The 57,671-nt window shown below is 47.6% G+C and carries 49 protein-coding genes, 1 tRNA gene and 2 riboswitches (2 of these 52 cut by a window edge); of the genes, 29 read left to right on the top strand and 21 right to left on the bottom strand.

The genetic code is table 11. The features are described 5' to 3' along the window. The 9 genes from BM331_RS08505 to BM331_RS08470 all read left to right on the top strand — a co-directional run. A protein-coding gene (locus BM331_RS08505; RefSeq protein ID WP_074928843.1) for an ABC transporter ATP-binding protein crosses the window boundary here: on the top strand, positions 1 to 483 show its end. 750 nt of this gene lie to the left of the window's left edge; the window shows 483 of its 1,233 coding nt (coding positions 751–1,233); its start codon lies off the left edge, out of view; it ends in the stop codon at positions 481 to 483. Positions 484 to 491: 8 nt separating this feature from the next. Further along, positions 492 to 1,376, top strand: a complete 885-nt coding sequence (locus BM331_RS08500; RefSeq protein ID WP_074928842.1) for an FkbM family methyltransferase — start codon at positions 492 to 494, stop codon at positions 1,374 to 1,376. After that, entirely contained in the window at positions 1,373 to 2,680 is a 1,308-nt protein-coding gene (locus tag BM331_RS08495; RefSeq protein ID WP_074928840.1) for an FkbM family methyltransferase, read from the top strand. Before BM331_RS08500 ends, BM331_RS08495 begins: the two co-directional genes overlap by 4 nt. Then, positions 2,680 to 6,714, top strand: a complete 4,035-nt coding sequence (locus BM331_RS08490; RefSeq protein ID WP_074928839.1) for a glycosyltransferase — start codon at positions 2,680 to 2,682, stop codon at positions 6,712 to 6,714. Before BM331_RS08495 ends, BM331_RS08490 begins: the two co-directional genes overlap by 1 nt. 68 nt (positions 6,715 to 6,782) lie before the next feature. Beyond that, positions 6,783 to 6,932, top strand: a complete 150-nt coding sequence (locus tag BM331_RS11865; protein WP_177217852.1) for a hypothetical protein — start codon at positions 6,783 to 6,785, stop codon at positions 6,930 to 6,932. A 21-nt stretch (positions 6,933 to 6,953) separates the two neighbouring features. Continuing rightward, entirely contained in the window at positions 6,954 to 7,988 is a 1,035-nt protein-coding gene (gene gmd, locus BM331_RS08485) for a GDP-mannose 4,6-dehydratase (protein WP_074928837.1), read from the top strand. Further along, positions 7,972 to 8,883 (top strand): GDP-mannose 4,6-dehydratase, encoded by a 912-nt coding sequence (locus BM331_RS08480; RefSeq protein WP_256214863.1) that lies wholly within the window; start codon positions 7,972 to 7,974, stop codon positions 8,881 to 8,883. The genes gmd and BM331_RS08480 overlap by 17 nt, the downstream gene beginning before the upstream one ends. Continuing rightward, positions 8,880 to 10,025 (top strand): glycosyltransferase family 4 protein, encoded by a 1,146-nt coding sequence (locus BM331_RS08475; protein WP_074928834.1) that lies wholly within the window; start codon positions 8,880 to 8,882, stop codon positions 10,023 to 10,025. Before BM331_RS08480 ends, BM331_RS08475 begins: the two co-directional genes overlap by 4 nt. 12 nt (positions 10,026 to 10,037) lie before the next feature. Continuing rightward, entirely contained in the window at positions 10,038 to 11,162 is a 1,125-nt protein-coding gene (locus BM331_RS08470) for a glycosyltransferase (protein ID WP_074928833.1), read from the top strand. 93 nt (positions 11,163 to 11,255) lie between these two features. Here the strand turns inward: BM331_RS08470 and BM331_RS08465 are convergent, their stop codons facing one another. From BM331_RS08465 to mntA, 3 genes are all read right to left on the bottom strand, one after another. Further along, a complete protein-coding gene (locus tag BM331_RS08465) occupies positions 11,256 to 12,212 on the bottom strand; it encodes a UDP-glucose 4-epimerase family protein (protein ID WP_074928831.1) in 957 nt (318 codons plus the stop codon). 191 nt (positions 12,213 to 12,403) lie between these two features. After that, entirely contained in the window at positions 12,404 to 12,724 is a 321-nt protein-coding gene (hepT, locus tag BM331_RS08460) for a type VII toxin-antitoxin system HepT family RNase toxin (protein WP_218154572.1), read from the bottom strand. After that, a complete protein-coding gene (mntA, locus tag BM331_RS08455) occupies positions 12,709 to 13,116 on the bottom strand; it encodes a type VII toxin-antitoxin system MntA family adenylyltransferase antitoxin (protein WP_074928829.1) in 408 nt (135 codons plus the stop codon). The genes hepT and mntA overlap by 16 nt, the downstream gene beginning before the upstream one ends. 179 nt (positions 13,117 to 13,295) lie before the next feature. Between mntA and BM331_RS08450 the strand changes: the two genes are divergently transcribed. Continuing rightward, positions 13,296 to 13,991, top strand: coding sequence for a sugar transferase (locus tag BM331_RS08450; RefSeq protein ID WP_256214862.1), 696 nt, complete (start codon positions 13,296 to 13,298; stop codon positions 13,989 to 13,991). Between the two features lie 63 nt (positions 13,992 to 14,054). After that, on the top strand, positions 14,055 to 15,992 hold the full coding sequence (locus BM331_RS08445; protein WP_256214861.1) for a polysaccharide biosynthesis protein: 1,938 nt from the start codon (positions 14,055 to 14,057) through the stop codon (positions 15,990 to 15,992). A 19-nt stretch (positions 15,993 to 16,011) separates the two neighbouring features. On the opposite strand, the gene BM331_RS08440 is transcribed toward BM331_RS08445, so the two are convergent. After that, the gene (locus BM331_RS08440) at positions 16,012 to 16,599 is read right to left on the bottom strand and encodes a guanine deaminase (protein ID WP_074928825.1); all 588 of its coding nucleotides are present in this window, start codon (positions 16,597 to 16,599) and stop codon (positions 16,012 to 16,014) included. 192 nt (positions 16,600 to 16,791) lie between these two features. Between BM331_RS08440 and motA the strand changes: the two genes are divergently transcribed. Genes motA through BM331_RS08425 form a run of 3 tightly spaced genes read left to right on the top strand, consistent with a single transcriptional unit; the run spans position 16,792 to position 19,411 of the window. After that, positions 16,792 to 17,652 (top strand): flagellar motor stator protein MotA, encoded by an 861-nt coding sequence (motA, locus tag BM331_RS08435; RefSeq protein ID WP_074928823.1) that lies wholly within the window; start codon positions 16,792 to 16,794, stop codon positions 17,650 to 17,652. A 42-nt stretch (positions 17,653 to 17,694) separates the two neighbouring features. Next, positions 17,695 to 18,639: a flagellar motor protein MotB gene (gene motB / locus BM331_RS08430; RefSeq protein WP_074928822.1), complete on the top strand. Its 945-nt coding sequence runs from the start codon at positions 17,695 to 17,697 to the stop codon at positions 18,637 to 18,639. After that, entirely contained in the window at positions 18,614 to 19,411 is a 798-nt protein-coding gene (locus tag BM331_RS08425; RefSeq protein WP_074928820.1) for a class I SAM-dependent methyltransferase, read from the top strand. Before motB ends, BM331_RS08425 begins: the two co-directional genes overlap by 26 nt. A 12-nt stretch (positions 19,412 to 19,423) precedes the next feature. On the opposite strand, the gene cysS is transcribed toward BM331_RS08425, so the two are convergent. Continuing rightward, positions 19,424 to 20,824: a cysteine--tRNA ligase gene (cysS, locus tag BM331_RS08420; RefSeq protein WP_074928819.1), complete on the bottom strand. Its 1,401-nt coding sequence runs from the start codon at positions 20,822 to 20,824 to the stop codon at positions 19,424 to 19,426. Between the two features lie 122 nt (positions 20,825 to 20,946). Here cysS and BM331_RS08415 point away from each other — a divergent pair, with 122 nt between their 5' ends. From BM331_RS08415 to BM331_RS08405, 3 genes are all read left to right on the top strand, one after another. Further along, a complete protein-coding gene (locus BM331_RS08415; RefSeq protein WP_074928817.1) occupies positions 20,947 to 21,588 on the top strand; it encodes a peptidylprolyl isomerase in 642 nt (213 codons plus the stop codon). Between the two features lie 18 nt (positions 21,589 to 21,606). Beyond that, positions 21,607 to 22,098, top strand: a complete 492-nt coding sequence (locus BM331_RS08410; protein WP_074928815.1) for a peptidylprolyl isomerase — start codon at positions 21,607 to 21,609, stop codon at positions 22,096 to 22,098. Positions 22,099 to 22,175: 77 nt separating this feature from the next. Beyond that, on the top strand, positions 22,176 to 22,628 hold the full coding sequence (locus BM331_RS08405) for a rhodanese-like domain-containing protein (RefSeq protein ID WP_074928813.1): 453 nt from the start codon (positions 22,176 to 22,178) through the stop codon (positions 22,626 to 22,628). A gap of 10 nt (positions 22,629 to 22,638) precedes the next feature. On the opposite strand, the gene BM331_RS08400 is transcribed toward BM331_RS08405, so the two are convergent. After that, positions 22,639 to 23,460, bottom strand: a complete 822-nt coding sequence (locus BM331_RS08400; protein WP_074928812.1) for an undecaprenyl-diphosphate phosphatase — start codon at positions 23,458 to 23,460, stop codon at positions 22,639 to 22,641. A 47-nt stretch (positions 23,461 to 23,507) separates the two neighbouring features. Beyond that, positions 23,508 to 25,406: a phosphomethylpyrimidine synthase ThiC gene (gene thiC, locus BM331_RS08395; RefSeq protein WP_074928810.1), complete on the bottom strand. Its 1,899-nt coding sequence runs from the start codon at positions 25,404 to 25,406 to the stop codon at positions 23,508 to 23,510. A gap of 32 nt (positions 25,407 to 25,438) precedes the next feature. Beyond that, positions 25,439 to 25,545, bottom strand: a riboswitch (TPP riboswitch). Positions 25,546 to 25,611: 66 nt separating this feature from the next. Here thiC and BM331_RS08390 point away from each other — a divergent pair. Continuing rightward, complete coding sequence (locus tag BM331_RS08390) at positions 25,612 to 26,268, top strand: protein-L-isoaspartate O-methyltransferase family protein (RefSeq protein ID WP_083414727.1); 657 nt, start codon at positions 25,612 to 25,614, stop codon at positions 26,266 to 26,268. A 101-nt stretch (positions 26,269 to 26,369) separates the two neighbouring features. Continuing rightward, on the top strand, positions 26,370 to 27,692 hold the full coding sequence (locus BM331_RS08385) for a TolC family outer membrane protein (protein WP_074928871.1): 1,323 nt from the start codon (positions 26,370 to 26,372) through the stop codon (positions 27,690 to 27,692). A gap of 59 nt (positions 27,693 to 27,751) precedes the next feature. Here the strand turns inward: BM331_RS08385 and BM331_RS08380 are convergent, their stop codons facing one another. From BM331_RS08380 to groES, 10 genes are all read right to left on the bottom strand, one after another. Then, complete coding sequence (locus BM331_RS08380) at positions 27,752 to 30,205, bottom strand: Lon protease family protein (RefSeq protein WP_074928808.1); 2,454 nt, start codon at positions 30,203 to 30,205, stop codon at positions 27,752 to 27,754. Between the two features lie 550 nt (positions 30,206 to 30,755). Beyond that, a complete protein-coding gene (locus tag BM331_RS08375) occupies positions 30,756 to 31,970 on the bottom strand; it encodes a pyridoxal-phosphate-dependent aminotransferase family protein (RefSeq protein ID WP_074928806.1) in 1,215 nt (404 codons plus the stop codon). Between the two features lie 313 nt (positions 31,971 to 32,283). After that, positions 32,284 to 34,707, bottom strand: coding sequence for an endopeptidase La (gene lon, locus BM331_RS08370; protein WP_074928804.1), 2,424 nt, complete (start codon positions 34,705 to 34,707; stop codon positions 32,284 to 32,286). Between the two features lie 105 nt (positions 34,708 to 34,812). Continuing rightward, a complete protein-coding gene (gene clpX / locus BM331_RS08365) occupies positions 34,813 to 36,096 on the bottom strand; it encodes an ATP-dependent Clp protease ATP-binding subunit ClpX (RefSeq protein ID WP_074928802.1) in 1,284 nt (427 codons plus the stop codon). A 59-nt stretch (positions 36,097 to 36,155) separates the two neighbouring features. Then, the gene (gene clpP, locus BM331_RS08360) at positions 36,156 to 36,800 is read right to left on the bottom strand and encodes an ATP-dependent Clp endopeptidase proteolytic subunit ClpP (protein WP_074928801.1); all 645 of its coding nucleotides are present in this window, start codon (positions 36,798 to 36,800) and stop codon (positions 36,156 to 36,158) included. Then, positions 36,784 to 38,100, bottom strand: a complete 1,317-nt coding sequence (gene tig, locus BM331_RS08355; protein ID WP_074928799.1) for a trigger factor — start codon at positions 38,098 to 38,100, stop codon at positions 36,784 to 36,786. The genes clpP and tig overlap by 17 nt, the downstream gene beginning before the upstream one ends. 79 nt (positions 38,101 to 38,179) lie before the next feature. Then, positions 38,180 to 38,265, bottom strand: a tRNA-Leu gene (locus BM331_RS08350). 190 nt (positions 38,266 to 38,455) lie between these two features. Beyond that, entirely contained in the window at positions 38,456 to 39,211 is a 756-nt protein-coding gene (locus BM331_RS08345; RefSeq protein WP_074928870.1) for an SDR family oxidoreductase, read from the bottom strand. A gap of 110 nt (positions 39,212 to 39,321) precedes the next feature. After that, positions 39,322 to 40,965 (bottom strand): chaperonin GroEL, encoded by a 1,644-nt coding sequence (gene groL, locus BM331_RS08340; protein WP_074928797.1) that lies wholly within the window; start codon positions 40,963 to 40,965, stop codon positions 39,322 to 39,324. 39 nt (positions 40,966 to 41,004) lie between these two features. Then, positions 41,005 to 41,295 (bottom strand): co-chaperone GroES, encoded by a 291-nt coding sequence (gene groES / locus BM331_RS08335; protein WP_074455994.1) that lies wholly within the window; start codon positions 41,293 to 41,295, stop codon positions 41,005 to 41,007. A 163-nt stretch (positions 41,296 to 41,458) separates the two neighbouring features. Between groES and bioA the strand changes: the two genes are divergently transcribed. Next, on the top strand, positions 41,459 to 42,769 hold the full coding sequence (gene bioA / locus BM331_RS08330; RefSeq protein ID WP_074928796.1) for an adenosylmethionine--8-amino-7-oxononanoate transaminase: 1,311 nt from the start codon (positions 41,459 to 41,461) through the stop codon (positions 42,767 to 42,769). Between the two features lie 6 nt (positions 42,770 to 42,775). Beyond that, positions 42,776 to 44,182 carry an MBL fold metallo-hydrolase RNA specificity domain-containing protein gene (locus tag BM331_RS08325; protein WP_074928794.1) on the top strand — a complete coding sequence of 469 codons (1,407 nt, stop codon included), beginning with the start codon at positions 42,776 to 42,778 and terminating at the stop codon, positions 44,180 to 44,182. 98 nt (positions 44,183 to 44,280) lie between these two features. On the opposite strand, the gene BM331_RS08320 is transcribed toward BM331_RS08325, so the two are convergent. Continuing rightward, complete coding sequence (locus tag BM331_RS08320) at positions 44,281 to 44,589, bottom strand: c-type cytochrome (protein WP_074928792.1); 309 nt, start codon at positions 44,587 to 44,589, stop codon at positions 44,281 to 44,283. Positions 44,590 to 44,757: 168 nt separating this feature from the next. On the opposite strand from BM331_RS08320, the gene xth reads away from it, so the two are divergent. Both xth and ald read left to right on the top strand, forming a co-directional pair. Further along, on the top strand, positions 44,758 to 45,522 hold the full coding sequence (xth, locus tag BM331_RS08315) for an exodeoxyribonuclease III (protein WP_074928790.1): 765 nt from the start codon (positions 44,758 to 44,760) through the stop codon (positions 45,520 to 45,522). Positions 45,523 to 45,568: 46 nt separating this feature from the next. Beyond that, complete coding sequence (ald, locus tag BM331_RS08310; protein ID WP_074928788.1) at positions 45,569 to 46,681, top strand: alanine dehydrogenase; 1,113 nt, start codon at positions 45,569 to 45,571, stop codon at positions 46,679 to 46,681. Positions 46,682 to 46,763: 82 nt separating this feature from the next. Here the strand turns inward: ald and BM331_RS08305 are convergent, their stop codons facing one another. From BM331_RS08305 to BM331_RS08295, 3 genes are all read right to left on the bottom strand, one after another. Further along, positions 46,764 to 47,285: a CreA family protein gene (locus BM331_RS08305; RefSeq protein ID WP_218154570.1), complete on the bottom strand. Its 522-nt coding sequence runs from the start codon at positions 47,283 to 47,285 to the stop codon at positions 46,764 to 46,766. Between the two features lie 279 nt (positions 47,286 to 47,564). Next, complete coding sequence (locus BM331_RS08300; RefSeq protein WP_074928866.1) at positions 47,565 to 48,734, bottom strand: MFS transporter; 1,170 nt, start codon at positions 48,732 to 48,734, stop codon at positions 47,565 to 47,567. Between the two features lie 27 nt (positions 48,735 to 48,761). Beyond that, positions 48,762 to 49,340 (bottom strand): TMEM165/GDT1 family protein, encoded by a 579-nt coding sequence (locus tag BM331_RS08295; protein WP_074928786.1) that lies wholly within the window; start codon positions 49,338 to 49,340, stop codon positions 48,762 to 48,764. 4 nt (positions 49,341 to 49,344) lie between these two features. Continuing rightward, positions 49,345 to 49,514: riboswitch (yybP-ykoY riboswitch) on the bottom strand. A gap of 408 nt (positions 49,515 to 49,922) precedes the next feature. On the opposite strand from BM331_RS08295, the gene BM331_RS08285 reads away from it, so the two are divergent. The 6 genes in view from BM331_RS08285 to dacB are tightly spaced (at most 37 nt apart) and all read left to right on the top strand, a layout consistent with a single transcriptional unit that may run on beyond the window. Next, the gene (locus BM331_RS08285; RefSeq protein ID WP_074928783.1) at positions 49,923 to 50,711 is read left to right on the top strand and encodes an aldolase; all 789 of its coding nucleotides are present in this window, start codon (positions 49,923 to 49,925) and stop codon (positions 50,709 to 50,711) included. Continuing rightward, positions 50,711 to 54,379 (top strand): ATP-binding protein, encoded by a 3,669-nt coding sequence (locus BM331_RS08280; protein ID WP_074928781.1) that lies wholly within the window; start codon positions 50,711 to 50,713, stop codon positions 54,377 to 54,379. Before BM331_RS08285 ends, BM331_RS08280 begins: the two co-directional genes overlap by 1 nt. Positions 54,380 to 54,396: 17 nt before the next feature. Continuing rightward, the gene (sucC, locus tag BM331_RS08275) at positions 54,397 to 55,590 is read left to right on the top strand and encodes an ADP-forming succinate--CoA ligase subunit beta (RefSeq protein WP_074928779.1); all 1,194 of its coding nucleotides are present in this window, start codon (positions 54,397 to 54,399) and stop codon (positions 55,588 to 55,590) included. A gap of 3 nt (positions 55,591 to 55,593) precedes the next feature. After that, positions 55,594 to 56,469, top strand: a complete 876-nt coding sequence (gene sucD, locus BM331_RS08270; protein WP_074928778.1) for a succinate--CoA ligase subunit alpha — start codon at positions 55,594 to 55,596, stop codon at positions 56,467 to 56,469. A gap of 37 nt (positions 56,470 to 56,506) precedes the next feature. Further along, positions 56,507 to 56,827 carry a hypothetical protein gene (locus BM331_RS08265; RefSeq protein ID WP_074928776.1) on the top strand — a complete coding sequence of 107 codons (321 nt, stop codon included), beginning with the start codon at positions 56,507 to 56,509 and terminating at the stop codon, positions 56,825 to 56,827. Between the two features lie 32 nt (positions 56,828 to 56,859). Next, positions 56,860 to 57,671, top strand: the 5' portion of a protein-coding gene (gene dacB, locus BM331_RS08260) for a D-alanyl-D-alanine carboxypeptidase/D-alanyl-D-alanine endopeptidase (RefSeq protein ID WP_074928774.1). Its footprint extends 616 nt past the window's final position; only the first 812 of its 1,428 coding nucleotides appear in the window; its start codon is at positions 56,860 to 56,862; its stop codon lies off the right edge, out of view.

Genomic DNA, 57,671 nt, shown 5'->3' with positions numbered 1-57,671 from the left:
TCTGGTGATGGAAGGGTCCGTATGGATTCTGGTACCCTCGAAGCAGAAATAATTAGTATTGAAATACTGAATAAAGCAGGGCAATCCATCGAAGTTATTGCGGTAGGTGAGAGTATTCAGGTAAAACTAAATGTAAGAGTTAATACAAACATTAATGGATTAGTACTTGGTTTTGGCATAAAGGATCGTCTGGGTCAAATGATTTTTGGCACAAACACATTTCACACCAAGCAAAAGATTGAACACGCGAATGCAGGCGATATTTTGCAGTTCAATGTCCATTTTTCTGCCAATCTTGGTGTCGGGTCATTCTCGATTCACTGCTCCCTGGTGCGTAATGACAACCATGTGGAGAAAAATTACCACTGGATTGATCGTGCCAAGGTATTTGAAGTTATCAATGTTGATAAGCCATCCTTTGCCGGATGTACATGGAACGAATTGGTCTTCGATATAAAAAAATGCGAGGCCACAATTAACTAGTAGGGGATATGGTATTTTCCTTTAGAAATCTTTTGAATGAAGATAATGATTTAAATATCCAAAAATCAAATACAACGGAACCGATCGTTGTCGTTGACATAGGTTGTCGATGGGGCTTTGCAGAGCAGTTTTTGAGCAAAAAATGTCAGTCTGTATTTAAGATCTTTGGATTTGACCCGGACGAGGCAGAGTGCGCTAGACTTCAGGCCTCGTACAGTCACCTGCCGGATGGCTATGTTACTTGCGTTCCAATTGGATTGGCTGCTTGCTCGGGGCAGCGCAATCTTTATCTGACGAAGGAGCCCGCATGCAGCTCGCTTTACCCCCCGATTCAACATCTGGCCGAAAAATATCCTGCCCTAGATTGTATCAGCCTACAGAAAATAGTTACGACACGTGTCACAACGCTAGATTTGTGGGCACGCGAAAAAAAATTGCAAACTATTGACTATATCAAGATCGATACGCAAGGCTCAGAGTTGGAAATATTGAAGGGAGGCGGTAGCTTAATTGATACTACCCGCTGTATCGATATCGAGGTTGAATTCAATCCGATCTATGAGGGGCAAACGCTTTTTGGGGAAACGGATACGTATCTTCGTTCTAAGGGATTTATCCTGTGGCGCTTGTCGAATTTGGTTCATTATTCGTTGGGTGGCGAGCAATTTGTAATGCCCGACAAAAACTCCGTGTGTTTTGATACGAATGTCCGGCTTGAGACAGAGGCTTATGGTGGTCAGTTGTTTTGGGCTGATGCCCGGTATATCCATAGAAATGTGCTTGCACAGCACTCGCCGGATTCTACTGTTCGCCAGCGTGATCTGAAACTTTTCGAGGCGCTTAACATGATTGATGTCGTTGATCACATGAACCGGGTTCAAGCATCGATATGACTTTTGTTTCTTACGCTCAAAATTTCGAAGACGTGATGCTCTGGCGTGCGCTTAAGCACGTGGAGTGTGGTTTTTATATAGATGTCGGTGCCAATGATCCTGAGATAGATTCGGTAACGAAGGCTTTTTATGATCGCGGATGGAGAGGCATCAATATTGAACCAGTAGTGCAGTGGCACAAGAGGCTCGAAGAGAAGCGGCCGCGTGATATCAATCTGCAGATTGCAGTTGGTGCCCACCAAGGCGAACTCGTGATATATGAGTTGCCAGATACGGGGCTCTCAACCCAGGACAAAGCGATAGCCATGCGACATGAAGCTGAACGTGGCTATACAAAATTTGAACATCTTGTATCTGTGGAAACGCTGACATCGGTCTGTAAGCGTTTCCATTTGACTCCAATCCATTTTTTGAAGATCGACGTAGAGGGAGCGGAGAAAGATGTTCTCGTAGGACTTGATCTTTCTCAGATTCGTCCGTGGATTATCGTTATTGAATCGACATTGCCGAATACTCAGATTCAAAATCATATGCAATGGGAATCAATTCTTTATGCTGCCAATTATGAATACGTATATTTTGATGGCTTGAATCGCTATTATCTTACGAGTGAGCATGACGACCTAAAACCACATTTTAATGCTCCACCAAACGTTTTTGACGAGTTCATTCTCAACCAGCAATTTATTTCTGAACTGAAGACCGAGCAAGCAGAGGCCAAAGCTGAGCAGGCAGAAGCTGAGCAAGCAGAGGCCAAAGCCAAAGCTGAGCAGGCAGAAGCTGAGCAAGCAGAGGCCAAAGCCAAAGCTGAGCAGGCAGAGGTTGCATCAAATCAGTATTTGGCACAGCTTCATGCTGTCTATGCCAGCACTTCCTGGCGCATTACCGCACCACTGCGTGCTATGTGGTGGACGCTAATGTGGCCACGCAGATATACGGCAAAGCTACAAATGCCGTTGGGCATCGTGCGGTCAGGAATTCAGAGAAGTGTGGCGTCAGTGGTGAACTCTGGAATAAGATGTGCGCAGAAATCACCGCGATTCCGACGGCTTGCGTTTTATTTTTTACACCATATGCCTGCTGTACTCATGAAATTACGCCAGATCCGCATTGAGTCACAGTTATCTCATGGCACCTACTATTTTGATTCGGCAGCTGGCTGGGCCTTGACACCAGAGCTGCCATCCACCGGTTTACTTGGCCATACCGCAGCGGATCTTCCCCAAGCTCCGGTAGTTAATGGAATGAATTCGCAGCAGCGCTCCCCGCTAGAGGCGTATATTCATGTGTACATTGGTCGCTAATGAAGAAAATCCTTGCCTTTTGTTTCTTCCCTGCCTTTGTGCCCCCTTCTAATGGTGGCCAATCCCGGCTGTTCAACTTTTACGCCGCCCTCAGTCGTTGGCATCAGGTCACGCTGCTGACCTCTACTCATGTTGGTGTGCATGAAGAGGTGTTAAGTCATGGCACCAATTTCATCGAGCGACGTATACCTAAGGATGATTATTTTGTCCAGCAGTATGCGATGCTTGAGCAATATTCTGGTGGTGGAGATTTGTCTGGGCCCGCTATAGCTGCGTGTGGTCGATTGCCTACTCGGTTGCATCAGGTTTATTTAGAGGAATACCAAAACGCAGATGTGATCGTTCACGACTCCCCGTTTACAGCGGATTATGATATTTTTGCTGGTACCGACAGTAAGCTTCGCGTGTACAACGCGTATAACTGCGAGACCATACTTTACCAGCAGTTGCACGCCTATCAAAAATCTCTGCCAATTCATGATCTTGTCCGTGCTAGTGAAGAGCGTTTGCTCTCCTATGCGGATCTTGTCCTCTATTGCACTGATGGTGACTTAAATGCATTCCGGGAGATGCTTCCAGGTACCGTATTTGATGCTTTCTACGCTCCAAATGGGATGGTGCCTAGAGCCAGGACGGTTAATAGTAAGGCGACTGAATCAAAGAATTTTCGTGCTGTCTTTATGGGAAGCGGCCATCTTCCGAATGTTAGCGCGGCTGATTTTATTGTTGATGTATTAGCGCCCACGTTACCGGACATCTCTTTCGATATCATTGGTAGTTGCCTGCCTGAAGGGCAATATCCCATTAACTTGAAACGTCACGGTGTGGTAGATGACGAGAAGAAAGCACAGCTTTTGGAGCGAGCAAACATTGCGTTGAACCCTATGACGGATGGGAGCGGCTCTAACGTAAAGGTCCTGGAGTACTTTGCTTTCGGACTCCCGGTACTTTCTACGTCTTTTGGCATGCGGGGCATCCAAGCTGAGGCTGGGAAGGATTATCTTGAGGCGGAGTTGGATCAGTTTGCTGGTGTTCTCCATAATGCAGCAGTGGATCGGACTGAGTTGGCCATGATTGGTATGTCTGGCCAAACTTTGGCTTTGATGCGGTACACGTGGGATGCCATCGCTCAATCCGTAGCGGAGCGAATCAACGCACTTGCCAGCTCCAAATTAGCACGAGGTGAACGCCGTTACGTCCTCGCGTTGAATGACTATGATTCCTTTGAGGGCGTTGGTGGAGGCAAGACGCGTACGCGTGGGCTTTATGAAACTGTCAGGGAATGGAGCTCCGTGGTATTCATGAGCTTTTCAGGCGATGGGACACTGGGAGCAAGGCAGCACAGCGAAGGTATTACCGTAATAACGATACCTAAAGCGGCTGACCATATTATTGAACAGGCTCGCGTCAATTCACAGTTTCATGTTTCTGTAGATGATATTCTCGCAAGCCGACACTGCAAAAAAAATACCTGGATGATAGGTATTTATCAAGTGCTACGGCAATCGGCACGGTGCATTGTTGTAGAACATTGCTATATGGCTGGCTTGCCTCTTGCATGGAATGATCGTTTTGTTTATTCCTCACAGAATAACGAGACGGAGCTTAAAAGGCGGCTTCTTGAGAGGCACCCACTCAAGCAAGAACTGATTTCTGAGGTAGAGCACACCGAGCGCTTGGCCGTGGAGTGTGCAGCGGCCATCATCGTGGTATCCCAAGAAGATGCGGAAAGCCTAGTGAAGGGTAAGCGTACAGCAGGTCCGGTTATTGTGGTGCGCAATGGAGCATCAATGCCAGCACTTGGAGAAAAAGTCGAACGGGTGAGGGGTGGTGTACGGGAGCTAACTGGTGACCGTGCTGTTGTCTTCTTGGGTTCAGCCCATATGCCAAACGTCGAAGCGGCCAAATTCATTGTGGAGCAATTGGCATCCCAGTGCCCTGAAGTACGGTTTCACTTGTTAGGGTCAGTTTGCAACACGATATTGCATGTACCCCGTAACGTTCATTTGTGGGGGGTGGTAGACGAGGTGACCAAGAGTGCTGTATTGCAGTCTTGCGTCCTCGCGCTCAACCCCATGAGCATAGGTAGTGGCTCCAACGTAAAGCTGGCAGACTACTTAGGCAGTGGGCTTTTTGTTTTGACATCGGAATTTGGTCAGCGGGGTTATCCAGGCAGCATCAAAGATCATGTCGTAGTCGCCCCACTTAATCAATTCGCGGAGAAGATACGCACATTGCGCGACGAGCCACAACACTATTCTCCAGAAGCTCGATCATCCCGATTCTCATTATTTGAGCGTGAATTGACGATGCGAGGCCTTGCAGAGCGGTTTGTTGCTGCGCTGCAGAGCTTGGAGCGGCGTAAGAAGCGCGTTCTATATGTTGCGTATCGCTATGTTGTCCCTGCATTGGGAGGGGCGGAAGCTAATATTGAAAAGTTTGTGAGCGCTCTCGGAAACAGTGGCAAATTCGATGTTGATGTAGTTACTCCTGAAATCAGCGGGATCCATAATCACTGGCGTTTCGGTGAAAATTATTCCTTTGACCCTACATTGGGCGTGCCGGTAGATATTCCGAATGTACGTTTTGCCCGTTTCCCGATTGATACACCACATCAGGTATGGATGAATACCTGCCTTGGTAAAGTGTGGCGTGCCCAGCCTCTGTATGAAAAAGCCATTGATCGTCAGCTGGTCGGGCGCTATGCACAAACTGGAATCACCTGGGGTTGGAGCTACCCCGAGGGGGAGGGTTCAAGTGCCGCGCGCTGGGCCTTCATGGAGTGCGGAGTGTTTCTTGTCGCAGCGTCGTCTGTTGACTTGCAAGGGTACAGCTCGAATTCTGTCGTGATCACGGCCTTTAGAGGACAGCAAATGATCGGCGGACCTTGGTCTGTTGAGGGTGATTTTCATCTGGCGTTACAGGTACCGGCGGGGGACATCACGTTCTATACTTCGGCTCCATTGTCGGTGAAGGACCCTAGACCACTGGGTTTTCTAGTAACTTATCTTGCTGTATCTGGCAGGTCGCTGGATCTGTTTGCTTCAACCCTTATCCAAAAAACTCTCCAATCACTGCCTGCAAAAGATATCTTTCATATTCTTGACAGGGCTGCTGAAGAGTCTCGTGTACCGCATGGGGTACGTTTGACAGACAGTCGTGGTCCATGGAGTGCAAGCATGGAGCGTTTCATCACGGATCATGTGAAGGATTACGACTTGGTTGTCACTCACAATAATGTCTTCCGTCCCGCCGTGGTCGCGATCGCTGAGGCGGAGAAACAGGGTGTGCCATCCATCCTGATACCCCACGCCCACTTCGATGACGATTTTTATCATTTTCCAGATTGGATGGAGAGCGCACGTGGCGCGAGCCTCGTACTTGCCGTGCCTAAAGTGGCATGCGATTTTTTGGCTGAAAAAGGCTGTAATGTTCGCTATCTGCCAGCTGGCTGTGATGCAGATGAGCAATTCACACCTGCAGATCAAGAGGTTTTTCGCAAGATGTATCCCTCGAATCGACCTTTTGTACTTGTGTTAGGTCGCAAAGCAGGCGCGAAGGGGTATCGGTACGTTGTCGATGCCGTTGAGAAACTCAATATCGAGGATATTGACTTGGGTGTTGTGCTGATTGGTCCGGACGATGACGGTATTCCTATAGCAAGCCCCAATGCATTTTACCTCGGCCGTCAGCCCCGTAACGTAGTCAGGGGTGCCTTGATGTCTTGTGTTGCTCTTGTGAATATGAGCAGTAGCGAAAGTTTTGGTATTGTACTGCTCGAAGCATGGCTAGCAAGAAAGCCCGTCATCGCAAATAAAAATTGTGCTGCATTTCATGATATGGCGGTGGATGGTGAGAATGCGTTTTTGGTCGATCCAGAAAATGTTGGTGAGGCAATGCATCATCTGCTTGTGCAGCCAGATCTCGCTCGATATTTGGCAGAGAATGGGAATCGGCAAGTTCCATTATTCAACTGGGAAGCAGTAAATGAAAATTTCATCAATTTTTGTTCAGAGATTATTAATAGAAAATAAATGATTAGATGACACTCTCAATATTAAGTAAGCCTTACAGGAAATAGCTTCTCTGTAGCGCAGATGGTATGCCGCATGAGACGGTTTTTTTGAGCCCAACAGGCCCGTACCAATCTGTACTTGAAGGAGTGCGCGAGATGTTCGGCTTGTTTGATGAGGAAAGTGAGCTTGATCTTTATCGTTATGTGTCACACATGGACAACATTCCATATTTTTAACTGCAATAATTAGAGTGTTTTATGAAGATCGCAATCATCACTGGCATCACCGGTCAGGACGGCGCTTATCTGGCGCAATTTCTACTTGAGAAGGGTTACACAGTTTATGGGACCTTCAGGCGTACCAGTACTGTGAACTTCTGGCGCATTGAAGAGCTGGAAATTCAAAACCATCCCAATCTGCATCTGGTCGAGTATGACTTGACCGATTTATCTGCAAGCATTCGCTTGCTGCAAAGTACTGAAGCGACAGAGATTTACAACCTGGCGGCGCAAAGTTTTGTGGGGGTGTCGTTTGAACAACCGGTGACCACGGCTGAGATTACCGGTATTGGCGTAGTCAATCTGCTGGAGGCGATTCGTATCGTTAACCCAAAGGTGCGTTATTACCAGGCAAGCACTTCAGAGATGTTTGGCAAGGTACAGACTATTCCGCAGAATGAAAAAACACCCTTTTACCCGCGCAGTCCCTACGGAGTGGCAAAACTATACGCGCACTGGATGACAATTAATTATCGCGAGAGCTATGGTGTTTTTGGTGCCAGCGGCATTTTGTTTAATCATGAATCGCCATTGCGTGGGCGTGAGTTTGTTACGCGCAAGATCACCGATGCAGTGGCGCGTATCAAGCTGGGTAAGTTGGATGTACTGGAGCTGGGTAATCTGGATGCCAAGCGTGATTGGGGGTTTGCCAGGGAGTACGTCGAGGCAATGTGGAAGATGCTGCAGGTTGATGAGCCTGATACCTATGTGGTAGCAACTGGCCGTACCGAATCGGTACGCGATTTCGTGACTATGGCATTCAAGGCGGCGGGTATTACGGTGGAATTCAAGAGGAAAGATGAGAGTGAGATTGCCGTTGACGTTGCTACCGGCAAGACAGTTGTGCGCGTGAACCCCAAATTTTATCGGCCGGCGGAAGTTGATCTGTTGATTGGCAATCCGGCAAAGGCGAAAGAGAAATTGGGCTGGGAACCTGAAACTACGCTTGAACAGCTTTGTACTATGATGGTTGAAGCGGATGCTAAGCGTATCAACCGTGGCTTCTCGTTCTGATCAGCCGCGGGCTCTGGTAACAGGGCTCAAGGGTTTTACCGGTGCCTATCTGGTGGCAGAGCTGCGCGCAGCAGGCTATAAGGTATTTGGCACTGCGCATGCTAGCAGCCTGTCGTGTGATGAGGGTGTTTATCAGGTTGATTTGTGTGATCGTGCTGGCCTTCGGGACGTTGTGGAGGACGTACGACCAACAGTCGTTGCACATCTGGCGGGCATTTCTTTTGTTGGTTATGGGGATGCCGAGGCAATTTATCGTGTCAATATCGTGGGCACGCGTAATTTGCTTGAGGCGTTGGCAGGGTTGCCGGAGTTGCCCAAGTCAGTATTATTGGTAAGTAGCGCTAATATCTATGGTAATACTGCTGAAGGGATGCTGGATGAATCCACCCCAGCAAACCCGGCCAATGATTATGCCGTGAGCAAGCTGGCCATGGAGTATATGGCGCGGTTGTGGATGGATCGCCTGCCCATTGTGATTGTCAGGCCTTTTAACTACACCGGGGTCGGTCAGTCTGTATCTTTCCTTTTACCTAAGATTGTGTCGCATTTCCAGCGGCACGAGCCTGTCATTGAGTTGGGGAATATTGATGTTGAACGAGATTTTTCTGATGTTAGGATGGTGGTGAAAGCTTATATCGCCTTGTTGGAGAAGGCACCGAAAGGTGCGGTGTTCAATGTGTGTTCCGGATCGGCCTGGTCACTCAAGCAGGTGCTTAAAGTGATGGCGGAAATCGCAGGCTATGAGATTGAGGTGAGGGTAAATCCTGCTTTCGTCCGTGCTAACGAGGTGAAGCGTCTGCTGGGCGATGCAGGCAAGTTACATCGGGTCATCGGCAAGCTGGACCGTATTGATTTGAAGGATACCTTGCGCTGGATGCTGACTGAGAGCCAATGAAGGTTATCCTCTCGGTCGATTCGATTAAGTATCCACTGACTGGGATAGGTCGATATACTCGCGAATTGGCTCATCAGCTGGCTGACAATGCAGAGGTGTCGAACCTGAAGTTCCTTCATGGAACACGTTTGATTGATGCGATTCCAAAAGCTGTTGTCAGTGAGTCTGGAGCATTTTCTGGCTTACGCAGGAAGTTGCTGAAGAATCGGCTTGTTGTATCCTTGTACCAGTTTTCCATGCCACGAATGAAGGGATTTGTATTACGTGGGCAGGAGGATCATATCTTTCATGGCCCAAACTTTTATCTGCCGCCTTTCAAGGGGCGGAGTGTTGTAACAATACATGATCTCTCCAACTATCTTTGGCCAGACTGTCATCCGCCGGAGCGGGTGCGGTACATGCGCTCTGAAATTGAACTCTCGTTACGACGAGCTTCCCGGTTGATTACTGACTCTGAATATACGCGCAAGGAAGCAGCCAGTTTTTTCGGGTGGCCTTTGGAAAAGATTCATGTTGCAAAGCTTGCCAGTGCGGCAGAGTTCTACCCACGAACCTTGGGGCAACTGACTGCCTGTTGGAAGAAGTATGATTTACCCGAACATGGTTACGCTCTTTTTATCGGTACGATCGAGCCGAGAAAGAATATTTTAGCTCTCCTTGATGCTTACGGTGCTTTGCCCGAATCGGTACGTATGCGCTGGCCTCTTATCCTTGCCGGTTATAAAGGTTGGAAGAGCGAGGATATCCATGATCAGATTGAAAGAGCGATGAGGGCGGGCTGGGCGCGTTACCTTGGTTTTCTGCCTACGGATGAGTTGCCACTACTGATGGCTGGGGCGCGCTTGTTTGTTTTTCCATCACTTTACGAGGGCTTCGGACTGCCGGTGATTGAGGCGATGGCTTCCGGTGTGCCGGTTATTTGTTCAAATGCGTCTTCATTGCCCGAAGTGGCTGGACAGGCCGCCCTGATGTGTGGCGCTTCGGATGTCGATACGCTGAGAATCCTTATTGCCCGAGGCCTGGAAGATGAGGTATGGCGTACCTCAGCTGTGGCCGAGGGATTAGCCCAGGCTGCCAGGTTCAGCTGGCGGCGTTGTGCAACAGAAACGCTTGTGGCCTATCGTGCCGCGCTAGGTGATTGAAATTAGCGTTCTGTGAAAGTACTGAGCATCTATCGCACCTATTTTCCAGATCCTCCCGGGGGGCTCCAGGAGGCAATTCGTCAGATTTGTATTGCCACCGGTAAGTTTGGTGTGGAGAACACGATTTTTACACTGTCTCCTGACCCGATTCCCAAAGTGATTACGCGCCCGGAAGCGCGTGTAATCCGCTGTCGATCATGGGCTGCTCCTGCTTCGTGTGATCTGGGTGGAATCGCCTCATTTCGGCAGTTTTCGAAATTGGCCAAATGGGCGGATGTGGTTCACTATCATTTCCCTTGGCCATTTGCTGATTTGTTGCATCTGGCTACACGACCAACGGTGCCTGTGATCATGACTTACCATTCGGATATTGTACGACAGCGCTGGCTTGGGCGCGTCTATACGCCACTAATGCACAGCATGCTCAAGGCGATGACAGCCGTTGTGGCGACTTCTCCAGTCTATGCAAGAACAAGTCCAGTTTTATCTGATAGTTTCTTACGCGATCGCGTGTGTGTGATCCCCTTGGGCATCGACGAGCGCACTTATCCTCAGCATAGTGACGACGGTGTGCTTCTGCGCTTAGGGCTTGGCATAGATCAGCCGTTTTTTCTATTCATCGGAGTGTTGCGATACTACAAGGGGCTGCATTTTCTGATCAAATCAGCTGCATTTGTACGTGCGCGGGTGATCATTGCGGGCTCTGGTCCCGAAGGAACTATGCTTCAGGAACAGGCTCGGCAACTTGGCCTGGAGAACGTGATCTTTGCTGGCCAGGTATCGGAGGTGGAGAAGGTGACGTTGCTGAAGCGCTGCCGTGCCCTGATCTTGCCCTCTCATCTGCGTTCGGAGGCCTATGGTATGGTGCTGGTCGAAGCGTCGATGTTCGGCAAGCCGATGGTGAGCTGTGAGATCGATACCGGGACATCTTTCGTAAACCAGCATGGGGAAACTGGTTTCGTGATCCCGCCTGAATCGCCAGAAGCACTGGCTCAAGCCATGAATGCTTTGTTGGTAGATAATGTACTGGCAGATCGGTTAGGGCAAGCTGCGCGGCAACGTTATGAAACGCTCTTTTCGGGATCTGTGCTAGGTAAAGCTTACGCGCAACTGTATCAGGAGGTATTGGACAAGTGAATTGGCCGCACTTTGATCTGAGTAAATATATCCATCGATGAACATTGACATGCTACAAAATTACTTCGATCTGCAGAATGAGTGTATACAAAATTACCGTTGGTGCTCCACCAACTTTTCCAAACCTTCGTCTACTGATAATGGCGGCTGCCACCCGAGCAGTGTGCGGGTTTTACTGATATCCACCTGCAACGAACTCAGCAAGCGCTGCGCTACTGCACTCTTGCCCAGCAAACGCGCCGCCAGGTGCAACAGCCACACCGGCACAGCAAGTAAACGCGCTTTTTTGTCTAATGCTCGGCCTAGTCGCTGCAATAAATCGGCGGTAGATAGATCTTCTCCATCACTTACTAGAAAAACCTGATTGGCCGCGTTTGGGTGATCCACGCAGGTGTAGATAAGATCCACCAAATTGTCCAGTGCCACCAGACTACGACGATTTTTCACCACTGCGCCCAATGGCAGAGGAAAACCACGCTGTATCCAACGCAGCATGGCCAGAAAATTACCCTTGACACCAGGGCCATAGGTTAGCACCGGGCGAATGATGACCAGTTCCATACCCATTTCCTGAGCCAGCTTGTGTAGGCCCGCCTCAGCCTCGGCCTTGGAAATGCCATAAGCATCTTCTGGCGCAGGTGTGTCATCTGCTGAATAGGGACGCCCCGACTGCGTACCTTCGCCGTTGACCTTAATCGAGCTGATAAACACAAAACGCCGTACCCCGGCAGCGGCAGCCTGCTGCGCCAGGTACAACGTACCCTCCACGTTCACGCGACGATATTCCGTGAGTGGATCAGCCGCGTTATCTTGCATGACATGGACGCGGGCAGCGCAGTGTATTATTACATCCACTCCTGCCAGGGCTTGCGCCCAGTCGGTGGCCGCATCCAATGTGGGTACGATTACCGCTTCATCAGCCGGACACCCTGCTGTCAACGCCGAGGTTGGCGTGCGAAATACAGGCCGTACCATTACCCTTCGTTGCCGTAGTGTCTGCCAGACGGCACCGCCTACAAAGCCACTGGCTCCGGTCAACAAGATATTCATTTCATGTCTCTTAGCGTAGCATCTGTGTGAATAACAATGGACGAGGACAAACACCTTTATGGCCCGGATGATTTTGTCTATCAATTTTCTGGTACTTGTTGGTAGGCATATTGGAAAATCTGGGTGGCAAAGTCTTTGAAATTGATCAGGTGTTGTTGTGCAATTTTGTGCACGATAAGCCAGTTAATAATTTAGTAATTATGTACGGCTATATTTCTGAAACCAACTGCCTTTTTAAGTTGTGCTGCCACTGTCGCATCCAGAATATTGGCTTGCGCCAGAAGATCGAATGTTTGGCCCATTGTTGTTGATACAGGTGTTGTGGTTTCTGCAAGAAGGTGGGTACCGATATCAACAGAGATTTGAACAGCGCGACTAAGATTTAAAGCAATGATATCTTGCAGATCAATATCGTTGATTAGCTCTTGTGCAGTTGCCGGGCATTTTTGCTGGATTCTTTCCAGGCATCTGCGTAAAGATTCAAGCTTTTGATCAATTACTTGCCTATCCATGCCTTGCGCCTTTCTGCCAGAATTCTGCGCTGATACGGCACAAAATCTGCTTGATCTATCAGGTGTTTACTGAGAAGCTCGGCATAATATTGATTCTTTCCCGAGATTTTTCTTCCGCGTTGCAGAATTTGCCCCAGTAATGGCTCGCCAGCCTGGCTCAAATCGACCAAATCTATCGGTCGGCCTGTGGATTCGGCTAATGCATTGATAAGTGAAATTTTATTTTGGGCTGAGAGCGGTTTTTTTGCCAAAATAGCAATATCAAGGTCACTTTCCAGAGAGGCTTTTCCTGCGGCGACAGATCCAAAGATGATTACAAGCTTGATGTCAGAAAATTGATCCGTTACTGATTGAATCTGTCTGTCGATTTTGTCTGTCTCCTGCTGGTTCATCCGTATCACCTTTTGCAAGTTTCCGTTTGATGATAAACGAAATTGCCGGGAGGGGTATCGGCTTCTCTGGTGGGGTGAGATCATCATGATCTTGACAATCTCCATCCGTGTGCCGAATCATTCGGTGTTTTATCAATTGTCTGTACTTGCTGGTTACAAATATCCCGGACTGATCGCTGATGTTTCTTGATTTTGCTGCCTCCGATAACCAGCGCACCGTGGCGGCCTTATCGCAACAATTGCGCGGATCGGATGCGGGTGATCCGATAAAGTGTTTGAGCAGATTGGTAAGTGAATTTGTAAATTTGGACATCATGTTACGTTTACTGGATATTGTGCTGGCAGCCTTGGGTATTCTGGTTGCTTTGCCGCTGTTGGTGATTCTTTATGTGATTGGGTTATTCGACACACGATCACCATTATTTCGACAAATAAGGGTAGGAAGACAGCAAAAACCATTTGTCCTGGTTAAATTCCGTACCATGCGGCCGGGTACGGCTTCTGTTGCCACGCATCTGGCGGATGCCTCGGCCATTACCTCTTTTGGTAAATTTTTGCGAAAAACCAAGCTGGATGAGCTGCCGCAATTATGGAATGTACTCAAAGGGGAGATGAGCCTGGTTGGTCCCCGACCTTGCTTGCCAAATCAGCTTGAGTTGATCAGGGAACGAGAGCAACGGGGGATCTTTGATGTGCGCCCGGGTATTACGGGGTTGGCACAGATTCGGGGTATTGATATGTCTATCCCTGCGTTGCTGGCGGAGGTTGATAGGCAGATGATCAAGACGTTGTCGATGGTAAATTATTTTAGGTACATTGTGCTGACAGCGACAGGTCGTGGAGCAGGGGATCGTGTAAGGGAAAAATCCGGTTGATTGAGTTGATAGTTGATTATGGTTAAAAATTACTTCAGACAGCTTGCACCCTCAGTTTTAACCTTGTCTCGCACGACAAAACGGCTGATTGCCCTTTCTGTAGACTTCAGTTTGTGTGTTTTGACAGTCTGGCTGGCTTATTACCTGCGTTTGGGTGAGTTTGTCAGTTTTTCCAGGCAGGGTCCATGGGCAGAGGGCGTCATCTGGGCAGCGGTAGCCTCAGTGGTACTGGCGTTGCCCATTTTTATCGTTACCGGTCTTTATCGTGCCATTTTCAGATACAGCGGCTGGCCAGCGTTATTGACGGTAGCGCGTGCTATCAGTATTTATGGGCTGATCTATGCCACTACCTTTATGGTTATCGGGCTGGCAGGTGTTCCACGAACAATCGGTATCATTCAGCCGATTCTGCTGCTCCTGTTTGTTGGTGCATCGCGTGCGCTGGCACGTGTGTGGTTGGGAGATCAGTACCAGAATATTTTGAGACATATTTCCCGACCCAGGGCACTTATTTACGGTGTTGGCCGAACAGGTCGTCAGCTGGCAGTAGCCATGGCCAATAGTCCGGAAATACAGATGGCGGGGTTTCTGGATGATGATGATCGCTTGCATGGCCATGTACTTAATGGTTTGCCTATCTATAACCCAGGTGATTTGGCTGCCCTGGTTTCGACCTTGAATATTAGCGATGTCTTGCTGGCGATGCCGGGTATTTCACGCCGTCGTCGCAATGAAATTTTGTGCCAGATTCGTGACGCTCGTGTTTCGGTACGGACATTGCCCAGTGTGACTGATCTGATCCAGGGCAAGGTGAGTATTACAGATTTGCGCGAACTGGATATTGACGATCTGCTCGGGCGTGAACCAGTAACACCAAATCATATTCTGCTGACAAAAAATATCCTGGGCAAAGTGGTGTTGGTGACGGGAGCGGGTGGATCGATTGGCAGTGAGCTTTGCCGCCAGATTCTTGTTGTGGGGCCGACCAGGTTGCTGCTGGTCGAACAGAATGAATTTGCGCTTTATGTGATTCACCAGGAGCTGGGGGGGAAGCTTGCCGGTCGTGAGATTGTGCTGGTGCCCCTGCTGGCATCGGTGCAGGACGTAGGCCGGATGCAGGAGATCATATCTACCTGGCACCCGGATACTGTCTACCATGCCGCTGCTTATAAGCATGTGCCGCTGGTGGAGCATAATCCGGCAGAAGGCATTAAGAACAATGTGTTTGGCACACTCCATCTGGCACGGGCCGCTGAGGAAAATGGTGTGATAGATTTTGTGCTGATCAGCACAGACAAGGCAGTGCGACCTACCAATATCATGGGTGCGAGCAAGCGCCTGGCAGAACTGATATTACAGGCGCTGGCCGATAACAATTCCGCCACCCGATTTTCCATGGTGCGTTTCGGTAATGTGCTGGGTTCATCGGGCTCAGTGGTGCCGAAATTCCGTCAGCAAATCCGGGAAGGAGGCCCGATCACGCTGACTCATCCGGAGATTACCCGTTATTTCATGACTATTCCGGAAGCGGCTCAATTGGTCATCCAGGCAGGGGCAATGGCCAGGGGCGGGGGCGTATTTGTGCTGGACATGGGGGAATCAGTGAAGATTATGGATCTGGCACGCCACATGATTGAGCTTTCCGGTTTGACTGTCAGAGATGAGCAGAATCCGGAAGGGGATATTGAAATCGAGATCACCGGTTTGCGCCCCGGTGAAAAGCTTTATGAGGAGCTGTTGATTGGTAATAACCCGGAACTGACCTCCCATCCGAGGATCATGAGAGCGCATGAAGATTCTATTCCCTGGGTAGAGTTGGAAGGCAAACTGAATGCCTTGGAAATGGCGCTCAGTGTGAATGATGTCAGTGTCATCCGGTTGATGATGGAACAACTGGTTCCCGGTTATATCCCCAATCAGGAGATTGTAGATTGGGTGTATCTTGCGCAGGAAGATGAAGCCCGGGTAATGGGGCTGGACAGTCAGGGAACCTCCGGATAAAGGATAAATAATCTGCTGTTCATTTGTGTATTCCGCAGCGTGCGTTATAAATCACGCCGTTGCAGGCAACGTAGTCGTGTAGCAGTGTACAGGCAGTATCACGCAACAGATCGGTAGTCACGGCGATGCTGCGAGCTTCCAATTCATCAATCCAGTTCTCTGGCCGGGGGCCTTCGTCGAAACCAATTGCTTCCACATCATCACCGCGTGCAGCACAGACCAGGCTGCGTACGCCGGACCAGATCACTGCGCCAAAGCACATCACGCAGGGCTCAGCACTGGTTACCAGTTCACAGGCAGGCAGACCGTCAGCGCCCAGATCGTGGTTGCCCAGTTTTGCCTGCGCCAGCGATAACGCAAGTATTTCGGCGTGAGCCGTGGAACAGTGACTTGATACCACTCGGTTAGTACCGGCTGCAATCAGCAAGCCGCTGTCGCGCTCGAATACCGCCGCAGCAAAGGGCCCACCATCCGTAGCCATATTGATACGCATGAGTTCAAGCACGTAACCCATACGTGCTTCGGGTTTGCTCAGCACGCGCGACTCGGTATTCGCCTGTACGAGGAAAGCTGGCAGTTTAATGTGCAATGCAGTATTCATGCTCATGGGGTAAAACTCTACACTACTGTCGATCGACGCGGGTAGCACTTCAGCACTATTGGATCTTCATCGCCATAAAAATGAGCTTTGTCCAAAAGCCATTGACGCTGGCCCAATATCCAATTAACGAGATAGCCGGATTAAAGTCCGCCCGCCAGCAGCCGATAAAGTCTGAAATTCATAAGAGGTTTTTCAGTCATGCTGGTAACTATCGGATATCTTATTGTTATTGTCTCCGTGTTTGGTGGGTTTGCTCTGGCAGGCGGCCATCTGGGATCATTATTTCAGCCGGTCGAGCTGCTCATGATTGCAGGCGCTGCGCTGGGTGCATTCTTCGTCGGTAATTCCGGCAAAGCAATCAAGGCTACTTTCAAAGCGCTTCCTGGCGTTTTTCAGGGTGCCCGGTATACCAAGGTGGTCTATATGGAGCTGATGACACTGCTCTATGAAGTGCTCGGCAAAATCCGCAAGGAAGGGCTGATGTCGATTGAGGCAGATGTGGATGATCCTGCTAAAAGCCCGTTGTTCACAAAATATCCCAAAATCCTGTCGGACCATCATGCCATAGAATTCATTACCGATTATCTGCGGCTGATGGTCGGCGGCAATCTTAATCCCCTGGAAATTGAAAATCTGATGGATGGTGAAATTGAAACGCATCACCAGGAAGGCGAAGTGCCCGTACATGTTATCAGCAAGATGGGGGATGCACTGCCGGCTTTCGGAATTGTGGCAGCCGTGATGGGGGTGGTGCATACCATGGCGTCAGTCGGCATTCCACCGGCAGAGTTGGGCAAGTTAATTGCTGCGGCACTGGTTGGGACGTTTCTTGGGATCTTACTTGCCTATGGTTTTGTTGGCCCTTTGGCGAGTCGCCTGGAGCAGCGACTACACGAATCCGGCAAATTGCTGGAATGCATCAAAGTTACGCTGCTGGCTAATCTCAATGGCTATGCACCGGCGCTGGCAGTTGAATTTGGCAGAAAAGTATTGTTTTCCACCGAACGACCATCATTCATCGAGCTGGAAAAACATGTCAAACAGAGTAAGGCCAAGTGATGTTGTTTCCCCGAGTTTCCCTGTTTCTGCATGAGGTCATGAATGGCTGAGGATTTTTCACAAAAACCAATCATCATCAAACGCATCAAGAAGATAGCGGGGGGACATCATGGCGGAGCTTGGAAAATTGCCTATGCTGACTTTGTGACCGCCATGATGGCTTTTTTCCTGTTGATGTGGTTGTTGGGTTCAACAACACAAGGGGATAAGGAAGGTATTTCTGAATATTTCAAGACGCCCTTGAAAATTGCATTGCTTGGGGGAGATGGTAGCGGGGACAGTACCAGTGTCATTAAAGGAGGTGGTGATGATTTGAGCCGGCGAATCGGCCAGATGAGACGATCGGATTTTGATGATCTAAAGCAATCTCTTGATATGGATGCACTGCAGGCTCTCCAGGATCGTGTTGAGCGTGAACAACTGGAAAAACTCAAAATCAAGATTGAAGATGCAATCAACAGCAATCCGGAACTCAACAGGTTCAAGAGTCAGTTATTGCTCGATATTACTTCAGAAGGCTTGCGCATCCAGATTGTTGATGAAAAAAACCGTCCGATGTTTGCTATCGGAAAAGCAGAATTGCAACCGTATACCAAAATGATTCTGCGTGAAATTGGCAAAATGCTGAATGATGTCGGTAATAAAATTAGTCTTTCTGGTCATACTGATGCAACTCCCTATCCTTCCGGTGAAAAAAGCTACAGCAACTGGGAATTATCGGCGGATCGTGCCAATGCTTCCCGACGTGAGTTGATTGTAGGTGGAATGAAGCCGGAGAAAATGTTACGTGTGGTCGGGTTGTCTTCGGCTGTGATGTTTGATAAAGAAGATCCATTCAACCCGTTTAACCGGCGGATCAGCATTATCGTCATGAATAAAAAAGCCGAGGATGCCATTACCCGTGAAAGCCTTGGTGAAGTGAATATCCATAGTAAAGAAGAAATCAATCCGCGGATTGTGGATGGAAACAATGCTGTATCCAACTGAGATTGTTCATCAGTGTGCTGCTTCCAAATCGCTGCTGAAAAAGATTTTTATAGTGCTGCCAGGCAGTATTTTGCTTGTATGTCTGCTTGGGGTAATTCTGCCGTGGCCACTCACACTGCTGCATGCAATCTGGCTACAGGGAGTGATTGCTGCGCTCATGAGTTTCTATCTGTTTCACTTGCCAGTTTGGCAGGCGGTGATTCATCTGTTCTTTTTCCCGGCGTTGCTGTCGGCGATATTAACACTGGAGCTGCCTGCTGATTGGTATCTGGCTGGTTTTATTACACTCATACTGATTTTTGGAAGAATACATCACACCCGGGTACCGTTGTTTCTATCTAGCCGGGAAGCAGTTGATACACTGGCTGGATTGCTGCCACAGGATTGTAACTTCAAATTGATTGATTTGGGCTCGGGGTGTGGCGGGCTGGTATGCAAATTGGCGCGGATGTTGCCGCATGGCAGCTATCGCGGTGTTGAGGCCGCCATGCTGCCCTGCTGGATCAGTAAGTGGAGAGCAATGCTATCCGGGCAGGGTTACCGGTTTCATTGGGCAAGCATCTGGCATCATAATCTGGCTGAATATGATGTGGTGTATGCCTATCTTTCCCCTGTGCCCATGCTGTGTTTATGGGAGAAAGTATGCCAGGAAATGCGTCCGGGCAGCCTTTTCATCAGTAATACCTTTACTGTTCCAGGTGTCATGCCTGATCAGTGTATCCAGCTGGATGATTTCAGTGGCGCCGCACTTTATATCTGGCAAATACCTTGATGAAATTCTGCATTATTGTCGTCGCCAGGTTGTTCCTTGTGGCCCGTCTTCCAGAATAATGCCGGCTTCGGCCAGTTGCTGACGCAGTGCATCAGCCTGCGTAAAGTTCTTTTCCTTACGCGCCTGTAATCGCTGCTGGATCATGCGTTCAATTTCTTCTGTGGAATGGCGATCATCCTGTGGGTATGCGGGATGCTGCAAATATTGCCTCGGTGATTGCTGCAACAGGCCCAGTATTCCGCCCAGAGCTTTGAGCAAGCTGACATAGTGTGAATCACCCGTCCGGTTTGCTTCGCTTGCCAGATCGAACAGTACTGCAACTGCCTCCGGTGTGTTGAAATCGTCATTCATCGCCGCCATGAAACGCTGAGCATAAACATTATTTTCCCAGTCAATCGTAGCAGGTGCTTCTTCAGCCTGTGCCTGTGATGGCGCATGATTTCTCAGCACTGTGTAGAGACGTTCCAGTGCATTTCTGGCATCGTTGAGGTGGGCATCCGAATAATTGAGCGGGCTGCGATAGTGTGCTCGTACAATGAAAAAACGAACCACCTCGGATTGGTATCGTGCCAGCACTTCTCGCACAGTAAAAAAATTACCCAGCGATTTGGACATTTTTTCATTATCTACGCGTACAAACCCGTTGTGCATCCAGTAATTGACATGGGAGTGACCGTGGACGCCTTCACTTTGTGCGATTTCGTTCTCGTGATGCGGGAATTGTAAATCCTGACCGCCCCCATGAATGTCAAACTGCTCACCCAGGTAATGCTCGCTCATGGCGGAACATTCAATATGCCAGCCCGGACGCCCCTTGCCCCACGGCGAATTCCAGCTGGGTTCATCGGCTTTAGCAGCTTTCCATAACACAAAATCCAAGGGATCCCGCTTGTTGGTATCGATCTCCACGCGCTCACCGGCACGCAGATCATCGAGTGATTTACCCGAGAGTTTGCCATAGCCAGGGAAACGGCGGACGTCGTAAAATACATCGCCGTTGTTTGCTACATAGGCGAGTCCCTTGCCCAGTAATGATTCGATCATGGTGACCATGCTCCCGATGTATTCGGTTGCGCGCGGCTCGAAAGAAGGACTGATGACGCCCAATGCCGCAGCATCTTCTTCCATTGCCTGAATGTAGCGGGCAGTCAGTGCACCAAACGGCTCATGGTTTTCCAGCGTGCGGCGAATAATCTTGTCGTCGATATCAGTGATGTTGCGGACATAAGTTACCTTGTAGTCAAGGGTCTGCAGCCAGCGTACTACGCTGTCAAATACTACCAATACACGAGCGTGCCCAAGATGGCAGTGATCATAAACAGTCATGCCACACACATACATTTTGACTTTCCCGGGCGTAAGGGGGATAAATTCTCGTCTGGAGCGGGTGAGCGTATCGTAAATTTTGAGCATCGGCGGCGTATGCAAGAGAGATAGTTGTGTAGAAGTGCTTATTTTGTTGATAAAATCAGGGACTTTTCTTTATAAAAGTCCGCCTGGCAGAACCAGGGGCAAAACCGTGTGAGTATAGCATAATGACAATCTTCTCCTTTGGGCGGCATACTGCTCGCTCAGTAAAAGTAGTTACCACCACTACGCTTTTCTTTACCTTATACCTGACGATGCTGGCAACATCCGTTTTTTCAGCTAATCCCAAGGTCGAAATCAAAACCAATCTTGGAGCGATACAGATAGAGCTTTATGCCGATCAGGCGCCCAAGACTGTCGAGAATTTTCTGAGCTATGTTAATGATGATTATTATACCGGCACTATTTTTCATCGGGTTATTGCCAAATTCATGATTCAAGGAGGCGGATTCGATCAGAATTACACACAGAAGCCTACCCGGCAGCCTGTTGAAAATGAAGCCACCAATGGACTTAAAAATACACTTGGCACGATAGCGATGGCGCGTACCAATGAACCACATTCTGCTTCGTCACAGTTTTTTATTAATGTCGCAAATAATGATTTTCTTGACTACACCGCTCCTACCATGCAAGGGTATGGTTACACAGTCTTTGGTAAAGTTACAGCCGGCATGGATGTTGTTAATGCTATTGCCGGGACACCAACCGGAGCAAATGGGCCTTTTAACAGAGATGTGCCACAAAACATGATTGTTATTGAAAGTATCAAGTTGCTCCCGGCTTCTGCCAATTCCGAAAATCCGTAAACTCAGGATAAAATTAAAATGGTTAAAATACATACAAATTACGGCACCATTACCTTGGAACTCGACAGCGACAAAACACCTGTCACTGTTGAAAATTTCCTGCGTTATGTTGATAGCGGACATTACGACAATACCTTGTTTCATCGTGTCATCGATGGTTTTATGATTCAAGGTGGCGGTTATGCACCAGAAATGAAAGAAAAATCAACTTTGGCACCTATTCAGAATGAGGCTGCTCTGGGTTCCGGTAACGAGGCCTATACGATTGCCATGGCTCGCACTTCCGATGTGCATTCTGCCACTGCACAGTTTTTTATTAACGTTGCCAATAATCACTTTTTGAATCATACCGGTATGACACCACAAGGCTTTGGTTATTGTGTGTTCGGTAAGGTTGTTGAAGGCAAAGAAGTAGTTGATGCGATCAAGAAAGTGAAAACAGGTCGTTCTGCCGGACACCAGGATGTACCGCTGGAAGATGTCATCATTGAGAAAGCTGAGCGGGTTTGAGCTAAAACTCTGATAAATAATTTACCCGGCACCAAAAATAATTTGGCCTGTGTTTTACAAATGAAAATTCAGTAGAAATGATAGAGATCAATAAAATTCTGGAGACAGCTCAAAATCGGGCGCAGGAGTTGGGTGTTTGCTACAGGGGAGCACTGTTGCCATCAGAGGCGCATAAGGTGCTGCAATCCATGCCGGAAGCTAGAATTGTGGATGTGCGCTGTCGAGCTGAACTGGATTGGGTCGGACGTGTTCCCGGGGCAATTGAAGTCGAATTGCTAACTTATCCGGGAATGCAGCCTAGCTCCAGCTTTCTGGAGCAGTTTACCGGGCAGATTGCAAATGATGCTGTGCTTCTGTTCATGTGTCGTACCGGTGTGCGATCTGACAAAGCGGCAACTCTTCTGCGCCAGAAAGGGTTTACCAATTGCTACAATATTCTGGAAGGTTTTGAGGGCGATAAAGATGAAAATGGTCATCGCGGGCTAAAAACTGGCTGGAAAGCTGCCGGGTTGCCGTGGACTCAAGGCTAAAAAGGATGGATCAGCCTGCAGACCAATCAACCAGGCCAAAATGGGCTGTAAGCAATACAATCAGGCCAAAACCAATACGATACCAGGCAAACAGGGTGAAATCATGGTGGCTGACATAGCGTATAAACCCGCGTATCGCAATTAACGCGCTAATGAAAGCTGCGATTGATCCCACCACAAACATTCCCAAGTCATCGCTATGTAAAAATTCCCGGTGTTTGTAGACATCATAGAAAGTTGCAGCAAACATGACCGGGATTGCCAGAAAGAAAGAAAATTCTGCAGCAGCTTTACGTGATAATCCGGACAATAACCCACCAATAATCGTTGCGCCGGAACGGGAGGTGCCAGGAATCAGTGCCAGGCACTGTGCGCAGCCAATTTTCAGCGCATGCTTCCAGTTCATGTCATCTACATTTTCAACCTCGATTCTGTGTTCCCGACGCTCGGCCCAGAGTATCAGCACGCCGCCAGTAACCAGTGCAATAGCAACCGGCAGCGGGTGGAATAAATAATACTTTATTGTTTTGATGAACAGCAGGCCCAGTATTGCAGCTGGCAAGAAAGCAACGAATAGATTCAGTACGAAACGATTTGCCCGCCGGGTGCCCTGATCCCTGACCACATTCATCAGCCGGACGCGATATTCCCAACAAACGGAGAGAATCGCCCCCAGCTGTATCGCTACCGTAAAAACTTGAGCTTTATCATCATTAAAATCCAGTAAATCACCCGCCAGTATCAGATGTCCGGTAGATGAGATTGGCAAAAACTCGGTAAGTCCTTCAACGATACCAAGCAGAAACGCTTTGATGAGAATCAGCCAGTCCATAGCAGCCTAATGTGAATTGTTCAAGCAAATGAAATCACCGGGGAAGATCATAGTTTTCTATAAATCTCACCGCCTTTTTCAATGAATTCATCCGCTTTTTTGGCCATGCCTTCCTGTAATGCCTCATTTTCAGAAATACCCTGTTGTGCAGCATAATCACGCACATCCTGGGTGATTTTCATCGAACAGAAATTGGGCCCGCACATTGAGCAGAAGTGGGCAAGTTTGGCACCTTCCTGTGGCAGGGTTTCGTCATGAAACTGTCTGGCCTTGTCTGGATCCAGGCTTAAATTGAATTGATCGTTCCAGCGGAATTCAAAACGCGCCTTGGACAGTGCATTGTCACGGATCTGTGCACTTGGGTGTCCTTTAGCCAGATCAGCAGCATGTGCAGCGATTTTATAGGTAATGATCCCGTCCTTGACATCATCCTTGTCCGGCAAACCAAGATGTTCTTTGGGTGTGACGTAGCACAGCATGGCGGTTCCATACCAGCCGATCATGGCTGCGCCGATTGCCGAGGTGATATGATCATAACCAGGTGCGATATCGGTGGTGAGTGGCCCCAGCGTATAGAAAGGTGCCTCATGGCAATGTTCGAGTTGCAGATCCATGTTTTCCCGGATCAGATGCATGGGCACATGACCAGGTCCTTCAATCATGGTTTGTATATCGTGTTTCCACGCAATTTTTGTCAGTTCACCCAGTGTCTTTAATTCTGCGAATTGCGCTTCGTCATTGGCATCATAAATCGAGCCCGGACGCAAACCATCTCCCAGGGAAAAGCTGACGTCATAGGCCTTCATGATTTCGCAGATATCTTCAAAATGCGTATACAGGAAGCTTTCCTTGTGATGCGCCAGGCACCATTTTGCCATGATGGAACCGCCACGAGAGACGATGCCAGTCATGCGCTTGGCGGTCATTGGAACGAAAGGCAAACGCACTCCAGCGTGAATGGTGAAGTAATCCACGCCTTGTTCAGCTTGTTCAATCAGGGTATCGCGGAAAATCTCCCAGGTCAGCTCTTCAGCCTTGCCGTCCACTTTTTCCAGTGCCTGATAAATCGGTACGGTACCAATTGGAACCGGACTGTTGCGAATAATCCATTCACGTGTTTCGTGAATATTTTTCCCGGTGGAAAGATCCATGACTGTATCGCCCCCCCAGCGAATTGCCCAGGTCATTTTCTCCACTTCGTCCTGAATGCTGGAGCCCAGCGCGGAGTTGCCAATATTGGCATTGATTTTGACCAGAAAATTGCGGCCGATAATCATGGGTTCTGCTTCCGGATGATTGATGTTGGCCGGAATAATGGCACGCCCACGTGCTACTTCATCACGGACAAATTCCGGGGTAATCCATTCCTGAATCGCAGCACCAAAACTTTGTCCGGGGTGTTGTCGAGTGAGTAACTCGCTTTTCGCCAGATCGGTGACACGTTCTCTGCGCTGATTTTCCCGGATTGCGATGAATTCCATTTCCGGTGTAATAATACCGCGCCTGGCGTAATGTATTTGAGTAACATTGGTGCCATCTTTGGCGCGACGAACCGGACGTGTGAGATTAAAACGCATTGCTGTCAAAGCAGGATCTTGCAACCGTCTCAAGCTGTAACTTGAGGATAATCCTGAGAGAACTTCTGTATCTTCGCGCTCCTCAATCCATTTTTCACGCAAAGGAAGTAGGCCGTGGCGGATATCTATACTGGTGTCAGGATCCGTGTAGGGACCGGAAGTATCGTAGACGCAAATGGGTGGATTTTTTTCAATTCCCTGGCTGGTGGTGGTATCAGACTGGCTGATTTCCCGCATTGGCACTCGGATATCTGCGCGAGAGCCTTGAATATAAATCTTGCGTGAATTGGGGAGAGATTGTATTGCAGCCGTATCTACCCGCGCATTGTCACTGGTGAATTTTTCCAGTCTGGAAAGAGGTATTTTCATGCTATGCTCCTTAAGAAAGCCGCAAGGAGCAGGGAAATTACTCCCGGCTTCCCTCCGGCGGCGTTATCCGCATCAGGTATTAAGGGACTGTCTCACCGACATTCCAGTTTTCTGCGAATGCGGACCCCTAGCCAAAGCTGCCAAGCTAAAGTAAATATGGAATAATTGCAAGCCCGATTCTTTCGTTGATAACAGAATTAGATCTATGATGAACCTTGAACAAAGTCGCTTCAATATGGTGGAACAACAAGTCCGGACCTGGAGTGTTCTGAATCCGGATATTCTTGATTTGTTATATCAGATGAAGCGTGAAGAATTTGTACCTGCAGCTTATCGTTTTATGGCATTCACGGATATGGAAATTCCGCTGGAGCATGATGCTGTAATGCTAACACCCAAAATGGAGGCACGTATTCTGCAGGAATTGAACATCAATAAAACTGACAAGATCCTTGAGATTGGTACCGGAACGGGATACATGACTGCGTTGTTAGCTAAACTTGGCACACATGTTTATAGTGTGGAAATCGTGCCGGAACTACATGCTATGGCGCGTATTAACCTGCAAACACATGACATTACCAATATAACCCTGGAGCAGGGTGATGCTGCACGCGGCTGGCCCGATCACGGTCCGTATGACGTAATTGTCCTGACAGCCTCTACGCCAGTGCTGCCTGAGACATTTCAGCAAAATCTGGCACCGGGAGGCCGGCTGTTTGTCATAGTTGGTGAGGAGCCTGTTATGGAGGCAATGTTGATAACCTGTACCACACCAGGCAACTATGGTTCGATCTGCTTGTTTGAAACCTGTACTGCGCCATTCAGAAATGCATTGCAGCGCGAGCAATTTCATTTTTGAGGCTTTGTGTCCGTTAACTGCTTCATAAAAGCCAAAGTACGATAACTTTAGTGACAATCATCAGACCTCAAAAATACGAAGATAATGAAATCAGTCGGTTCATGATGAAAAGTTTACGAGGTTTAGCTTGTCTATTATGCTTGAGCATGTTTGTTTGTGTTCAGTTACAAGCTGCTGATCTGATGCAGATTTACCGTGAAGCTCTGGAAGAGGATGCACAATACGGCGCAGCGCGCGCTGCCTATGTAGCTGCACAAGAACGGATGCCTCAGGGAAGGGCAGGGTTGTTGCCCGATATTCGCCTGACTGGAATTGGCCAAAATCAATATATCGAAACAAGTGGTTTGCCAAGCAGGGAGATCAAAAACCGAGGAATTACAGCAACTTTGACCCAACCGCTCATTCGTTTTGAGAATTTCATTATTTATCAGCAATCAAAGAATGAGGTGGCGCAGGCAGATGCGCAATTTGTTATCGCAGCCCAGGATTTGATTTTACGGGTTGCGCAAACCTATTTTGATGTACTCAAGGCAAAAATTGACCTTGAAGTAGTCGAATCACAGAAAAAAGCGATTCATGAACAGCTAGAACAGGCCAGGCGAAATTTTGAGGTTGGCGTTTCGACCATTGTTGACACGCACGAAGCTGAAGCACGTTACGATTTAACCTTGTCACAGGAAATTGCTGCCAGAAACAAACTGGAAATCAATCAGCATACATTAGAGGTTCTTATCAATCGACTTCCGAGTGATCTGCAGGACGCAAGTCTGGACAAAATTATTGCTGATCCGCTTTCATTGCCTCACGATGGTATGGGTGAATGGGTTGGACTGGCGGAAGAAAAAAACTTCCAGCTGAAAGTACAGCGTATTGCATACGAGATTTCCGAGCAAGATATTGATCGCGCCAAAGCAGGTCACTATCCGACTCTAGATCTGGTGGCACAATACAGTGATCAGCATGGTGTCGGCGGTGCTTTCACCGGGCGAGGGCTGGATATCGTCAATAAATCTGTTGGATTACAATTGACGGTTCCTATTTTCCAAGGATTGTCAGTGCAGTCTCGTGTCAGAGAAGCTTTGGCTAATCGGGACAAGGCTCGTAAAGATATGGAAAATGTGCAGCGCACGATTGCATTGCAGGTTCGCCAGAATTATCTCAATGTAACCAATGGTATTGCTCAGATCAAAGCATTGAAGCAGGCGTTGACATCCAGTCGCAGCCAGCTTGATTCAACTGTATTGGGTCAGGAGGTGGGGGTTCGGATGGAAATAGATGTACTTAATGCACAGCAACAGTATTTTTCGGCACGCAGGGATCTTGCCCAAGCTTATTATGATTATCTGATGGCTCGGCTCCAGCTCAAGGCTGAAGTGGGTGATCTGGATGAAGATGATTTGCTGGAAATTAATGCATTACTTTGATTTTTCTTGTTTATTTTTTAGTAAAAAGTCGAGAGATCAGTGTAACTAGGGTAGAAGAATTATTTGCCCGGTTGTTCACTTGGCCGTTTAGGGGGTATTTTTGTGCGTTGTGGCTGCTGATGGCAAGCCATGCGGTAAGCGCGTAATGCTTTTTGTGCATGATTCAGAACGGTATCCTGTGGATAATTGATAATTTCGCGTAGCTCTGCATCATCACTGATTCCAGCAGGAAAGCCGGATAGTAACTCCAGACCATCATACATATGATCGATAGCATAAATGTGGAACATCCCTTTGGATACTGCATTAATCACACTATCATCCAATATCAGGTGACGGCAATTACGATCCGGGATCAGCACTCCTTGAGTACCATCAAGGCCAGCAGTTTCACAAATCCTGAAAAACCCCTCGATTTTTTCATTAATGCCTCCTACCGGAAGCATTTCACCAAATTGATTGATCGCACCAGTGACTGCGATACCTTGTTTGAACGGTAATCCTGACAAGGCTGAAAGCAGTGCATACAATTCCGCACATGAAGCAGAATCACCTTCTACGCCATAATATTCCTGTTCAAACACGATAGATGCATTGAGTGCGAGCGGTGCATTATGGTGAAACAAAGCGGATAGAAAATTTTGCAGGATGAATACACCTTTATCATGGATCGGTCCGGACATGCCGACTTCACGTTCAATATTGAGCAGACCGTCTTCTCCAGCGAAGGTGTGTGCAGTAATGCGTGCAGGAATACCGAAGCTGTGATCACCCATCTCGATCAGGCTCAAACCATTGATCTGCCCGATTTTTTCGCCATGTACGGTGATCACTATATCTCCGTCAGCAATAGCTTCTTGTGCACATTGATCCGGGTAATTATGTCGCAGTGTCCGGGCCTGGCGGGCAGTTGTAACGTCTCGCTTCTCAACGATAGTATTTCCGCGCGCTTTGCATTGCAGGGCGCTTTCCACAACCAACATTTCCGTATAACTGAAGTTTGCACTTAAGCGCTTCTGGTCTTCTGTGGTTCTGTGACAAGTTTTTAGCACACAGGCGACTGCCTCTCGTGAAAAATGTGGCAGGGAGGACTGTTTACAGAGATGGGATATAAAAATAGACAGAGCCCGGTAGGCTTGTATACTGGCCAGGAATGAAGCTGCAAAATCAACTTTTACCCGGAATCGCCGCGCTAGTTCGGGGTTTTCTTCCTGAATTGTGTAATATTGCTCACGCGAGCCAATTAGGATGATTCTGACATCGATTTTGACAGATTCAGGTTCAATGGGTATGACTGGTGTTGCGGCATTAGCAGCCCAGGATTCTTCAATCTGCAATATGTGGTTACGCAAAAAGCGGCAAATTTTTTCCCACAAGAAAGTATCAACCAGTACATCATCTAGATGTAACATCAGGAAGCCGCCGTGCGCCTTCAACAAGCTGCCTGCACGGATACGCGTAAAATCCGTCACCAGCATACCTTCAATGGATTGGTACCCGATACTGCCAATCATCGATTTGAAAGATGGATTATCATCGACCACAACCGGTGCGCTGATTGAATCCCGGTTGTCTACAACGATATTTACCCGATAGCGCTCAAACAATTCTTTCAGATCTTCTGGGTTCTTTTCTTCATCTATATCAGCTGGCTGGAATATATCCAGATTTTCAAGAATGTCGTGTTTGATCCCGTTCAAGTGGCGTTCAAGCCTGGCATAATCCTTAAAGGATCGATCCAGTTCGCTTGGTACGGCATCCAATACCTGATTCAGCAGAGGTTCAATCCAATTCCGACATAATGCGGTGAGTTCCTTATCCCGGTTTTGGCCAAGCATACGAATTTTTTGGAGATAAGATGCAATTTCATGGCGTAGTGCTTGTTCATCCTGATTGAGAGCAGCTCTCCGGTCTCTCGGCAGGGTCAAGATTTCTTCTTCGGTCAGTGGTTTTCCGGATTCATTCAACAGCGTAAAAACCAGACGCCCAGATTCACGCCGAATCGCAAATTTTAATGATTCTGCATAGGTATTGAGTTTTTCAAAATAATTGTTTTCTTCCAGTTTGAAGTGATTTTCGATATGCTCCGCTTCTGCCTTGAAATCATCTCTATTCAGCCGTTCCGGTATTTCCTGCGATAAATCGCTCATGGATTGTGCAAGTTGCTGCCGTAGCCAGCTACCTTTACCTGCTGGTAAGTGTAATGCCAGAGGCCGTTCTGGTACGTCAAAGTTGTAGACGTAGCATAAATCAGGTGGTACAGGCTTGCCTGCCGCAACTTCCGTCATTGCTTGCCGTAGCAGGGAAGATCTGCCACTGCCTGTTTCGCCCAATACAAAAAGGTTGTAGTCTGGGTGTTCCATTTCAAGGCCAAAATAAGTTGCCTGTCTGGCACGTTCCTGACCAATCCAGTCAAGTGGTTGATTAATCAAAGCAGACGTATCTGAGAATTCCAGAGAACCGGGATCAATCGTTAAACTGAGCGCACACGGCTCTAATCTGGTTATTGGCATATCTTGGGCTATTGGGATTAGAGAGAATTTTAAAATTACCTGATATTCTTAGTATTGTTTGATACTGGAAGCTGATAAGAATACGTGCTTCAGGCGGGGCGAGTGGATAGTATTTTGAGATCCTGATTGGGCAGAGTGCTTGGTTACTAATCTTGTCCAAATGAGTTTGATTACCTGATCATCTGTTACCGCATGTGTTCTAAAGGTCATGATGGAAATAACTCGGCGATTGTTCATAAATCAAGTGGAATTGGGTGGTGATGCAGAATTTTCGCATAGTGATGACCAAGAGCATTTTCGGTAATGCACAAACGTGTACACCAACATCAAAAATGATATGGGGGCGCTGAAAAAATACTTTACAACAGCGAATGACAACACTTCAGTTCTAATTTTTATCAGAAAATCAATGGCTGGATTACTGTTTTCGCTGTAACATCAATTAGAGAAATAATGGAAAAATGCGAGCAAAAATTTTTTTCACCAGAGTAGTAAATTTCCTCTGTTGCAAAATGGGGAAATTTACTTTTTAGCAGCAGTTACCAGTCATCTATACAGCGGGATTATTTGCATAATATTGATGCGCAGCAGATGATGCCGCGCCTTTATTGACCTTCATACCCAAATCGGCCAGTACATGCTCTAATGCATCTAGGCAAAATATGACGTTTCCCAGTTTGCTTGAATTACCCATCAAGCCGATCCGCCAGATTTTTCCAGCAAAATCACCTAAACCGGCACCAATTTCCAGATTGTAATCAGTCAGGAGCTTGCGGCGTACTTCTTTTTCATCTACGCCCGCCGGGACATGCACGGAGTTCAATTGTGGCAGACGATATGCTTCATCCACAACATATCCGATACCTAGCGTTTTCAATCCAGCTTTTAATGCTTCGTGATTACGATGATGCCGGGCCCAGGAATGCTCAAGTCCTTCTTCATACAGTATAACCAGTGATTCATGCAAGCCATATAGAGAGTTGGTTGGTGCGGTGTGATGATAGGTACGGGAAGATCCCCAGTAACCGAGTAACAAACTGATGTCCATGAACCAGCTGTGTACTTTTTCAGTACGATTCCTGACCAGATCTACTACTCTTTCTGAAAAACTGACAGGAGATAATCCTGGTGGACAGGATAAACATTTCTGGCTACCGGAATAAATGGCATCAATATCCCATCCATCCATATAAACAGGTGTCCCACCTAATGATGTGACAGTGTCCATAATCGTTAGACAATCGTACTTTCTTGCTATTTGGCCGATGGTCTTGGCATCCGACTGAACACCTGTGGAAGTTTCAGCATGTACAAACGCTACAATTTTAGCATCCGGATGTTTTTTCAGGATATCTTCCACTTTTTGAGGATCAACCGGATCGCCCCATTTATCTTCCACTACCAATGGAATTCCGCCACAACGTTCGACATTTTCAATCATCCGTCCGCCAAAGACACCATTTCTGCAAACAACAACTTTGTCTCCAGGCACAATCATGTTAACAAAACACATTTCCATTCCGACCGAACCTGGTCCGGAAACTGGAAAAGTCAATAAATTGGTCGTTTGAAATACATATCGCAGCAAGCCTTTCAATTCTTCCATCATTTCGGTAAAAACCGGATCAAGGTGCCCTAGTGTTGGGCGAGCCATGGCGGATAAAACGCGCGAGTGTGTATCGGATGGTCCCGGACCAAGCAGGGTACGTTGAGGCGGATAGAAAGTGGTTATTTTTTTTTCTGGACGAAAGCTGTCAGTGGTCATCGATATTCCTAATATGAGTGAATGAAAATGTTGTTCTCTAGAATCCGGTTTCTGTCAGTAACCATAATCTTCAGGGAAGTAGCAAATAGCCTGCCAATAGGCTATTTACTTTACTTTGACTTCAGATCCAGTCAAATAGTACTTCCTTAGAGATTTATCTTAAGGATTCAAGCAAAGATTTTATCAAGTGATCGTAAAATTTACTATTCGCTTGTCTGCAGAAAATAAAGCTAAATCTATCTGTAAAGCAGCAGCTTTAAAAGGAGGGAGCTTTAAAATTTTATAAAAGCTCCCACTGTGTGTATCCAAATAATCAATGCTTGATTGAAGAAGCTCTTGTAACTCTATCTTCAGGGGTAGATGCAATGACTTGACCAGGGATGGCCGATGCTATCGCATCAGGCTTATATTCCAGAGCAATTTCTAGCACCTGATCAATCCATTTTACTGGCTTGATATCCAGTTTGCTTTTAATGTTTCCAGGAATCTCACTCAAATCCTTGACATTGTCTTCCGGGATCAGCACTGTGCTTATTCCACCACGATGAGCAGCCAGGAGTTTCTCCTTGAGTCCACCGATTGGAAGGATTTCACCTCTGAGCGTAATTTCCCCGGTCATCGCAACGGATGCTCGTACCGGCACCCCCGTCAATGCAGAAACCATAGCTAGACAAATACCAATGCCTGCACTTGGTCCGTCTTTAGGTGTGGCTCCTTCAGGCAAGTGAACATGAATATCATTTTTTAGATAAAAATCATCCGATATTCCCAGAACGATTGAGCGGCTTCGAACAACAGACAGGGCTGCCTGAATAGATTCCTGCATGACTTCACCCAGTTTACCGGTCGTAATCGTTTTCCCCTTGCCTGGCAGCACTACTGCCTCAATTCGCAACAGTTCACCGCCTACCTCTGTCCAAGCTAATCCTGTAACTTGTCCAACCTGATTTTTTTCGTCAGCCATGCCATAAGCGTAACGGCGCACACCAAGATATTTATCGAGGTTGCGGGAGTTGATGATAATCTTTTCTTTATTCTTTTTAACCAGCAAAATTTTGACGACTTTCCTGCAAATCTTGGATACTTCTCTTTCCATTGAACGCACTCCCGCTTCTCGGGTGTAGTAACGGACAATATCACGTAATGCAGATTCAGAAACTGACAATTCACCCTCGTTTAAGCCGTGATCTTTCATTTGCTTGGGTAGAAGATATCGTTTTGCGATATTTAGTTTTTCATCTTCAGTGTAGCCTGAAAGTCGAATGACTTCCATTCGATCAAGGAGTGCGGGAGGAATGTTCAGTGTGTTTGCGGTAGCAACGATCATGACATCCGACAAGTCGTATTCAACTTCGATGTAGTGATCAACAAATGTATTGTTTTGCTCCGGATCAAGTACTTCCAGCAAGGCAGAAGAAGGGTCGCCACGAAAATCCATTCCCATTTTGTCAACCTCATCCAACAGAAACAGTGGATTTTTGACACCGATTTTTGTCATGCTTTGCAAAATCTTTCCAGGCATCGAGCCGATATAAGTTCGACGATGCCCACGGATTTCAGCTTCATCTCGCATGCCCCCGAGAGACATACGAACAAATTTACGATTTGTTGCACGAGCTATAGATCGACCTAACGAAGTTTTACCTACTCCAGGCGGGCCGACAAGGCAAAGAATAGGGGCTTTGGATTTGGCAACCCGCTGTTGTACTGCAAGGTATTCAACTATCCTTTCCTTGACTTTCTCCAGACCATAATGATCTTCATTCAGAATTGATTCAGCAATCTTTAATTCTTTACTGATTTTGGTTTTCTGCTTCCAGGGCAATGCGACCAGTGTGTCAATATAATTTCGTACAACAGTTGCTTCAGCTGACATAGGAGACATCAGGCGCAGTTTTTTCAGCTCAGATTCTGCCTTGACTAATGCTTCTTTAGGTAGGGAAGCTGCCTTTATCTTTCTTTCGATTTCTTCAAGATCAGTGCCATCTTCGCCTTCGCCCAGCTCTTTCTGAATAGCTTTAACCTGTTCATTCAGATAATAATCTCGCTGGCTTTTTTCCATCTGGCGCTTTACTCTGCCGCGAATGCGCTTTTCTACCTGGAGAATATCCAGCTCGGCTTCCAGTAGGCCAAGTAAACGCTCTAAACGTGGCTGAACTTCAAAAGTTTCCAGAATTTCTTGTTTTTGCTCCAGTCTCAAGGGAAGATAGGCTGCGATCGTATCAGCTAATCGTCCGACCTCATCAATTCCTGTCAGGGAAGCAAGAATTTCTGATGGGATTTTTTTGTTTAATTTGACATATTGGTCAAATTGGGAAAGAAGAGCACGTCGTAGTGCCTCGATTTCTGACGTGTCGATCTCATCAATCGTGACAGGGATAGCCTTTCCGGAAAAAGAGGTTTCGGAATCATTAAAAGATTCAATTTCTGCCCGATAACTTCCTTCTACCAATACCTTGACTGTTCCGTCGGGGAGTTTCAGCATTTGCAAAATACTTGAAACACAGCAAACTTTATAAAGATCTTGGGGAGAAGGGTCATCTTTAGCGGCTGATTTCTGAGCAACTAACAGAATATTTTTACCAGCTTCTGTCGCAGCTTCTAAAGCCTTGATAGATTTTGGGCGTCCCACAAATAATGGAATAACCATATGTGGAAAGACCACCACGTCACGCAGTGGGAGCAGTGGTAAATCAAGCTCGTTTGATTCTTTGGTGTCGAGAATATCTGATGTCATGTCATTTACATCCTGCAGAAAACATGGGTAGGCTAAGATATGGTGACACCTGTGAAAAACAGGTACCCGCAGTGTGCTAAAAACAAACTCTTAAAAGAATTTGTACTATTTTGAGCTTCTGGCCAGCTTGGGTTTTTCTGCATAAATTATGATGGGTTGAAGGTCATCATTTGTAGAGCTGCTTTCGATCACTACTTTTGAGACATTTTCGATTGAAGGCAGATCATACATAATATCCAGCAGTGTTTCCTCAAGAATGGAACGTAAGCCACGTGCTCCAGTTTTTCGTGCAAGCGCCTTTCTGGCAATTGTTACGAGAGCCTGTTCACGAAATTCCAATTCAACCCCTCCTTCCATGCTGAATAGCTTGCTGTATTGCTTGACAAGTGCATTTTTGGGTTCAATCAAAATTTGAATCAGTGCCACCTCGTTCAATTCACGCAATGTTGCCACGACCGGTAAACGCCCGATAAACTCCGGAATCAAGCCATATTTAATCAGATCTTCTGGTTCAATATCACCCAATATCTTGTTTAATTCCTTGCGATCATTTTGATTGATGACATCTGCACCAAAGCCTATGCCACTTTTCTCAGATCGTGCACGTATGATTTTATCGATGCCATCAAATGCCCCGCCGCAGATGAACAGAATATTTGTGGTATCAACCTGAATAAATTCCTGATTGGGATGTTTGCGCCCGCCCTGGGGAGGTACCAGGGCTGCTGTACCCTCAATCAGTTTGAGTAGTGCCTGTTGTACACCCTCTCCTGAAACATCCCGGGTGATGGAAGGGTTGTCTGATTTGCGCGAGATTTTATCTATCTCGTCGATGTATACAATTCCACGCTGGGCTTTTTCAACATCGTGGTTGCTTGCTTGCAGCAACTTCTGAATAATGTTTTCTACATCCTCACCGACATATCCTGCTTCTGTCAGCGTTGTTGCATCAGCAATAACAAACGGTACATCCAGCAATCTTGCCAGTGTTTGCGCCAGTAAGGTTTTGCCAGATCCGGTAGGGCCTATCAGCAATATGTTGCTTTTGGCAAGTTCAATGTCATCGCTACCAGCATTAACTTTTGATAGATTTCTTAACCGCTTATAGTGGTTGTAAACTGCAACGGACAGTATTTTTTTTGCAGATTCCTGGCCAATGACATATTGATCCAATGTTTCACAAATTTCATGTGGGGTTGGTAAACTTGTTTTAGATAGTTTGGCCGTTTCATCAACTTGGATTTCTTCGCGAATAATGTCATTACAAAGGTCGATACACTCATCACAAATGAATACAGATGGCCCGGCAATTAACTTCCTGACCTCTCGCTGACTCTTTCCGCAAAAAGAACAATACAAAAGTTTTTCGTCATTTGTTTTTTCAGACATTATTCCACCCCACAATCATCAAACGAATATTGCTCCTGCTCAACAAGAGCAATTTGATTTTACTCCTGTTTTACTTTCCTGCTCGTTAATACTGCATCCACTAAACTATACTTGACTGCGGCTTCTGCGCCGAGAAAATTGTCACGATCAGTATCTTTCTCGATAGTTTTGATCGTCTGACTGGTATGTTTAGCCAAAATTTCATTTAAACGACCTTTCAGTGCCAAAATTTCCTTGGCGTGTATTTCTATGTCGGACGCTTGTCCCTGGAACCCACCCAGTGGTTGATGGATCATAACGCGTGAATTAGGCAGGCAATAGCGTTTGCCTTTGGTGCCCGCAGTAAGCAGCAAGGCACCCATGCTGGCTGCCTGTCCTATACAAAGTGTACTGACATCCGGTTTAATGAATTGCATGGTGTCATACACAGCCAGTCCTGCCGTGACAAGCCCGCCGGGAGAATTGATATATAAGGAAATATCTTTCTCTGAATTTTCGGATTCTAGAAACAAGAGCTGTGCAATTACCAGGTTAGCAGATGTTTCTGTGACCGGCCCCACTAAAAAAATGATTCTTTCTCTGAGCAGCCTTGAGTAAATATCGTAGGCGCGCTCTCCGCGACCACTGGACTCGATTACCATGGGAATCAAACCCAGCCCTGTAGTATTCAATTCGTTTTTCTCCCAATCAAGTATCGGTTGCATGTGAATATCCCATCAGTTCATCGAAAGTAACATTCTGATCAACGATATTGGCTTTGTCCAGTATCCATGATACGGCGTTATCCTCCAGAACAAGCGGTTCTATTTCCTTGATCCGTTCAGGCGAAGCGAAGTGCCATTTGACGACCTGTTCAGGATTTTCGTAACTTTGAGCATGTTCTTCAATAAAACTCTTGATTTGCTCAGGCTTTACGCTCAATCCGTGTGTTTCGATCAACCTGGATAAAATGAGCCCCAACCTGACGCGTCGCTCGGCTCTTTCCAGGAAGGTATCTCTTTGTAAATTGGAGGCTTTAGGAAAGCCACGTGCTACCCGGGTATCTTGTACTTCTTCTATTAGCCGATCTATTTCCTGTTGAACCAAAACTCTTGGAACTTCTACTGAAATCTTATTTAGCAGGGATTGCATGACTTGTTCTTTGAGTTTTACCCGGATACGCTGAGTTGTTTCACGCTGAAGATTGGCCTTGATTTCTGATTGCATTTTCTCAACGTCACCATCTTCAATCCCTAGCGACTTGGCAAATTCACCATCCACGTCCGGTAGCTTGGGAGCTTCAACCTTGTTGAGTGTAATTGTAAAAGTTACTTTCTTTCCGGCAACTTCTTTCCCTGAATAGTCTTCAGGAAAAGTCATGTCAAACGTTTTCTCCTGCCCTGTACCCATGCCCAGGATAGATGCCTCGAAATCTTCCAGAAGATGCCCGTTTCCAAGAATGACACTGTAATCATTTGCCTGGCCGCCAGCAAAGTTCTTTCCATTCAGGGATCCCTGATAATTAACATTAACCCGGTCACCCGTTTGTGCCGGACGATCTGCCGATTCGTAGTTTGTTCGCTGTTTGCGCAGAATTTCCAGTGTTTTCTGGATTTCCACGTCACCAATCTGTAAAACCGGTTTGTTGATCGTAATCGAACTCAAGTCACCTAGTTCGATATTAGGATAGATTTCAAAGGTTGCACGGAATTCATAGCTTGAATTATCTGTTCCGGAATTTCTGGATTCAAAGTTTGGAACACCTGCAATACGATAGTTTTCGCGGCTAACACTCTCGCTAAATTGTTGTTGTAACAACTCTCCCAAAACTTCGTGCTCAACCTGGTGGCCGTATTGTTGTGCAACTATTTTCATAGGGACTTTGCCCGGACGGAATCCTTGTATCTTGATTTTTGGAGCCAGGCGTTTCAAGCGCTGACCCACTTCGGCTTCGACTTTTTCCCGTGAAACAGAGAGTTCAATATTGCGCTCCAGTGGATTGGAGGTTTCTCCTTGTGTCTGCATCTATTTTCCTGAGCTGATACGTAACATTGATTAAACAAGTGGTATGATCGTGCTGGGCTGGTTAAGCCTGAATATTCTGTGGTGCGAAAGGGGGGACTCGAACCCCCACACCTCATCGGCGCCAGAACCTAAATCTGGTGCGTCTACCAATTCCGCCACTTTCGCGCGCCGGGTTATTCAAAAACCAGCAGGATTCAGAATCCCCAAAAACAAGATGACTTTTGCTCACACAGTTGTGGAGTAGCTTGTTTTTCAGCGAATCACACCACATCCCTTTATAACCAGATTATACTCGCTTCTAACAACGGAGGCAGATTTCCTGTCAACGGAGGCAGATTTCCTGTCCACCGTGCGGTTAATCTTTTTGGCAATTGAAAGTTTTGCCAGTCACTTCAGTACTATTTGGTCCCATCAGGAAGAGATAAGTCTCCATCAGATCTGCTGGTTTGGGTAATAAACGGTTATTGCTGCCTGGATGAGTTTTGGTACGTTGCGGCGTGTCTACGGCTCCGGGAATCAGCGCATTAATGCGCAAATTTGGATAAATATCCCACTCATCAGACTGAATTTTGACCAATGCTTCCACTCCTGCTTTTGCTACTGCAAAAGCACCCCAGTAGGCCGCAGGTACCTGGCCGTGGGTATCTCCCGTCATGATTACACTGGCATCCGGGGCAGCTTTGAGCAACGGAAAACAAGCACGAGTCAGCATTGCAGGGATAAGGAGATTGACCTGCATGGTGGTTTGCCAATGCTCAAGTGTATGGAATTCAAGCGGCATTGGGCCGCTGGTCCAGGCGACATTGTGCAAAATACCATCCAGCCGGCCAATTTGGGAGGCTATTTCCTCAGCCAGTTCCGCAATGCCAGTTTCAGTAGCCTGCTCGAAATCAAATGGCAGAATGATTGCTGATGCTCTGCCGAGCGCCTCAATTTCATCGTAAACTTGCTCAAGTTTCTCGGTTTTGCGACCATGTAAAATAACTGTAGCGCCATATTTTGCGAAAATGAGTGCTGCAGTGCGCCCAATACCTTGTCCTGCACCTGTAACCAGGATAACCCGGTCTGCAAGCAAATTCCGGTCATCCGGATAAGTTTTTAAAGTATCCAATATATTTATCTCAGCACGACCGATAGAAGTTAAAAACCACAACGCTCGGTTTTTTGCATACCGATTCGTTGTGGTTCATTGTTGTTAACAGATAGACCGATTTGAGTCGGTTACATGTCCATACCGCCCATGCCACCCATACCGCCCATGCCAGCACCTGCTCCAGGTGAATCCTCTTTTGGAAGCTCTGCAACCATTGCGTCCGTCGTCAGAATCAATCCTGCAACTGATGAAGCGTTCTGCAGAGCGGAGCGAGTTACTTTGGTAGGGTCCAACACACCCATAGCAACTAGATCGCCATATTCACCCGTTGCGGCATTGTAACCAAAGTTACCTTTACCTTCCTTGACTTTGTTGACGACTACAGAAGCTTCATCTCCGCAATTGGTTACGATTTGGCGTAGTGGTTCTTCCAATGCACGCAAAACGATTTTGATGCCGGAATCCTGATCATGGTTGTCGCCTTTGGCTTTGCTCACAGCATCAATTGTACGCAGCAGAGCGACGCCACCACCAGGGACAATGCCTTCTTCAACCGCAGCGCGTGTTGCATGAAAAGCATCTTCAACACGAGCTTTTTTCTCTTTCATCTCCATTTCCGTGGCAGCGCCAACTTTGATCAGAGCGACACCACCAGCCAGTTTGGCTACGCGTTCTTGAAGTTTTTCGCGATCATAGTCGCTGGTTGCTTCTTCAATCTGTTTGCGAATTTGTGCAACACGCGCTTCAATTGTTTTGGTATCTCCTGCGCCGTCAATAATAGTGGTATTTTCTTTGCCCACTTCAATGCGCTTGGCTTGACCCAGATCTTCCAGTCTGGTTTTTTCCAGAGACAAACCAACTTCTTCAGCAATTACAGTGCCACCTGTCAGGATCGCGATATCTTCCAGCATGGCTTTGCGACGATCACCGAAACCAGGTGCTTTAACTGCACATGTCTTGAGGATGCCGCGAATATTATTTACAACCAAGGTTGCCAGAGCTTCGCCATCGACATCCTCGGCGATGATCAACAGTGGTTTACCAGCTTTAGCCACTTGTTCGAGTACCGGTAGAAGGTCACGAATATTGGATATTTTTTTGTCGTGTAACAGAATGAAAGGATTTTCGAGTGCTGCAATTTGTTTCTCTGCACTGCTGACAAAATAAGGAGAGAGATAACCTCGGTCAAATTGCATGCCCTCCACGACATCCAGCTCATTTTCCAGGCCGGAACCATCTTCAACCGTAATGACGCCCTCCTTGCCGACTTTATCCATTGCTTCAGCAATGATTTTGCCGATTTCGGTATCGGAGTTGGCGGAAATGCTGCCAACCTGAGCAATTTCCTTGCTGGTGGAACAGGGCTTGGAGAGTTTTTTCAATTCTTCAACAGCGACGCTAACTGCCTTTTCGATCCCGCGTTTCAGATCCATCGGATTCATTCCGGCTGCGACATAGCGCATACCTTCCTTGACAATGGCTTGCGCTAAAACAGTTGCCGTTGTTGTGCCGTCCCCTGCTGTATCCGAGGTTTTGCTGGCGACTTCCTTGACCATCTGGGCGCCCATGTTTTCGAACTTGTCTTTCAGTTCAATCTCTTTTGCAACCGATACGCCATCCTTGGTAATGGTGGGGGCGCCGTATGAACGCTCCAGTACAACATTACGTCCTTTAGGGCCCAACGTTACTTTAACCGCATCTGCCAGTACATTTACGCCAATAATTACGGCGCTGCGCGCTGCATCTCCAAATCTTACTTCTTTAGCTGCCATATCTTTTCTCCTGATTTCAGTTGGTTATTCAACAATCAATTAACCTTCAATCACACCCATGATGTCTTCTTCACGCATTACCAGGAACTCTTCGCCCTTAATTTTGACAGCCTGGCCGGCATATTTGCCGAAGAGCACCTTATCTCCGACTTTTACTTCCAGTGCGCGGATTTTGCCATCTTCGCCCGCTTTTCCCTTACCTACAGCGATGATCTCGCCCTGATCCGGTTTTTCCGCAGCGGTATCGGGGATTACGATGCCGGATGCGGTCTTGCGTTCTTCTTCCAGCCGTTTAACAATTACACGGTCATGCAAAGGGCGAATATTCATAGTCCTTTTCTCCTACAATGGTTAACAAAAACGAAAAATCTGGTCATTTGAATCTGGCTTAATGAGTTTCATCAACAATTGTTGAGTCCCGTAACAATCTATTATTAGCACTCAGCGTTGCTGAGTGCTAATAATAGAGACTATCATGAGGAATTTCAAGACAGTGAACGATAAAAAAGTAACTTTACACAGCCATCCGGCTGTCTGGCATCCCTGCACCCAGATGAAGCATCACGAAGCATTTCCTCCGATATTAATCTCCAGAGGAGAGGGGGTGTGGTTGTATGGTGCGGATGGCAAGCGCTATCTGGATACAATCAGTTCGTGGTGGGTCAATTTATTTGGACACTGCAATCCTCGTATCAATGCTGCCATTATTGATCAGCTTGGCAAGCTGGAACACGCGATGTTGGCCGGATTGGTGCATGAGCCGGTAGTAGAGCTGTCAGAACGGTTGAGTGCTATAACGCCCGGAGATCTGAGTCATTGTTTCTATGCCAGTGATGGTTCGTCAGCCAATGAGATTGCACTGAAAATGAGTTTTCACTACTGGCAACAAAGTGGTTTCCCCGATAAAACCCAATTCGTTAACTTGCAGAATGGTTACCATGGAGAAACCCTGGGGGCGTTGTCGGTCACCGATGTCTCGCTTTTTAGACAGATTTATGCACCGCTGTTACGCCCTGCGCATCCGGTACCTACCCCTGATTGGCGTTTTGCTGAAACTGGAACAACCCCGGAAACTCATGCGCTGAAGGCTGCAGCTGAATTGGAGAGTTATCTCGCACAGCATCATGTCAGTACAGCGGCTCTGATTTTGGAGCCTCTTATCCAGGGAGCAGGCGGAATGGGAATGTATCACCCGGTTTATTTGCAACGGGCACGGGAAATTTGTGATGTCTACCAGGTTCATTTAATCGCAGATGAGATTGCGGTTGGATTTGGTCGAACGGGCACTCTGTTTGCATGTGAGCAGGCTGAAATTACGCCGGATTTCATGTGTCTTGCCAAAGGGTTAAGTGGGGGCTATTTGCCGCTGTCAGTGGTCATGACCAATGACACGATCTATCGTGCGTTTTACCGGGATGAAACTAGCCAGGCTTTTCTCCATTCACACTCCCATTCCGGCAATATTCTTGCTTGCCGGGCAGCGCTGGCAACGCTCGATATCATTGAGCAGGATAATGTGATCGAAACAAATCGTAAAAAAGCTGATTTTCTCAATCAATGTTTACAGCCTGTTCGGGAACACTCGAATGTCAAGAATTTCCGCAACTGCGGCATGATCTGGGCGTTTGAAGTGGATAATCCCCAACCGGATTTCACACATCGCTTTGCGCAAAAGGGACTGGAACAGCAACTTCTGATACGTCCCTTGGGTAACTCGGTCTACATCATGCCACCGTACGTCATTAATGAAGAGGAAATGGAATTGATGGCCCAGGGCATTCTGCACATTCTCAATGAAATATAAATCCTTATGCAGATTACCTTTCTGGGCGGAGTTGGAGAAGTAACCGGATCATGCTACCTGGTTGAAACGGATGATGTACGCTTTCTGGTGGATTGCGGTATGTTCCAGGGTGGGCGGGATGCAGGTCGTAAAAACCATACTGCAATCAACTTTAATCCGGAATCGATTGATTTTGTTTTGCTGACACATGCCCATGTGGATCATTCCGGATTATTGCCGCGCCTGAGTGTGCTCGGGTTCAGAGGGCCTGTCTACATGACTCCGGCCACGGCAGATCTACTTTCAATTATCCTGAAAGATAGCGCCCACATTCAGGAAAAAGAAGTAGAGTGGTATGCAAAAACGGCATTGCGTAATAAACGTCCGTTGCGTTATGAAAATATCCCGCTCTACACCGTTACCCAGGCAGAAGCATTTCTTAAACAAATGCGAGGTGTCAATTATGACGAAACGTGTCAGCCGCATCCATTAGTGCAGTGTCGATTTCGTGATGCCGGACATATTATTGGATCAGCTATCATTGAGGTCTGGCTGAAGTCCGGTTCCAGACAGAGAAAAATTGTTTTCTCGGGTGATCTGGGACAGCCGGGTCATCCTATCGTGCGCGATCCGACGTTTATCAAAGAAACTGATTATCTGCTGGTTGAATCCACTTATGGCAACCGTTGTCATCGCAGCCTGCAAGATACACGCAGTGAAATGGTGGAAATTATCTGCCAGACACTCATCCGTAAACGCGGCAATATCATCGTGCCGGCTTTTACTGTTGGTCGTACGCAGGATTTGTTATTTCTGCTGACGGATCTGCAGCGTCAGGGGCGTCTGGGAGCGATGGATATTTACGTGGATTCACCCATGGCGCTGGCTGCCACGGAAATCACACTCAGACATAGAGAATTATTTGATAAGGAAACTATCGACATCATGAACTGGCACAGCCAGCATAATAAGAACCTGCGGATTCATTTTGTGCAGGAAGTCGAGGATTCAATCCGACTCAATCACATACAATCCGGCGCAATCGTTATTTCTGCCAGTGGCATGTGCGATGCCGGGCGTATCAAATATCACCTGAAATATAACTTGCCCAGACCTGAATGCAGCATTTTGTTTACCGGTTTTCAGGCTGCAGGTACCTTGGGGCGCAGATTGGTGGATGGCAGTAAAAATGTTCGTATTTTTGGTGAACAAATTCCTGTGCATGCATCCATTCATACGGTTGGCGGGCTTTCTGCCCACGCTGATCAGGAGAACCTGCTTGACTGGTTAAGAGGATTCAGCCAGCCTCCACGAAAAACTTTCATCGTGCATGGCGAATTGGGTAGTGCCGAAGCTTTTGCCTGTGCAATCCGGGAACAGTTACAGTGGCCGGTAAGTATTCCTCAGCGCATGGATTCGGAACGACTGGGCTGATTCTATTTTCAGCTGAAAGTAGAATCAGCGATTTTCAAACTTCTTCCCGAATCATTATTGTGTTGTATCAACCAGAAAACGGCATTAGCAGCAGTCGATTATTTGGTTTTACTGTTTGTCAGAACGAATTCAGCCAGACGTTGCGCTGGTTCGCCGGTAATGTTGGGGAAGGCTGTCATTGTCATGCCACCTTTCTGAACTTTTTCGATAATGGCTTCTTTGGTGTTCATTTTGGCGCTCAAGAGCATTACCGTGCCATCTGTTTCAGGTTTGTGACATTTAGTACAGTTTGCGAAAAAAATATCTTCGCCACTAGCGTTTTCTGCCGGGGTATAAGTGTCGGTCTTCGCACATCCTGTCAAACCGATTACTGCAGAAACTACCAACAATCCGATCGTTCTTTTCATTTTTCATCTCCGTTTAACAAGGGTGGACATTATAGCCGCTATCCATCCTGATTTAATTATTGCTGCAAGCTCATGCGGTGTGCTTGTGAAAATGTTTGATGTTAGTATCTTCAGCCCGGTTATTTTGTAACAGTTGGAAAATAAACCTCTCTTGCTACGGAATGGATCATGAAAATTGCTACTTGGAATGTCAACTCACTCAAAGTTAGATTACAGCAGGTAATCGACTGGCTGAATGTCAATCAACCAGATGTATTGTGCCTGCAGGAAACCAAGCTTCAGGATGAATTCTTCCCGGTGGATGAACTTGCACAGGCGGGTTACCAGTCACTCTATGCTGGCCAAAAGACATACAACGGTGTTGCCTTGCTGAGTAAAGTAACGGGAGTGGATGTTTGCGCGGCCTTTCCCGATTTTGATGATCCACAGAAAAGGTTGATTGCAGCAACCTATGGAGATTTGCGTATTATTTGTGTGTATGTGCCGAATGGAGAGCGTGTTGATTCGGAAAAATATGCCTATAAACTGGAGTGGCTATCAATACTCAATTCTTTTTTGCAACAGGAACGGGCGCGTTACGGCAAGGTGGCATTATTAGGGGATTTCAATATTGCTCCGGAAGATCGTGATGTTTATGATCCTGAAGCTTGGAAGGGACAGGTATTGTGCAGTGAGACTGAGCGGCAGGCCTTCCGTGGATTGTTAAATACAGGATTTGTTGACAGTTTTCACCTGTTCGAGCAGCCTGAAAAAATATATACCTGGTGGGATTATCGTATGATGGCCTTCCGCCGGAACAGAGGGTTGCGTATTGATCATATTTTGCTGAGTCATGAAACGGCAGACAGTTGCGTTGCCTGGCAAGTGGACAAGGCACCCAGGAAACTGGAACGGCCGTCTGATCATGCACCGGTTTGGGTGGAACTGGCGTAAGCAGCAAAAAATCTGAATTTTATGTGTAAAAAGCTTGAGGGCGCGAATGATTATCGGATTACCCAAAGAGACGAAAGAGGATGAATACCGGGTCGGACTCACTCCTGGCAGCGTGCATACGCTGATTGAGCAGGGGCATCGGGTGCTGGTTGAAACCGGAGCGGGTGCGGGCAGTATTATTTCCGATCAGGATTACCGGGGAGCCGGTGCAGAAATTGTGATGCACGCTGCAGATGCTTGGGCAGCTGAACTGGTCGTCAAGGTAAAAGAGCCAACCGAAGTGGAATATCAGTATTTGCGAAAAGATTTGCTGCTGTTTGCTTATTTGCATCTGGCTTCAAATAGAGCCTTGGCAGAAAAACTACTCGTCAGCGGCGTTAGTGCAATTGCCTATGAAACAGTGCAGACGGCATCCGGCGCATTGCCGTTATTGACACCCATGAGCGAGGTGGCGGGGCGCATGGCTGTGCAGATTGGTGCAACCTACCTGTTAAAAACCCAAGGGGGACGGGGGGTGCTGATGGGTGGGGTGCCAGGTGTTGCACCTGCCAATGTAGTCATTCTGGGCGCAGGGGTAGTGGGCACCAATGCTGCGGTAGTAGCAACTGGCATGGGGGCGATGGTAACAGTGCTGGATATCAATCATGATCGCCTGAAAGCGCTGGATGACCGCTTTTCCGGACGGTTACAAACTCGATATTGTGATGCGGTCAATGTGCGTCAGGCGGTTTACGAGGCAGATCTTGTCATTGGTGCAGTATTGATTCCCGGTGGGCGTTCGCCCTGGCTGGTCACCCGGGAAATGCTGCCGCAAATGCGTACTGGTTCAGTGATTGTTGATGTGGCAGTTGATCAGGGAGGATGTGTAGAAACAACCCGACCGACTACACACAGCCATCCTGTTTTTGAAGTGGATGGTGTGCTGCATTACTGTGTGACGAACATGCCAGGCGCAGTTCCGCGTACCAGCACCTTTGCACTGAATAACCAGACTGCCAGCTATGTTGTCTGTCTGGCAGATGAAGGGCTGGCAGCTTTGCAGAACAATCAGGCGTTGATGAATGGCCTCAATATCTATCGCGGAAAAGTAATGCATCCAGCAGTAGCCGAAGCTTTCGGCTTGCCATATACATCACCGCTGGATGTGCTGGTTGCTTAAATATGATTCAGGGCAGTGTGATTACTACAAGAGCACTTCTGAAGATGTTTATGCATTCTGCCCTGAGTTGTCTTGTTGCGGTTTAATGCCAAGGTGTAACCGGGATCACAGATATACTGTTTTGTGGCGATCCTTCAATGACTCGGTCGCTATAGCTGAGGTAGATCAACACGTTACGCTTGGCATCATAGAAACGTACCACTTGTAATGTTTTAAACAGCAGTGAAGTATTCTTCTTGAATACTTCGTCTCCATCCGCCTTTCCACTTTTTATTTTCTCCGACAATGTAACTGGTCCTGTCTGACGGCAGGCAATAGAAGCCTCCGATCTATCTTCCGCCACGCCCACCGTCCCGCTTATTCCTCCCGTTTTAGCCCGGCTCAAATAACACGTGGCACCTGCTACATCCGGATCATCAAACGCCTCTACTACTATTTTATCGTTGGCGCCCAACAGTTTGAATCGTGTCGATACACTGCCGATATCCTCTGCCAGTAACGGCAGCGAATATGAACCGATAATAATCGCTGTCCAGATCAGTAATCCCCGCTTGATCCAGCTCAGCAGGTTGGTCTGACTGATTCTTTTCTGATGGTATTTCATGGAAATCCTCCTGTTTTACGATAGCGCTATGACAACTCGGCGCCCGGTTGACAAAATTGATTATAGCTTTCTGGAATATCTATCCTGGCCGAAATTTTTGTGGATTAGAGTCACCTGATGGTTAATTACTTTGGTGTTCTTTATATAGTTTATGCACTTGTAGTCTCCCGTGTGTATATCTGCAATAAAATTATGGCTGCCAAGCATTAAAGAATGATGATTTTTGACTTAGTAATTGGACAAGCTGAGGGGTTGTGGCTCACAAGTTGTTGTTCGCAGTTACTCCCGTTTGAGTAGTACGATTAATGCAACACTGCAAAACCCGGCACCTGCGTAGAAAGTAAAAGATGATCCTAATTGATCCCAAAGTAATCCGGCGACCACACTAGCGATGAGCATGGCAATGCCGCTGATAAGGTTAAAGAATCCATATGCTGTACCGCGTAAGTCAACCGGAGCGGCATTAGCAACCATTGTTGCCAACAGCCCTTGCGTCATGCCCATGTGAATTCCCCACAACGCGACACCTACGAGTACCGTCATCCAATGAGCATCGATAGCCAATACCAGATCAGCGACAATCAGAATAAATAACCCCAGTGCCAGCAATATCTTGTGATTTATGCGATCGGATAACTTGCCAAAAGGGTAGGCAGATGCTGCATAAACCAAGTTCATGGCAACCATTACCAGTGGAACCAGTGCAAGTGGGATGCCGCCTTGTTGAGCGCGAAGCACCAGAAATGCTTCACTAAACCGCGCCAGTGTGAATACGGCACCGATACCGACAACCCACCAGTACGTGGCATGCAAACGCATCAGATTCTCTTTGCAGATTGGATTGATACGTTTGTTATTAACGTTTTGCTTTGGCTCATGAATACCGAAGAATAGCAACGCGACCGCTAATAACCCAGGGATAACAGCAACCCAAAACACTGCCCGGAAGTCGTTTGTCCATAGTAGCATCAGGCCGGTTGCCAATAACGGGCCAAGGAATGCACCGACTGTATCTAGCGATTGTCTGAGGCCAAATGCCGCGCCGCGCACCTCTATGGGGGTGATATCCGCTACCAGCGCGTCACGTGGAGCACCCCGGACACCTTTGCCCACCCGATCCAACAATCGAGCCACGAGTACAATACTGGTGACTGGGGCAATGGCAAACAGCGGTTTGGTCAGTGCCCCTAAGGCGTAACCGAACAAAGCCAGCTCCTTGCGTTTACCGAGATAGTCGCTGAGTGTGCCCGAGAATACCTTGACAATAAGTGCCGTAGATTCGGCCAAGCCCTCGATCAAGCCAACCATAAGGGCGCTCGCGCCCAGAGTGCCGACCAGGAATAATGGCAGCAGGCTGTGAATCATCTCGGAAGAGATGTCCATCAGCATGCTAACGAAACCCAGTACCCAGACACCAGAAGGAATTTTGCTGAGAATTTTTTTTGTCATGATGACACCTTGCATTTACAGTCTTTCTTAGAATCCGAGCTGCTCCGCTGCCCCCAACAACGTTGCAAGACCAAGCAAGGCGAAGATGCTTGCTGCGATCGAATGCACAAGTCTCATGGGAATCCTGTTTGAAAACTTGTCACCGATGAATACCGCCGGTATGTCAGCGATGAGCATGCCGAGTGTCGTACCGATTACAACTAAAAATGGAGAGGCGTAGTGAGCGGCCAATGTGATAGTTGCGATCTGCGTCTTATCTCCCATTTCGGCAAGAAAAAAAGTGACCAGCGTCGCTCCAAACACACTGAATCGTCTGGCAATCTGTGTTTCTTCCTCCTCAATCTTATCGGGAATCATCGTCCAGATGGCCATGCCAATGAACGATAGGCCGAGTACCCAACGCAGTACCTCGGGATTGACAATTTCAGTAATCCAGGCCCCCAGCATTCCTGCCAGGCTATGATTCACGATGGTGGCCACCAGGATTCCCAGGATGATAGGAACAGGCTTCTTGAAGCGTGCGGCGAGAATGAATGCGAGGAGTTGGGTTTTGTCGCCGATTTCAGCGAGGGCAATGATCCCGGTTGATACGAAGAACGATTCCATGAGGATTTCCTGGCCGGAAGAGACGATTGACCACGATACATCTCCGGCCTAGTGGAAGCATCGCAGTCAAAGGTCTTGCCAGGCGAAGAGCTGCCTACACCATGACCTGTGGGTCAAGTATGTTGATGTAAGCCTCTTTGTGACAAAGAGTGGCTACTCCCCAATGACCTGAAAATTGTACCAGCTGGCTTTCTGAAAGTCATGAGATGATGGGTTTCGACGGAGTAGCCGATAAAGTCAGAAACTGGTGACGCCAGTGGGGTACCCGTACAGCTCTATAAATGTGCATTTGCATATGCGGCAGCAGAAACGTTGCACCTGCTATATCCTTAGTGATAAAGACAATTCGACTGGCAAACCGGCTCAAGACAATGCTTAAGTCACTTTGCAATCTCTACCAAGGTACCATTCTCCACCAGGGCCATCCCTGGCTGCGCTATTTTTCAACGTTTATACTGAATAGCACAATTTATATTGTGCTTGATTTCTATCGGGTTTTGCTTGCAACCACGAAAGAAATGCGGAGAATTGTCACTCGTGATAACAATAATTTCTTTGTGAAAAAGAGGGAGATTCCAGCTTATGAGTGGTGAAACGTTTGATCTTGACAAGCAGCAGTTGATGCAACGCGAATTCGATCAAATGGAGAATAAGCTGCCCGAGGTAACTTATTCTCTTCGCCAGAAGGTGGCTTTGACTTGTCGTATTTTGTTTGATAATGGCCATGATTCTGGATTGGCTGGACAGATTACCGCGCGCGGGGAGGTGCCGGGCACATTCTTGACACAGCGCTTGGGATTCGGCTTTGATGAGATCAGCGTCGGGAATTTATTGCTGGTTGATGAGGATTTGCAGGTGTTGGAAGGAGAAGGTATGCCCAACCCCGCCAATCGTTTTCATTCCTGGGTATATCGTGCACGCCCCGACGTGCATTGTATTATCCATACCCATGCATTGCATACGGCGGCACTGAGTATGTTGGAAACACCGCTCATCATTTCGCACATGGATAACTGTGTACTGTATGGCGACGTGGCCTTTTTGCCGAAATGGCCGGGGGTGCCGGTGGGTAACGAAGAAGGTGAGTTAATTGCGGAGGCATTGGGTAATAAACGCGCCTTGATGCTTGCTCATCACGGGTTGCTGGTGGCTTGCAGTAGTGTTGAGGAAGCCTGTTTGTTTGCACTGGCATTTGAGCGGGCTGCACGCATGCAGTTGCTGGCAAGTGCGGCTGGCAAAATTCAGCCGATCGACCCGGCGCTGGGACGAGAGGCGCATGACTGGATTCTACGTGCGCAGCGCAGCGCGAGTGCCTTTGCCTATTACGCTCGACGTTCTCTGAAATGTTGCGCTGACTGCCTACTGGAGTGATGATCCTTACGTCGCTTACTCAGCGGTTTGCCATCTGGTTTGCGCTGGTGGCGTTATTGCCGATTGCGTTGGTCGGCTACGGCTTGCTGCACATCTTTGAGGGAGAAATCAGCAAATCGGCCATTCAGCAGGTTTCGTCGATTGCTGACAAAAAGGTTGAACAGATTGATTCTTACTTGCATGAACGGATACTGGACGCAGACCTTATTCAGACAAGTGATACGACGCGTCAGGCAATAGACGAATTTTCACAGGTATTTAGCCAGCATAGTGCAGATTCCGATGTCTATCGATCCCTGGATACTCGCTACCGGGCGCATTACGAGCGCTATCTTGAAGGCACAGGCTACTATGATCTGTTCCTGATATCTCCTGATGGCTGGGTTGTTTTTTCCGTTGGCCATGAGTCCGATTTTGCCACCAGTTTATTAACAGGTCCTTATCGAAATACCGGATTGGGTAAGGTATTCCGACAAATAAAAGAGACGCATCAAAGCGATTTGTCTAGTTTTGAATACTATCCACCATCACACGGTGCAATTGCGGCGTTTGTCGCCGTGCCCATATTGATTGATGGAGATTTTCACGGAGTGCTGGCGTTGCAGATATACAGCGAGCATGTATTCAATGTGCTGACCAATAACGTCGGACTGGGTGAAAGTGGTGAAACAATTGTTACTCATAGAGAAAATAAAGACACTGCCAGAATCGTGGCGCCTCTGCGGGAAGATCCTGATGCTGCCCTGAAACGCACCATATCACTGAATGAGCCGCTGCTTGCATTGGCGATCAGAAACAGTCTGAGTGGCGAACATGGGGGGGGGGTAGTCACTGATTTTCATGGTCAGCCGGTGATTGCAGCGTGGCGGTATTTATCACGTATGGGCTGGGGGATAGTCGTACAGATTGATACCGAGGAAGCATTTGCTTCGGTGATGAAAATGCGCATCATGGGGTTGGTGGTGCTCGGTCTGACTTTCTTGATGGCGATTCTGGGAGCGCTATTGTTCAACCGGCGGGTGGTGACGCCGCTAAAAAATCTCAATGAATGCGCTCAAGCAATTACTGCCGGGAATCTCCAGCATCATATTCCCAGTGAAGGGTGGGATGAGATCGGGCAACTGGCTGGTGCTTTCGATATGATGACTGAGCGCCTGGCGATCAGCTATCGGCATCTGGAGGCGCGTGTGGCCGAGCGCACCGCCCAACTTGAGCGACTTAACGCTGAGCTGGCAATCAAGGAAGAGGAAACACGTTCAATCGTTGAACACATGGTGGATTGTGTGGTGTCAACCGATGAGCGGGGTGTGATGCTTTCAGTGAATCTGGTGATGGAAAAACTGTTTGGTTATACCGTGGAGGAGGTGATCGGGCAGAATGTTTCCATTCTGGTGCCAGAGCCGGACAGAAGCATGCATGAATACTATATGCAGCGGTATTGTGAAACCGGATATGGTCAGCAATATGTGGGGCGCCCACAACTGCCAGGCGGACATAATGTCGGGCTGGGGCGTGAAGTCGAAGGCGTACACAAGGATGGGACGATCATCCCTGTGTATCTTGCAGTAAGCGAGTATTTTGTAGGTGAGAAACGCCATTTCACCGGAATTATGCGCGATATGCGTGAGCACGTGAAAATCAGACAGGATCTGGAACAGGCACGACACGATGCGGAGCTCGCCAATCAGGCCAAATCTTCTTTTCTTGCTGCTATGAGTCATGAAATTCGTACGCCGATGAATGGCGTGATCGGCATGATCGACGTGCTGGATCAGACCAGTTTGAGTGCGTATCAAAGGGAAATGACTGATCTCATCCGGGAATCCGCCTTTGCGTTGCTTGAGATCATTGAGGATATTCTCGATTTCTCCAAGATTGAGGCGGGCAGGCTGGAAATCGAACAAACGCCGGTATCTCTGGCGAAAGTGGTGGAGCGTGCATGTGGAACGCTGACGCATATGGCTGCCAGCAAGGAAGTTGAGTTGACCTTGTTTGTAGATCCGGCTTTACCGAAAAGTGTACTGGGAGATGCGTTGCGTTTGCGACAGATATTGATCAATCTGATTAACAATGCCATCAAATTTTCCAGTGGCATGTTGCGGCCAGGGCGTGTTGCTGTAAGGGCCAGTCCAGCGGGGAAGATAGATGGCGATGTTGTAACGGTTATGTTTCAGATTATCGATAATGGTATCGGTATGGATGATACAGCCCGGGAGCGTTTATTTACACCTTTTTCCCAGGGAGATGCTTCCACCACCCGCCGCTTTGGTGGAACCGGTTTGGGTTTGACAATCTGTCGTCGCCTGGTTGAGTTGATGAAAGGTGAGATCTCTGTAGAAAGTAAACCTGATGCAGGCTCCATGTTTACCGTGCGCATCCCGTTTAGAATAATTCAGAGAGAAGTCATTCAAGGGGATGAATCAGTAACAGATCTCACGGGATTATCGTGTGTGGTTATAGGAAGTGAAGACGGATTGAGTCCCGATCTTGCAACCTATCTGAAATATGCCGGTGCTGTAGTGGAGCGTGTACCGGGATTGCCCGCTGCACGTGAACGAATTAAACAGCTTCCGGCAGGTCAATGGTTGTTAGTGGTGGATATCGGAGATGGGGAGTTGCCCATTGAAGAGTTGCGTGCGCTATTTCGCGATCGGCCTGGTTCAAGCGCGAATGACAAGCTCCTATTTGTAATTGTCAGGCGTGGTCGGCGCCATCGTAGTCGGATGGAAAGCGAGGGCGTTGTGACGCTTGATGGAAATATGCTGTATTGCCGGGTTTTTCTCCACGCTGTGGCGGTTGCTGCTGGTCGAGCGAAGCTGAATGAGGATCAGGTTGTTCCTACAGAAACTATCGGAAAAGTTGCTCCTTTATCTCGGGAAGAGGCGCTGCAGCAGGATAATTTAATTCTGGTTGCCGAAGATAACGAGATCAACCAGAAAGTCATTCGCCAGCAGCTCGCTTTGTTGGGGTTTGCTGCAGATATTGTTGTCAACGGGCGTGAGGCACTGCAGAAATGGAAAAGTGGAGAGTATGCACTGGTGCTGACGGATCTGCATATGCCGGAAATGGATGGCTATCAGTTAACGCAATCAATTCGTGCTGAAAAAACAGGTCGCTATCAGATTCCGATCATCGCCCTGACAGCGAATGCGCTGAAGGGTGAAGCGGAAAGGTGTCGTGCGCTGGGGATGGATGATTATTTGAGCAAGCCAGTACAGCTGGAACAGCTTAAATCGGTACTGGAGAAGTGGTTGCAGGGATCGAAACAAGTAGTAGCACAGCAGGAAGAGGATGTTCAGCAACCTTCAGTTGCTGTTGAAAAAATTGCAGTGGATATCAATGTACTTAAATCGCTGGTTGGAAATGATCAGGTCATCATCAAAGAATTTCTGCAGGATTTTCTCCGCGACGCCCGAAAGATTACTGAACAGTTGCAAAGTGCCGTAGCAGATGACAAAGCAGATGAAGCGAAATTTGCCGCACATAAGCTTAAATCTTCAGCACGTTCGATCGGTGCGCTGGCTCTGGGTGAGTGGTGTGCGCAAATGGAGGTGGCTGCAAAACAAGGTGATGCGGAAAAACTGGCCAGGCTATTACTTGGCTTTAAACAAGAGCTGGCTGAAGTGGAGAGTTATATTAAGAAAGTATTGACACAACCCGATGTGTGAGCGCAAAAGGATGAAATATGAAAATTCATGAATACCAGGCTAAAGCAATTCTTAGCCGTTATGCGATTAGTGTACCGGCTGGGATTGCTTGTTTTAGTGTGGAGGAAGCGATTCTGGCTGCTGAAAAGCTGGGAGGTGACAAATGGGTGGTTAAGGCACAGATTTATGCTGGGGGGCGTGGCAAGGCTGGGGGAGTGAAGCTGGCAAAGTCCATTGCGGAAATCCGGCAGTTTTCTGAGGCGATGCTGTTTGCTCCGCTGGTCACGCATCAAACTGGCCCACAGGGCCAGATTGTGCGCCGACTCTATATTGAACAGGGAGTCGATATCAGTCATGAGTATTACGTGGCACTGGTGATTGATCGTGCTTCGCAGTGTATCAGTTTGATCGCGAGTGATGCGGGAGGCATGGATATTGAAGAGGTGGCAGCCAGTACACCAGAAAAAATACATAAAACTCAGATTGATCCGCTTGAAGGATTGAATCCTCTAGATGCAGAGAGAGTTGTGCGCCAGATTAATCTGCCTGAACCATGCCGATCAGCGGCTGTATCTATGTTGGGGGCGCTATATCAGGCATTTGATGAAAATGATACTTCATTACTTGAAATCAATCCGTTGATTGTTACACCAGATAACCGTCTGATTGCTTTGGACGCCAAAATGAATTTCGATGATAACGCCTTGTTTCGTCATCCGGAAATCGTTGCCCTGCGGGATCTGGATGAAGATGATCCGCTTGAGATTGAAGCAGCGCGGCATGGGCTTTCTTATATTCCGCTCGATGGTGATATTGGCTGTCTGGTCAACGGTGCTGGTCTGGCCATGGCAACCATGGACATTATTAAACTCTATGGTGGTAATCCAGCCAATTTTCTGGATGTGGGAGGCGGAGCGACGGTGGAGAAAGTAACTGAGGCATTCAAGCTGATGCTGAGAAATCCCGGTTTGCAGACAATACTGGTCAATATTTTTGGCGGGATTATGCGCTGCGATGTGATTGCTGAGGGAGTGGTATCAGCGGCACGCGAAGTAAAACTGGCTGTTCCATTGATTGTTCGATTGGAGGGAACCAACGTGGAGCTGGGAAAAAAGATTCTGGCAGATTCGGGATTAACGATTATTTCTGGCAGCAACATGGCTGATGCTGCCAGAAAGGCGGTGGATGCGGCAGCTCGGCATCGATCTGAAGCTGCAACCAGAGGGGTATAACAGATGGCTATTCTGATTGATCGTCATACGCGTGTCATGACACAGGGTATTACTGGTAAAACTGGGCAGTTTCATACTCGCCAGTGCCGAGAATATGCTTTTGGCAGAGATTGTTTTGTGGCTGGAGTCAATCCTAAAAAGGCAGGAGAGGATTTTGAAGGTATTCCGGTGTTTGCAACAGTGGAAGAAGCAAGGCGGGCGACAGGTGCGACTGTATCGGTGATTTATGTGCCGCCTGCTTATGCAGCTGCAGCAATTGATGAGGCGGTGGAAGCCGGACTGGATCTGGTTATCTGCATTACTGAAGGCATTCCTGTTCGGGATATGTTACGAACACGCGCCCGTATGCGTGGGAAAAAGACACGATTGATCGGGCCTAATTGTCCGGGGATTATCACACCAGGGGAGTTGAAAATTGGCATCATGCCAGGCGCTATCCATCAACAAGGAAGGATCGGTGTGGTTTCAAGATCAGGTACATTAACTTATGAGGCAGTAGCGCAGCTGAGTGAGCTGGGGTTGGGGCAATCTACTTGCATCGGTATTGGTGGTGATCCGATCAATGGTCTTAAACATATCGATATCCTAAAGTTGTTCAATGAGGATGACGGGACTGATGCGGTGTTGATGGTGGGTGAAATTGGTGGCACTGATGAGGAAGAATCTGCTCATTGGGTTAAAGATCATATGAAGAAGCCGGTAGTGGGATTTATTGCCGGAACGACGGCGCCTCCCGGCAAACGGATGGGGCATGCAGGTGCAATTATTGCTGGAGGCAAAGGTACAGCACAGGCAAAAATTGAAGTAATGGAGGCATGTGGTATTCGTGTTACCCGCAATCCGGCTGAAATGGGCAAGCTATTGAAAACAGTGGTATAGCGAAAAATAAAACTTAACGAATAAAAGGGAATGAGAAATGCTGCGAGCAAATGTTCTTGCGATAGTAATTGCTTTATTGGCAGGTTGTACGATGGCTAAGCGCCCAATGCCTGGCCCTGTTCTCCCGGCTCCGGATCCTGTTGTGCAGCAAAGACCGTCCGGCCCGTTGCCGCTCAGTACGCGCCCAACCTACAATCTTGCCGGTTACCCTAAAGCAGCTCAGGAGGGATATGTGGATGGATGTGAAACCGCAAAACAATCGGCTTATGGATTTAAGGATAAAAAACGTTATGCGGCCGATACGCAGTACCGGACGGGTTGGGATGACGGGTTATCTATTTGTCGTGGTACACATTGACATTGATCAAAATAAACTGATTCGCTGCTGTTATGAAACGTTTACTGAAAATAACGTGGTTATTATGGGGCGCGTTAACTTTTCCGGCTTATGCCGTTGATTTGCCGGATGCCGTCAGGCAGGCCCTAAAAAGGGCGGGCATTCCCGAAGCGGCTGTCGGGATTTATGTCAAGGAAGTCGGTGCTGAGCGGCCGTTAGTGTCAGTCAATGCTGATGTACCAATGAATCCTGCCTCAGTTATGAAGGTTGTAACAACGTATGCCGGACTGGAAATGCTTGGGCCATCATACACATGGCAAACTAAGGTTTATGCAAATGGCAATCTGGAAAATGGCAGATTGCAAGGCGACTTGATTATCAAGGGTTATGGCGATCCCAGCCTTAATCTGGAAAATTTCTGGTTGTTGCTTCGCCAGCTTCGCCAGACCGGGCTAAAAGATATCAGCGGTGATCTGGTGCTGGATTACAACTACTATGGTTTTCCGACAGAAGATCCTGGTGCTTTTGATGGTAAACGCTATAAAACTTACAACGTGGCCCCGGAAGCGCTGCTGGTGAACTATCGCACATCAACATTACATCTATTTCCCGAATTGCAGCATGGTGGAGTTCGGGTTACAGCCGATCCGGAAAGCCGACTGCTGAATGTGCAAAACCACCTCAAGCTGACTCAGAAAAAATGTGGCACCGGTGGAGTTCGCGTGAATATTCGTGACGATGTTCCGCAATCAGGTCATGTGACAGTGATGCTTGAAGGTGATTACTCGGCTCATTGTGGTCAAACTACTTACTACCTGAGTTTGCACGAGAGCTCAACGTACATTCATCAGCTGTTTAGTGGGCT

It is taken from the genome of Nitrosomonas eutropha (assembly GCF_900116685.1).
Lineage (GTDB): Bacteria > Pseudomonadota > Gammaproteobacteria > Burkholderiales > Nitrosomonadaceae > Nitrosomonas > Nitrosomonas eutropha_A.
This window is presented reverse-complemented; position numbering and strand designations above follow the sequence as displayed.

Coding starts and splice junctions, on each gene's coding strand:
- BM331_RS08265 (WP_074928776.1), top strand. CDS start 56,507: ATGCTGCGAGCAAATGTTCTTGCGATAGTAATTGCTTTATTGGCAGGT.
- BM331_RS08390 (WP_083414727.1), top strand. CDS start 25,612: ATGATGAACCTTGAACAAAGTCGCTTCAATATGGTGGAACAACAAGTC.
- BM331_RS08495 (WP_074928840.1), top strand. CDS start 1,373: ATGACTTTTGTTTCTTACGCTCAAAATTTCGAAGACGTGATGCTCTGG.
- BM331_RS08405 (WP_074928813.1), top strand. CDS start 22,176: ATGATAGAGATCAATAAAATTCTGGAGACAGCTCAAAATCGGGCGCAG.
- BM331_RS08385 (WP_074928871.1), top strand. CDS start 26,370: ATGATGAAAAGTTTACGAGGTTTAGCTTGTCTATTATGCTTGAGCATG.
- BM331_RS08500 (WP_074928842.1), top strand. CDS start 492: ATGGTATTTTCCTTTAGAAATCTTTTGAATGAAGATAATGATTTAAAT.
- thiC (WP_074928810.1), bottom strand. CDS start 25,406: ATGAAAATACCTCTTTCCAGACTGGAAAAATTCACCAGTGACAATGCG.
- BM331_RS08300 (WP_074928866.1), bottom strand. CDS start 48,734: ATGACAAAAAAAATTCTCAGCAAAATTCCTTCTGGTGTCTGGGTACTG.
- BM331_RS08425 (WP_074928820.1), top strand. CDS start 18,614: ATGGAAACAATGCTGTATCCAACTGAGATTGTTCATCAGTGTGCTGCT.
- BM331_RS08285 (WP_074928783.1), top strand. CDS start 49,923: ATGAGTGGTGAAACGTTTGATCTTGACAAGCAGCAGTTGATGCAACGC.
- BM331_RS08280 (WP_074928781.1), top strand. CDS start 50,711: ATGATCCTTACGTCGCTTACTCAGCGGTTTGCCATCTGGTTTGCGCTG.
- BM331_RS08305 (WP_218154570.1), bottom strand. CDS start 47,285: ATGAAATACCATCAGAAAAGAATCAGTCAGACCAACCTGCTGAGCTGG.
- BM331_RS08475 (WP_074928834.1), top strand. CDS start 8,880: ATGAAGGTTATCCTCTCGGTCGATTCGATTAAGTATCCACTGACTGGG.
- BM331_RS08380 (WP_074928808.1), bottom strand. CDS start 30,205: ATGCCAATAACCAGATTAGAGCCGTGTGCGCTCAGTTTAACGATTGAT.
- groES (WP_074455994.1), bottom strand. CDS start 41,295: ATGAATATTCGCCCTTTGCATGACCGTGTAATTGTTAAACGGCTGGAA.
- sucC (WP_074928779.1), top strand. CDS start 54,397: ATGAAAATTCATGAATACCAGGCTAAAGCAATTCTTAGCCGTTATGCG.
- BM331_RS08320 (WP_074928792.1), bottom strand. CDS start 44,589: ATGAAAAGAACGATCGGATTGTTGGTAGTTTCTGCAGTAATCGGTTTG.
- BM331_RS08450 (WP_256214862.1), top strand. CDS start 13,296: ATGTTTCTTGATTTTGCTGCCTCCGATAACCAGCGCACCGTGGCGGCC.
- BM331_RS08295 (WP_074928786.1), bottom strand. CDS start 49,340: ATGGAATCGTTCTTCGTATCAACCGGGATCATTGCCCTCGCTGAAATC.
- cysS (WP_074928819.1), bottom strand. CDS start 20,824: ATGCTCAAAATTTACGATACGCTCACCCGCTCCAGACGAGAATTTATC.
- BM331_RS08410 (WP_074928815.1), top strand. CDS start 21,607: ATGGTTAAAATACATACAAATTACGGCACCATTACCTTGGAACTCGAC.
- hepT (WP_218154572.1), bottom strand. CDS start 12,724: ATGGATAGGCAAGTAATTGATCAAAAGCTTGAATCTTTACGCAGATGC.
- xth (WP_074928790.1), top strand. CDS start 44,758: ATGAAAATTGCTACTTGGAATGTCAACTCACTCAAAGTTAGATTACAG.
- clpX (WP_074928802.1), bottom strand. CDS start 36,096: ATGTCTGAAAAAACAAATGACGAAAAACTTTTGTATTGTTCTTTTTGC.
- ald (WP_074928788.1), top strand. CDS start 45,569: ATGATTATCGGATTACCCAAAGAGACGAAAGAGGATGAATACCGGGTC.
- BM331_RS08465 (WP_074928831.1), bottom strand. CDS start 12,212: ATGAATATCTTGTTGACCGGAGCCAGTGGCTTTGTAGGCGGTGCCGTC.
- tig (WP_074928799.1), bottom strand. CDS start 38,100: ATGCAGACACAAGGAGAAACCTCCAATCCACTGGAGCGCAATATTGAA.
- clpP (WP_074928801.1), bottom strand. CDS start 36,800: ATGCAACCGATACTTGATTGGGAGAAAAACGAATTGAATACTACAGGG.
- motB (WP_074928822.1), top strand. CDS start 17,695: ATGGCTGAGGATTTTTCACAAAAACCAATCATCATCAAACGCATCAAG.
- mntA (WP_074928829.1), bottom strand. CDS start 13,116: ATGAACCAGCAGGAGACAGACAAAATCGACAGACAGATTCAATCAGTA.
- sucD (WP_074928778.1), top strand. CDS start 55,594: ATGGCTATTCTGATTGATCGTCATACGCGTGTCATGACACAGGGTATT.
- BM331_RS08440 (WP_074928825.1), bottom strand. CDS start 16,599: ATGAGCATGAATACTGCATTGCACATTAAACTGCCAGCTTTCCTCGTA.
- lon (WP_074928804.1), bottom strand. CDS start 34,707: ATGACATCAGATATTCTCGACACCAAAGAATCAAACGAGCTTGATTTA.
- BM331_RS08375 (WP_074928806.1), bottom strand. CDS start 31,970: ATGACCACTGACAGCTTTCGTCCAGAAAAAAAAATAACCACTTTCTAT.
- BM331_RS08490 (WP_074928839.1), top strand. CDS start 2,680: ATGAAGAAAATCCTTGCCTTTTGTTTCTTCCCTGCCTTTGTGCCCCCT.
- BM331_RS08400 (WP_074928812.1), bottom strand. CDS start 23,460: ATGGACTGGCTGATTCTCATCAAAGCGTTTCTGCTTGGTATCGTTGAA.
- BM331_RS08325 (WP_074928794.1), top strand. CDS start 42,776: ATGCAGATTACCTTTCTGGGCGGAGTTGGAGAAGTAACCGGATCATGC.
- BM331_RS11865 (WP_177217852.1), top strand. CDS start 6,783: ATGCCGCATGAGACGGTTTTTTTGAGCCCAACAGGCCCGTACCAATCT.
- groL (WP_074928797.1), bottom strand. CDS start 40,965: ATGGCAGCTAAAGAAGTAAGATTTGGAGATGCAGCGCGCAGCGCCGTA.
- BM331_RS08415 (WP_074928817.1), top strand. CDS start 20,947: ATGACAATCTTCTCCTTTGGGCGGCATACTGCTCGCTCAGTAAAAGTA.
- motA (WP_074928823.1), top strand. CDS start 16,792: ATGCTGGTAACTATCGGATATCTTATTGTTATTGTCTCCGTGTTTGGT.
- gmd (WP_074928837.1), top strand. CDS start 6,954: ATGAAGATCGCAATCATCACTGGCATCACCGGTCAGGACGGCGCTTAT.